This is a genomic window from Vibrio sp. STUT-A16 (assembly GCF_026000495.1).
Classification (GTDB): domain Bacteria; phylum Pseudomonadota; class Gammaproteobacteria; order Enterobacterales; family Vibrionaceae; genus Vibrio; species Vibrio diabolicus.
Genome location: NZ_AP026766.1, coordinates 57672 through 115342 on the forward strand (window position 1 = coordinate 57672; position 57671 = coordinate 115342).

Annotated in this window: 47 protein-coding genes (1 of these 47 only partly in view); 22 read left to right on the forward strand and 25 right to left on the reverse strand. The window is 43.9% G+C overall.

The features are described 5' to 3' along the window. The 3 genes from fabV to OO778_RS16955 form a co-directional block, all read left to right on the forward strand. Nucleotides 1-982, forward strand: partial view of an enoyl-ACP reductase FabV gene (gene fabV / locus OO778_RS16945; protein ID WP_074190664.1) — the 3' portion only. 218 nt of this gene lie to the left of the window's left edge; only the last 982 of its 1200 coding nucleotides appear in the window; its start codon lies off the left edge, out of view; its stop codon occupies nucleotides 980-982. 180 nt (nucleotides 983-1162) lie between these two features. Further along, a complete protein-coding gene (locus OO778_RS16950; protein ID WP_053808423.1) occupies nucleotides 1163-3073 on the forward strand; it encodes an EAL domain-containing protein in 1911 nt (636 codons plus the stop codon). 71 nt (nucleotides 3074-3144) lie between these two features. After that, complete coding sequence (locus OO778_RS16955) at nucleotides 3145-4800, forward strand: ABC-ATPase domain-containing protein (protein ID WP_074190662.1); 1656 nt, start codon at nucleotides 3145-3147, stop codon at nucleotides 4798-4800. An 82-nt stretch (nucleotides 4801-4882) separates the two neighbouring features. On the opposite strand, the gene OO778_RS16960 is transcribed toward OO778_RS16955, so the two are convergent. Next, complete coding sequence (locus OO778_RS16960; RefSeq protein ID WP_074190661.1) at nucleotides 4883-5503, reverse strand: DNA-J related domain-containing protein; 621 nt, start codon at nucleotides 5501-5503, stop codon at nucleotides 4883-4885. Nucleotides 5504-5704: 201 nt separating this feature from the next. Beyond that, nucleotides 5705-6544, reverse strand: a complete 840-nt coding sequence (locus OO778_RS16965; RefSeq protein ID WP_005376329.1) for a 2OG-Fe(II) oxygenase family protein — start codon at nucleotides 6542-6544, stop codon at nucleotides 5705-5707. 243 nt (nucleotides 6545-6787) lie between these two features. On the opposite strand from OO778_RS16965, the gene OO778_RS16970 reads away from it, so the two are divergent. Beyond that, a complete protein-coding gene (locus OO778_RS16970; RefSeq protein WP_074190660.1) occupies nucleotides 6788-7384 on the forward strand; it encodes a DUF2238 domain-containing protein in 597 nt (198 codons plus the stop codon). Here the strand turns inward: OO778_RS16970 and cutA are convergent. From cutA to OO778_RS16995, 5 genes are all read right to left on the reverse strand, one after another. Then, entirely contained in the window at nucleotides 7346-7678 is a 333-nt protein-coding gene (gene cutA / locus OO778_RS16975; protein ID WP_041853070.1) for a divalent-cation tolerance protein CutA, read from the reverse strand. The genes OO778_RS16970 and cutA overlap by 39 nt on opposite strands. 14 nt (nucleotides 7679-7692) lie before the next feature. Further along, complete coding sequence (locus OO778_RS16980; RefSeq protein ID WP_074190659.1) at nucleotides 7693-7944, reverse strand: hypothetical protein; 252 nt, start codon at nucleotides 7942-7944, stop codon at nucleotides 7693-7695. Further along, nucleotides 7928-9637 (reverse strand): SgrR family transcriptional regulator, encoded by a 1710-nt coding sequence (locus OO778_RS16985; RefSeq protein ID WP_012842305.1) that lies wholly within the window; start codon nucleotides 9635-9637, stop codon nucleotides 7928-7930. The genes OO778_RS16980 and OO778_RS16985 overlap by 17 nt, the downstream gene beginning before the upstream one ends. Before the next feature lie 79 nt (nucleotides 9638-9716). Further along, the gene (locus OO778_RS16990; protein WP_054867596.1) at nucleotides 9717-9950 is read right to left on the reverse strand and encodes a DUF3389 domain-containing protein; all 234 of its coding nucleotides are present in this window, start codon (nucleotides 9948-9950) and stop codon (nucleotides 9717-9719) included. Nucleotides 9951-9956: 6 nt separating this feature from the next. After that, complete coding sequence (locus tag OO778_RS16995) at nucleotides 9957-10391, reverse strand: hotdog fold thioesterase (RefSeq protein ID WP_012842307.1); 435 nt, start codon at nucleotides 10389-10391, stop codon at nucleotides 9957-9959. Between the two features lie 203 nt (nucleotides 10392-10594). On the opposite strand from OO778_RS16995, the gene OO778_RS17000 reads away from it, so the two are divergent. Then, nucleotides 10595-11383, forward strand: coding sequence for a M48 family metallopeptidase (locus OO778_RS17000; protein ID WP_104216526.1), 789 nt, complete (start codon nucleotides 10595-10597; stop codon nucleotides 11381-11383). 73 nt (nucleotides 11384-11456) lie between these two features. Here OO778_RS17000 and OO778_RS17005 read toward each other — a convergent pair whose 3' ends face one another. Continuing rightward, entirely contained in the window at nucleotides 11457-12485 is a 1029-nt protein-coding gene (locus OO778_RS17005; RefSeq protein ID WP_242657424.1) for a site-2 protease family protein, read from the reverse strand. 423 nt (nucleotides 12486-12908) lie between these two features. On the opposite strand from OO778_RS17005, the gene OO778_RS17010 reads away from it, so the two are divergent. From OO778_RS17010 to OO778_RS17025, 4 genes are all read left to right on the forward strand, one after another. Beyond that, nucleotides 12909-14153: an outer membrane protein transport protein gene (locus OO778_RS17010; RefSeq protein WP_005395507.1), complete on the forward strand. Its 1245-nt coding sequence runs from the start codon at nucleotides 12909-12911 to the stop codon at nucleotides 14151-14153. Nucleotides 14154-14173: 20 nt separating this feature from the next. After that, on the forward strand, nucleotides 14174-16582 hold the full coding sequence (locus OO778_RS17015; protein WP_264912257.1) for a VolA/Pla-1 family phospholipase: 2409 nt from the start codon (nucleotides 14174-14176) through the stop codon (nucleotides 16580-16582). Nucleotides 16583-16717: 135 nt separating this feature from the next. Then, the gene (locus OO778_RS17020) at nucleotides 16718-16927 is read left to right on the forward strand and encodes a YgdI/YgdR family lipoprotein (protein WP_104973667.1); all 210 of its coding nucleotides are present in this window, start codon (nucleotides 16718-16720) and stop codon (nucleotides 16925-16927) included. A 289-nt stretch (nucleotides 16928-17216) separates the two neighbouring features. Continuing rightward, nucleotides 17217-17774: an alkylphosphonate utilization protein gene (locus OO778_RS17025; protein WP_005395511.1), complete on the forward strand. Its 558-nt coding sequence runs from the start codon at nucleotides 17217-17219 to the stop codon at nucleotides 17772-17774. 191 nt (nucleotides 17775-17965) lie between these two features. Here OO778_RS17025 and OO778_RS17030 read toward each other — a convergent pair whose 3' ends face one another. The 3 genes from OO778_RS17030 to OO778_RS17040 all read right to left on the reverse strand — a co-directional run bounded on the left by OO778_RS17030 (nucleotide 17966) and on the right by OO778_RS17040 (nucleotide 21822). Further along, nucleotides 17966-18157, reverse strand: coding sequence for a hypothetical protein (locus OO778_RS17030; protein ID WP_005376351.1), 192 nt, complete (start codon nucleotides 18155-18157; stop codon nucleotides 17966-17968). 278 nt (nucleotides 18158-18435) lie between these two features. Continuing rightward, entirely contained in the window at nucleotides 18436-19455 is a 1020-nt protein-coding gene (locus OO778_RS17035) for a TerC family protein (protein ID WP_104970688.1), read from the reverse strand. A 624-nt stretch (nucleotides 19456-20079) separates the two neighbouring features. After that, nucleotides 20080-21822: a bifunctional UDP-sugar hydrolase/5'-nucleotidase gene (locus OO778_RS17040; RefSeq protein ID WP_264912258.1), complete on the reverse strand. Its 1743-nt coding sequence runs from the start codon at nucleotides 21820-21822 to the stop codon at nucleotides 20080-20082. Nucleotides 21823-22093: 271 nt separating this feature from the next. Here OO778_RS17040 and OO778_RS17045 point away from each other — a divergent pair, with 271 nt between their 5' ends. After that, nucleotides 22094-23728, forward strand: coding sequence for an ATP-dependent endonuclease (locus OO778_RS17045; protein WP_012842315.1), 1635 nt, complete (start codon nucleotides 22094-22096; stop codon nucleotides 23726-23728). A gap of 151 nt (nucleotides 23729-23879) precedes the next feature. Here the strand turns inward: OO778_RS17045 and OO778_RS17050 are convergent, their stop codons facing one another. Both OO778_RS17050 and OO778_RS17055 read right to left on the reverse strand, forming a co-directional pair. Continuing rightward, the gene (locus OO778_RS17050) at nucleotides 23880-24362 is read right to left on the reverse strand and encodes a DUF1097 domain-containing protein (RefSeq protein ID WP_005395520.1); all 483 of its coding nucleotides are present in this window, start codon (nucleotides 24360-24362) and stop codon (nucleotides 23880-23882) included. Nucleotides 24363-24796: 434 nt separating this feature from the next. After that, nucleotides 24797-25702 carry a LysR substrate-binding domain-containing protein gene (locus OO778_RS17055; RefSeq protein WP_005395522.1) on the reverse strand — a complete coding sequence of 302 codons (906 nt, stop codon included), beginning with the start codon at nucleotides 25700-25702 and terminating at the stop codon, nucleotides 24797-24799. A gap of 304 nt (nucleotides 25703-26006) precedes the next feature. On the opposite strand from OO778_RS17055, the gene focA reads away from it, so the two are divergent. Further along, nucleotides 26007-27458: a formate transporter FocA gene (focA, locus tag OO778_RS17060; protein ID WP_264912259.1), complete on the forward strand. Its 1452-nt coding sequence runs from the start codon at nucleotides 26007-26009 to the stop codon at nucleotides 27456-27458. A gap of 138 nt (nucleotides 27459-27596) precedes the next feature. Here focA and OO778_RS17065 read toward each other — a convergent pair whose 3' ends face one another. The 3 genes from OO778_RS17065 to OO778_RS17075 form a co-directional block, all read right to left on the reverse strand. Then, nucleotides 27597-28166: a YceI family protein gene (locus OO778_RS17065; protein WP_005395526.1), complete on the reverse strand. Its 570-nt coding sequence runs from the start codon at nucleotides 28164-28166 to the stop codon at nucleotides 27597-27599. Further along, on the reverse strand, nucleotides 28163-28702 hold the full coding sequence (locus tag OO778_RS17070) for a cytochrome b (protein WP_012842319.1): 540 nt from the start codon (nucleotides 28700-28702) through the stop codon (nucleotides 28163-28165). Before OO778_RS17070 ends, OO778_RS17065 begins: the two co-directional genes overlap by 4 nt. Nucleotides 28703-28876: 174 nt before the next feature. Continuing rightward, nucleotides 28877-29119, reverse strand: coding sequence for a DUF2164 domain-containing protein (locus OO778_RS17075; RefSeq protein ID WP_005395529.1), 243 nt, complete (start codon nucleotides 29117-29119; stop codon nucleotides 28877-28879). A 186-nt stretch (nucleotides 29120-29305) separates the two neighbouring features. On the opposite strand from OO778_RS17075, the gene OO778_RS17080 reads away from it, so the two are divergent. Together OO778_RS17080 and OO778_RS17085 are read left to right on the forward strand one after the other, a co-directional pair. Continuing rightward, complete coding sequence (locus OO778_RS17080; RefSeq protein WP_005395531.1) at nucleotides 29306-29938, forward strand: hypothetical protein; 633 nt, start codon at nucleotides 29306-29308, stop codon at nucleotides 29936-29938. A gap of 186 nt (nucleotides 29939-30124) precedes the next feature. Continuing rightward, nucleotides 30125-30913, forward strand: coding sequence for an EAL domain-containing protein (locus OO778_RS17085; RefSeq protein ID WP_005395532.1), 789 nt, complete (start codon nucleotides 30125-30127; stop codon nucleotides 30911-30913). A gap of 27 nt (nucleotides 30914-30940) precedes the next feature. Here the strand turns inward: OO778_RS17085 and OO778_RS17090 are convergent, their stop codons facing one another. Both OO778_RS17090 and OO778_RS17095 read right to left on the reverse strand, forming a co-directional pair. Further along, nucleotides 30941-32200, reverse strand: coding sequence for a DEAD/DEAH box helicase (locus tag OO778_RS17090; protein WP_264912260.1), 1260 nt, complete (start codon nucleotides 32198-32200; stop codon nucleotides 30941-30943). Between the two features lie 67 nt (nucleotides 32201-32267). Continuing rightward, nucleotides 32268-32870: an ACP phosphodiesterase gene (locus OO778_RS17095; protein WP_264912261.1), complete on the reverse strand. Its 603-nt coding sequence runs from the start codon at nucleotides 32868-32870 to the stop codon at nucleotides 32268-32270. A 569-nt stretch (nucleotides 32871-33439) separates the two neighbouring features. Here OO778_RS17095 and OO778_RS17100 point away from each other — a divergent pair. Then, a complete protein-coding gene (locus OO778_RS17100) occupies nucleotides 33440-34870 on the forward strand; it encodes a methyl-accepting chemotaxis protein (protein WP_264912262.1) in 1431 nt (476 codons plus the stop codon). 419 nt (nucleotides 34871-35289) lie between these two features. Here the strand turns inward: OO778_RS17100 and OO778_RS17105 are convergent, their stop codons facing one another. Together OO778_RS17105 and OO778_RS17110 are read right to left on the reverse strand one after the other, a co-directional pair. Further along, the gene (locus OO778_RS17105) at nucleotides 35290-35958 is read right to left on the reverse strand and encodes an HAD-IA family hydrolase (protein ID WP_005397612.1); all 669 of its coding nucleotides are present in this window, start codon (nucleotides 35956-35958) and stop codon (nucleotides 35290-35292) included. A gap of 194 nt (nucleotides 35959-36152) precedes the next feature. Next, nucleotides 36153-36662 (reverse strand): hypothetical protein, encoded by a 510-nt coding sequence (locus OO778_RS17110; RefSeq protein WP_006742250.1) that lies wholly within the window; start codon nucleotides 36660-36662, stop codon nucleotides 36153-36155. A 266-nt stretch (nucleotides 36663-36928) separates the two neighbouring features. Between OO778_RS17110 and OO778_RS17115 the strand changes: the two genes are divergently transcribed. From OO778_RS17115 to glgC, 4 genes are all read left to right on the forward strand, one after another. After that, on the forward strand, nucleotides 36929-37399 hold the full coding sequence (locus tag OO778_RS17115) for a CreA family protein (RefSeq protein ID WP_264912263.1): 471 nt from the start codon (nucleotides 36929-36931) through the stop codon (nucleotides 37397-37399). Between the two features lie 232 nt (nucleotides 37400-37631). Beyond that, on the forward strand, nucleotides 37632-38936 hold the full coding sequence (locus OO778_RS17120) for an inosine/guanosine kinase (RefSeq protein WP_124007867.1): 1305 nt from the start codon (nucleotides 37632-37634) through the stop codon (nucleotides 38934-38936). A gap of 236 nt (nucleotides 38937-39172) precedes the next feature. Next, nucleotides 39173-40921 (forward strand): formate--tetrahydrofolate ligase, encoded by a 1749-nt coding sequence (locus tag OO778_RS17125; RefSeq protein WP_074190644.1) that lies wholly within the window; start codon nucleotides 39173-39175, stop codon nucleotides 40919-40921. Between the two features lie 410 nt (nucleotides 40922-41331). Further along, nucleotides 41332-42549 (forward strand): glucose-1-phosphate adenylyltransferase, encoded by a 1218-nt coding sequence (glgC, locus tag OO778_RS17130; protein ID WP_006742254.1) that lies wholly within the window; start codon nucleotides 41332-41334, stop codon nucleotides 42547-42549. A gap of 97 nt (nucleotides 42550-42646) precedes the next feature. Here the strand turns inward: glgC and OO778_RS17135 are convergent, their stop codons facing one another. Together OO778_RS17135 and OO778_RS17140 are read right to left on the reverse strand one after the other, a co-directional pair. Then, on the reverse strand, nucleotides 42647-45811 hold the full coding sequence (locus OO778_RS17135; protein WP_258614544.1) for a glycosyl hydrolase family 18 protein: 3165 nt from the start codon (nucleotides 45809-45811) through the stop codon (nucleotides 42647-42649). 277 nt (nucleotides 45812-46088) lie between these two features. After that, nucleotides 46089-46970, reverse strand: a complete 882-nt coding sequence (locus OO778_RS17140; RefSeq protein ID WP_053808441.1) for an AraC family transcriptional regulator — start codon at nucleotides 46968-46970, stop codon at nucleotides 46089-46091. Nucleotides 46971-47176: 206 nt separating this feature from the next. Here OO778_RS17140 and OO778_RS17145 point away from each other — a divergent pair, with 206 nt between their 5' ends. Together OO778_RS17145 and OO778_RS17150 are read left to right on the forward strand one after the other, a co-directional pair. Continuing rightward, nucleotides 47177-48325 (forward strand): iron-containing alcohol dehydrogenase, encoded by a 1149-nt coding sequence (locus tag OO778_RS17145; protein ID WP_006742257.1) that lies wholly within the window; start codon nucleotides 47177-47179, stop codon nucleotides 48323-48325. A 296-nt stretch (nucleotides 48326-48621) separates the two neighbouring features. Then, complete coding sequence (locus OO778_RS17150) at nucleotides 48622-49278, forward strand: lysoplasmalogenase (protein WP_074190642.1); 657 nt, start codon at nucleotides 48622-48624, stop codon at nucleotides 49276-49278. Between the two features lie 88 nt (nucleotides 49279-49366). On the opposite strand, the gene OO778_RS17155 is transcribed toward OO778_RS17150, so the two are convergent. The 3 genes from OO778_RS17155 to OO778_RS17165 are packed head-to-tail and all read right to left on the reverse strand — an operon-like array spanning nucleotide 49367 to nucleotide 54265. After that, on the reverse strand, nucleotides 49367-50635 hold the full coding sequence (locus tag OO778_RS17155; protein ID WP_256898644.1) for a sigma-54 dependent transcriptional regulator: 1269 nt from the start codon (nucleotides 50633-50635) through the stop codon (nucleotides 49367-49369). Next, the gene (locus OO778_RS17160; protein WP_256936548.1) at nucleotides 50625-52979 is read right to left on the reverse strand and encodes an ATP-binding protein; all 2355 of its coding nucleotides are present in this window, start codon (nucleotides 52977-52979) and stop codon (nucleotides 50625-50627) included. The genes OO778_RS17155 and OO778_RS17160 overlap by 11 nt, the downstream gene beginning before the upstream one ends. Next, nucleotides 52979-54265 carry an ABC transporter substrate-binding protein gene (locus OO778_RS17165; protein WP_256898646.1) on the reverse strand — a complete coding sequence of 429 codons (1287 nt, stop codon included), beginning with the start codon at nucleotides 54263-54265 and terminating at the stop codon, nucleotides 52979-52981. The genes OO778_RS17160 and OO778_RS17165 overlap by 1 nt, the downstream gene beginning before the upstream one ends. A 287-nt stretch (nucleotides 54266-54552) precedes the next feature. Here OO778_RS17165 and OO778_RS17170 point away from each other — a divergent pair, with 287 nt between their 5' ends. After that, the gene (locus OO778_RS17170) at nucleotides 54553-55932 is read left to right on the forward strand and encodes an MFS transporter (RefSeq protein ID WP_005397635.1); all 1380 of its coding nucleotides are present in this window, start codon (nucleotides 54553-54555) and stop codon (nucleotides 55930-55932) included. Between the two features lie 135 nt (nucleotides 55933-56067). Beyond that, nucleotides 56068-57546: a pyruvate kinase gene (gene pyk, locus OO778_RS17175; protein ID WP_005397636.1), complete on the forward strand. Its 1479-nt coding sequence runs from the start codon at nucleotides 56068-56070 to the stop codon at nucleotides 57544-57546. The last annotated feature ends 125 nt before the right edge of the window (nucleotides 57547-57671 follow it).

Sequence of the window (57671 nt, forward strand, 5' to 3'; positions counted from 1 at the left end):
CTCCTTCGAGCGCGGGCCTTCAGACAAAGGCGTTGGAAGTGCGGGTTGGTATAACAACATCTTTTTTAAACAAGAAGCAAATCACGCGGGGCGTACCGCCATCAATATTGTTGGTGACGCATTCTCTGACTCTGTCCGCAATCAAGTGATTGAAGCCATTGAAACGTACTTTGAAGGTGAAGTTGATTTAGTCATCTATAGCTTAGCGACGGGTGTTCGACCTAAACCAGAGTCTGATGAGTTTTGGCGCAGCGTCATTAAGCCTATTGGTGAGCCTGTCACTGGCGCTTCAATTATGCTGGAGAACGATCAGTGGGTAGAAACCACTTTAACTCCCGCAACAGAGCAAGAGGCCGAAGCCACTATCAAAGTGATGGGCGGTGAAGACTGGGAAAGCTGGATTGATACACTGATTAATAACGACTCAATTGCACAAGGCTGCAAAACCATCGCGTTTTCTTACATGGGACCAGACGTTACGCACCCTATCTATCTCGATGGTACGTTAGGTCGAGCGAAAATAGATTTACACCAAACAAGTCACTCGCTGAATCTAAAACTGGCCAACTTTGAAGGCGGTGCTTACGCAACAGTGTGTAAGGCGTTGGTGACGAAAGCCAGTGTGTTCATTCCTGCGCTAAGTCCCTACCTATTAGCGCTTTATCGAGTGATGAAGGAAAAAGGTACTCACGAACGCTGTATTGAACAAATGCAGCGACTGTTTACCACTAAATTGTACGATCAAGATAAAGTGCCTGTTGACGGCGAACGCTTAATCCGAATAGACGACTTAGAGCTTGACCCGCAAGTACAACAAGAAGTCCATGCTCTTTTAGAGCAAATGAACGCCAATAACTTTAAAGAGATTGGTGATTACCAAGGCTTTAAAGATGAGTTTATGAAGCTAAATGGCTTTAACTTTGAAGACGTCGACTATTCGCAAGACATTTCTATTGAGTCGCTAAAATCGCTTAAACCTTAATGCTTGTTATCTGTTTCAAGTATGAGATATGTGATAACTATTCCTAGTCCTGAACACTTTTCAGGACTTTTTTTTGTTTCAAGCCCCAGCCACCCTATACTTAATTAAAAACCGAGAACAAGATAGAGCAGTCTACATTTTAAATTCACAGGAAGTGAAACCACGTAAAGGATGACCTATATGGGGAGATTGCAAACATTAGATTATGAAATCCCTGAGTCTATGCAAAAAAGTTGGCAGGAAATCGTCAACTTACTGGCTCAAATAACGCACGTACCCACCACATTAATCATGCGTATCCATCCAGATCGTATTGAAGTCAACACATCCAGTGAAACTCAAGGTAACCCCTATCGTACCGGCGATGCTGAACTACTCGGCAACGGTTTGTACTGTGAGCATGTCATTGAGCATAAGAGCGAACTCATGGTTCCTAATGCGCTCGAGGATGAAGAATGGTGCAATAACCCTGACATCAAACTAGGCATGATATCTTATTGTGGTTTACCGTTATTCTGGCCAAACGGAGAGACGTTTGGAACCATCTGCATGCTTGATTCCAAGAAGAATGAATACAGCGACACTTACCGCCAATTGCTCGGAACTTTCAAAGACTCAATCGAAGCGCAGCTCTCCGTCGTGTATCAGCAACACAAACTCCAGCGTCTTAATAATGAACTCAAAAATAGAGTTGAGAACCGTACTACGGACCTAGCGCAGTTGAGTTACTCCCTAACAAAAGAGATTGATCGCCGTAAGGCCGCAGAAAAACAAGTGAGCTACCAAAAAACACACGATCAGGGAACCGGATTCTTAAACCGCGCAGCACTGGAAAGTGTTGTCGGAGAAACGCTCGGAACGTTGGATCATAGCCAGCAATCACTGCTTGTGATAAACATTGGCTTTAGTAATGCTCGCAGTATCCAAACCCGTTATGGCTTTGAGGCCTTTGACGAGATATTAAAAGAATTTCGGTATCGCCTTGGTAAACGAGAATCGAGTTATTTCGTTACCGGAAGGCCAAGCTCGAATGACCTTGTATTACTCATTTGGGGCAACGATATTGATATGAAATTGCGTAAGCTATTGGATGATATCACCAATATTGGCTTGGGAAGCTTTTATATTAAAGACACAGAGGTTCACCTCAACTCTTATATTGGTGTTGTACAAGCCCACCAAACCAGCAATGCCAAACAACTTCTTCAAAATGCATGCTATGCCATGCTGCTGTGTAAAGAGTCTGGCGAAGCGTATAGTTATTTTTGTGAAAGTCATTCGAATGAGCTAAACAACCACAATCAATTGGAAAGCTACTTATTGCAAGCGGTAAGAAATGACGACCTGATGCTGTACTTTCAGCCCAAAGTTCATCCCCATACTCACAAATGGATTGGCGCAGAAGCATTGCTGCGCTGGAGACACCCAATACTGGGAGACGTCTCTAACGAAGCATTAATACATATGGCTGAACAAAACGGACTTATTTTTGAAGTTGGCTCTTTTGTTCTTCGTACCGCGATAGACAAAGCTAAACAGTGGTCGGAGTTAATTGATAATTTCAAAATTGCCGTTAACGTCTCTCCAATTCAATTACAAAACGTGAACTTTGCGGAGCAAGTGCAACACCTACTCGAATCCTTCCATTTACCAGCACATTTTCTCGAACTCGAGGTGACCGAGAGCGCTTTAATTGCCGATGAAATAGTAGCACGCACAACGCTAAACAAATTGCATGAACTGGGCGTGACATTGTCACTTGATGACTTTGGTACAGGGTACGCCTCTTTCAGCTATTTGAAGAAATACCCATTTGATGCCATCAAGATTGATAAGAGCTTTGTCCAGCAAATGGAAAAGTCGGACGATGATCGTGCGATCATTTGCTCTATCATACACATAGCTAAAAAACTGGACCTCCAAGTGGTTATTGAGGGCATTGAATCCCCCCAACAAGAGCAGTTTCTTATTGGTGAGGGTTGTGATATTGGGCAAGGCTTTCTCTATGGTAAACCGATGCCTTGTAATGAATTTGAGCAAAGTTTGTTTAATCAGCGTCTTTCAGGCGGACAATACGCCTACTCTTCCTAAGCATTCTCTTTACTAAGGTGGCGGTGGTTTCTATAATCGCCGCCCGCTTCTATTAAAAGGCCAATATCTTCATGGATCAGTTGACTGCCACGCTTAAGAAAATTGAAAAGCAGAACTACCGCGCTTATCAGCAAATCAAAGGTCAATACGACTTCACTGATTTCACTTTGTTCATCGATCACGTACAAGGAGATCCGTATGCTTCCGCGTCACGTTTTCGTGCAACTCGCGCCTGGTCCTTGACTGGTCTGGAATGGTTAAAAGACGAGTCCCCTGCTTTTCAACGAGCAGCACGTGATTTTATTGCGCGCAGTTTTGAGCAGTTTGCTAAACAAGAAAACTCCGTATCCATTTCATTGAATGGCCAAACTGTGTTGGATAGCACCGCAGTATTGTTTACCGAGGAAGGTATTGAACTGCGTTTTCGAGTTAACTTGCCTGCTGAAGGTCGTTCAGTGTTGGGGAAAAAAGCCAATAACATACTGACTTTCCATTTGCCTAAGTTTATCCGTCGAGCGACCTTAGAACGTGAACTCGACAAAGCAGCATTGATTGAGCATTGCCAAGTTGTTGAAGACCAAGATGCCCTGCGTGCACAGTTGGAAGCCAATAACCTAGTTGCGTTTGTCGCAAATGGCAGCATTCTCCCTCGAATTGCCGGTAACTGTGATCTCCCAATGAAAGAGGCGGTTGAATTCAAAGCCCCTGAATCGCTGCAAGTGACTTTACATGCGCCAAACAAAGGCCATGTCACGGGATTAGGGATTCCAAAGGGCATTACACTTATCGTAGGTGGCGGTTTCCACGGTAAATCTACCTTACTGAATGCGATTGAGCGTTCGATTTACGATCATATTCCAGGAGATGGTCGTGAATACATCGTAGCTGATGACAAAGCAATGAAGATCCGTGCCGAAGATGGTCGATGTGTGCATCATTTGAACCTGTCGAATTACATCAACCATTTGCCAATGGGTAAAGATACAGCGGACTTTTCGACTCAAGATGCATCAGGCTCAACATCACAAGCCGCTTGGCTTCAAGAGTCTATTGAAGCGGGTGCGAGCACGTTATTGATTGATGAAGACACCTCTGCGACGAACTTCATGATTCGAGATGAACGTATGCAGGCATTGGTGGCAAAAGGTGATGAACCAATTAGCCCTCTTGTCGATCGCATTGGTCAATTGCGAGATGATCTCGATATCTCTACCATTATCGTTATGGGTGGTTCAGGCGACTACTTAGACGTTGCCGACACAGTCATTCAGATGCACGACTACCAAGCGGTTGATGTGACAGAAAAAGCGAAAGAAGTGATCGCTCAGCACCCTACTCAACGTCATAACGAATCGGAAGAACGTTTACAAACCTTCCCGCCTCGCGCCCTGAATCGCGTTGCTTTGATGAATATTCTCACTGACGGTAAATTCCGTGTGAATGCGAAAGGCAAAGAGTCACTTCGGTTTGGCAAAGAGTTTACTGACCTTAGCGCTTTGGAACAGATTGAGTCCGCTGATGAAGTCAACACGATTGGCTGGTTATGGTTTCAAATTGCTCAGCTTCCAGGCTGGTGTAATCATCCAGCGAAGGAAATTGAAGAAATGCTGTCTGGTGAGTGGCATGCATCGCTTCCTAAGCAAGGAGACTTAGCCAAACCACGCACACTAGACGTAATGGCTGCGCTTAATCGCATGAGAAAATCTCAGTTTAAGCCTTCATGCTAGTTTTGATACGCTGATTGAGATAATCCAATGAAAAAAGGCAGCTAATAGTTAGCTGCCTTCCTTTATCTTTATTCATACCGAATCATTCGTTTCTCAGTACATTCCACGCTTCACAAAGAATTCTAAACCTTTCTGCATCACCATTCTCTCTATCTGGGTGCCAACGAAGCGCGAGTTTTCGCCACTGCTTTCTAATTTCTGCGGGTGTTGCATCAGGGTTAAGCTCAAACAGTGACAGTGCCTTTGTCTTATCTACACTTGCAACAGACGAACCACCAATGAATTTTTGATAAGTGGTCCAAAACTCATTCAACAATCGACGCACTTCATCTTCGTCCGCTTCGTAGTTGCGCCAATCCAGGTAATATTCACGCAAAGGATCGTTAATATCAACGATATGCCTCGAAGCTTCTAACGAAGACATCAGCTGGATATTCATCGCTTCAACTTGCAGCCAGGCATCTGGGTAAAGCGTTTCTTGCAGTTGGTATAGCGCGTTCATGATTAAGAAATTTCGTTTGAATAAATCCTTATCAGGAGAATCATCCAATTTCGAAATGTAGCCCTGTTCACTCAACTTGCTGGCTAAGGTGTGAACTTTCCAATCGGAAGGCTGCTTTCTAAGAATTTCTAGCATTGGCCAAAGCAACGGGTTTTCTATTGCATGAGTCTCAATACTACTGACCGTGCGTTGTCCTTCCATTCATCCTCTCTGTTTAATATTGAAGCATCACACTAATCTCAGAGAAAGCTGCTCATCTGTACTGGTAAAAATGCTTGCTGACGCGTATTTCAGGCCTAATTTCTGTGGCACCGAATGAAGCGTGGGTATCATTTTGTACCATAAACAACAAAAGGCCGATAGTCATCAACCATCGGCCTTTGTAAGGAGATCACGTAAAGGTTAAATAACCCCTAGTTCACGTAAACGTTCCATAAGGTAGCTATGTGCGGTGTAGCGCTCAGACAAAACCACTTCTGGCTTTGGATGCAAGAACAACGGCAATGAAATACGCGACTTTTCTTGACGGCCACCCGTTGGGTTGATTACACGGTGAGTCGTTGAAGGAAAGTAACCGCCCGACGCTTCTTGAAGCATATCACCAATGTTGATGATTAAGTTTCCGAAGTCACAGGGTACATCTATCCAATCACCTTCTTTGCTCTTTACTTGTAGTCCAGGCTCATTAGCAGCAGGCAAAACCGTTAACAGGTTAATGTCTTCATGCGCAGCAGCACGAATAGCGCCTGGCTCTTCTTCCCCTGTCATTGGTGGGTAGTGAAGAACGCGTAGTAATGTTTTGTCGCTGTTATTGATCATTTCTGACAACGCGATAGAAAACTTCTCTTGAACGTCCTTAGGTGCGTACGCTTCAACCCAGCCTAATAGCTCCTGAGCAAATGCATTCGCCCGCTCATAGTACTCTAAGATTTCAGCTTTAAGTTGCTCTGGGATCTGGCCCCAAGGGTAAACATGAAAGTACTCTTTGATGTCTTTCACTTTGTGCCCTTTCGCTACTTCAGACACAGAAGGTGGGAAGTAGCCATCTTGGGTGTCTACGTTAAAGTGAAAATCATTCTTTTGATCTGAACAGAAAAACTCATGCCAGTTTTTGTAAATTGACTCTACAAGCTCTTGTGGAATCGGGTGGTTTTTCAACACACCGAACCCTGTTTCGCGCAGAGAGGTAACGAACTGTTGAGCAGCATCGTCAGCAAGATAATCGACAGTTTCCAGTTTCATGGCTTTACTTCTTTTTTTATTAGACTGAATCACGGATTCTATGGATGGGCATGTTGTAAATCAAACTTTAATGAAAAGTGCACGCGCAAACGTTTTAATGTTGAGCAGTTTGGCAATAAATCAACATTTTCAGTGATCAAAAACACCATCAAAATAACAATTGCACACCGTTCAATTAAGTGTAATCATTACCCAAGTCTATGGAGTCCCACTGTAAGATAAATTGAAGGATCAAGTAACTCTATGAAAAGCACCTCGACACTCTTAGGATTGACGATTTTTTATGCCATCGTGTTTTTATTTTCTGCGTTAGAACCTAACTCACGTGCCGTTTGGTTTGCAGAGATTATCCCAGCAATTGGTATTCTTGTTGCTATTTGGGTAATCTCGATTCGCTATCAATTCAGTAATACGGCTTACCTTTTAATGTTCATCTGGCTCTGTTTGCACACTATCGGAGCGAAATATACGTTTTCCGAAGTACCATTTGACTGGTTTAACGACATGATTGGTTCAGATAGAAACAACTTTGATCGCGTTGCGCACTTTTCGATTGGCCTTTATGCGTATCCGATAGCTGAATACTTGATACACAAGAACAAGTTCAACAAAACGTTCTCTTGCTGGTTTGCTTTGTTTGCGATCATGTCGCTTGCAGCAGGCTATGAGATTATCGAATGGTGGTATGCAGAATTGGCTGGCGGCGATGAAGGAATCGCCTTTCTGGGCTCGCAAGGTGACATATGGGACGCCCAGAAAGATATGTTGTGCGACACCGTAGGTGCAGCGTTGTCGCTATTTTTAATGTCGGCTCAGCGTCGATTTTCTCAGCCACTCTAAATAAGGGTTAAACCCATCAACAATTGGAACCTGTACGATCTGTGCTACTTCATATTCGTGCAGGTTTTCTATTTTCTCTTCCACCAATTCATAGAGCTCTCGGCGAGTTTTGATCACCAGCAACCATTCGTTGTCAGTACAAATCTCCCCTTTCCACACATAGTGACTTTCAATAGGCATCGTTTGAATACACGCGGCTAATTGGGCATCTAGCAAACCTTTAATGATCTGATCTCGATTTTTTTCGTTGCTGGTTGTGCTTAACACCATGCAGTAGTCATGTTTTATACTCATTTTCTAGCCCTTCATTATTTCATTGTCACTTTGCCGCCAATCATTTTGTAAGCGGGCGTTCCTCTCACTAGGGTATCTCTTGCAAACTCTTGCCCGCAACTGGGACAGTTGCATGGGGTTTGTGTGAAATCGTCAACAATGCGCTCTTTGAAGCACTTGACCAGTGCGCCTTTTCCGCCTTTACGGTACTTGAATAGTTGAGTTTTACACTTTGAGCAATAGATATCGACGGTTTTCGTCGGCTGTTTCTTATTCGGTTTCGCCATGATTCATTTCTATATCAGGTTTTACCCATACGTTATTAAAGTCAAACCAACCTAAGGCATTACACTTTGCATTTTGTAAGGCGCCGCTGTGGTCTTTATTGACACCCAACCAGCAGTGAAACATCGGAATCACCTGACAACTTTTTACCAACTGACGTCCTAACTCACGTGCAGGGAAGTCTGGATAAACACCAGCACGCCACTGATCAACGAGCTTCGCCCATTCGCTAAAATCGTAACCAGAACTGAATTTTTCAATATCACTGTAATCCAGAAGCCAGCCAGCCAAAGCATCATTTCGATTCGTTGCAATGCCCATGGCTTTCACCCAAATATCCACTTCCTCCGGTGCGGGCGGTTGAGAATCATAACGAATAAACTCGACCTCTATACCGTGCGGTTTTAAGAGTGTCTTGATGGCCTTGGCAACTACTGGAAACATCGGATGCTTTTTCTGATACGCTACGGAAATCACCTTATCAGCCTGCGGCACGCTGCCCGCCTCTGCTGGCCTAAGATCAATCCAACCTGGCTTAAGGCCAAAGGCTTGCAATACACCCAATTCCATCACTTTATCTTGAGGAACATGCGCGTAAATCTGGTGACTGTTGAGAGTTTGTGATAGAAATTCTGCCCAGCGTGGGTCTTTTGCAATCCCGGTGTTTTTGTTTAGTAATAGAAATGTACAGCCAGGATCAAGCTCGACCTCATCAGATGAACCTTGTTTATCCATCTTTGGCTTAGACAAGCTTGGATAGACCATTGAAGAGTACGCTTCATCAATTACCCACACCTCAACTTGGTCCAGCAAGGGACGAAAGCCAAAGTAGCCATCAAAAGCAGTCAAAATGAGACGCTTATCATCATTCATTTTAACTTGGAACGGCCCAGTCCCTATTGGTTGTCTATCGAAGTTTTCTGAACGCAAAGCGCTTGGTAGCAAAATTTTTGCTTGCGACTCACTCAGCGCCAAAGGCAGGTAGCGGTCAGGACGGACGAGTTCAATATCGACGGTCCATTCCTGTGGTGAAGATACCTTTTTTATATGAGAAAACAGGTTCAGGCTACTTAGTGCAAGCACACTTTCAAGTACACAACTGGTTGATAACGGTTCACCATTATGAAAACGCACCCCACGACGAAGATAAAAACGCCAGTGTGTATCAGAAATGGCTTCCCATGTGTGGGCTAAATCTGGCTGAAGTTGTTCATTTTCATCAAGACGAGTGAGCCCGCTAAAAATTTGTCGGGCGATGTGCTGTTCAGAACGCCGCATCGGTTTCTGTGGGTTTAACATCGCCAATGGTCGATAATATGGCAAACGTACCACCTGTTCGCCCTGCCGATGCTGAAGCCCTAAATAACCCTGAATAACCTGCGTTAATCGAGCCGCGTCGTTATCAAGCGCATCTAGAGCCTGGCCAATTTTCCCTTCGTCGAGATAACGTCTGGCGAGGTTTTCACTGACATCGCTACGGTTACGTTTGAAAACGAGTTTTGAGAGCTTTCCTCGACCCGCCGCTGGATGCCATTCAATCCAGCCCTCCTCTTCTAATTTATTGAGAACAATACGGGCATTGCGACGTGTACAAAACAGCGCTTCGGTAATGTCTTCTAGCTGAACGTCCGTATCGTGACCGGCGAATTTTTCAAACAGTGTTTCGAACTGAACACGTAAACGAGGGCTACTCATAAAGAGGAAATTCTTATCTTATTGTTGATAAGCTAAGTTTCCTCATTTTTACCAAAAAGTGCAAACGTCACGCAGTAAATTATTGAATATCGATGCCAATTTCTCGTGCAAGACCGACAAGTTGTTCCTCATTATCCAGCTTGATAGACCATTTACACTCTGCACCATGAGATAAAACAACGTTCGCTCCTCTACCCAGTAACTGGATAGAATCGGTTTGCGCTTGTAAGGTTACCATTGCACTGCCGGAGAGCTTAATCACGATTTCACGCTGGGTAGCAATGATTTTTCCTAATGAAAACTCAATCACCATCTTGCTTTATACCGACTTCGTTTTATGTTGCTTCACTGCGATAGTTAAGCGACTGGTACACACTAATCGGCCTCGTTCATCAGTTATGTCGATTTGCCACACTTGTGTTGAAACGCCAAGGTGTACGGGTTTTGCCGTACCAATCACATGACCACTTCGCATTGCACGTACATGGTTCGCGTTGATATCCAAACCGACACAGTAACTCCCCTCATCAACAGAGAAATTTGCAGCTAAAGAGCCTAATGTTTCTGCGAGTACAACAGAAGCGCCACCATGAAGCATTCCTAAAGGTTGATGAGTAAAACTACATACAGGCATGGTCGCTGTAAGGGAGTCATCCGTGAAATCTGTGTATTCAATTTGTAGATGCTCGATCAGGGTATTTTTTGATGTAGCATTCAGAATCTCTATGCTAACGGGCTTTTTCCATATACTCATTGTTTTACTCTTAATTTCACAAATTGGTTTGTCGGATTGTAACGATTTATTAGAGAGCTAGCATAGACTTTACTTAAGTCTAACTTCAAGATGTAACATCTTGGCCTCTTTGCCAGTTGATGAATAATTTGATCCATGCATCATGTTACTATTTGGGTATATACTATTGCTTCAAAACAAAAATAATTTAGATGGAGCCTATTATGAAGGTATGGATGAAAGCCTCTGCTCTTTTAACTATCGCGGGCTTAACGGCATGTAGCGCATCACCGACGGGTCGCAACCAGATCCTGATGTTTTCAGATCAGGAAATGTCATCGCTTGGCGCTAAATCTTTCGAACAAATGAAGAAAGATATCCCAATCAGCAAAGATCGCAAAACGAATGCCTATGTTCAATGCGTTGCCAAACACATCACTGACACCATTCCCGCTCAATCTGGATTTAAAGACTGGGAAATCGTTGTTTTTGATAGTGAACAAGTCAATGCGTTTGCTCTACCAGGTGGGAAGATCGGCGTGTATACCGGGCTTTTAGATGTCGCGAAAAACCAAGATCAGTTGGCAACAGTCATTGGTCACGAAGTCGCTCACGTCCTCGCTGACCACAGTAATGAACGTCTCTCACAAAGTCAGTTAGCAAATGCAGGGTTGTCTCTAGCAAACGTTGCCATTGGAGCTTCCGAGTACAAACAGTATCAACAAATGACGATGGCGGCACTTGGTGTCGGTGTTCAATACGGTGTTATCTTGCCATACGGTCGTACTCAGGAATCCGAGGCTGATATTGTCGGGCTTGAGTTTATGGCAAAAGCAGGCTTCGACCCACGTCAAAGTGTCGATTTATGGAAAAATATGAGTGCTGCATCCGGTGGCTCTCAACCGCCTGAATTCTTCTCAACTCACCCATCGCACAGTACGCGTATTAAAGATTTACAAGCAACCATAAATAAGTTGCCTGCGTATAACGCGAAAGCGCCAAAATGTGGCTAAACTTCTGCTACCAGTGTCTATTTTTCGCAAAAAAGCTCCCTAGGGAGCTTTTTTAATGGGTATAAGGAATAGTTTAAGTACCCAGTATCTGTAGTGGCAAGCTCAACAGGCTATCTCCAGGGGTAGCAAAATACCAAATGATAGCGACAAAACCACCGACAGAAACCAAGTACCAAGCAAGTGAGAAGAGTTGTCCGTAACGGGTTAACGGCAATAAATGACTATGATGTCGACCTCTCCATTCCATGACCACTTCTAGCATCCCCATTAACAATAAAAACCCTAGCAACGTCAGCCCGAAAGAATAGCTGATAAGAATACCCAATAAGGCAGCAGCTATACTGCCGACTAATCCAACCCAAGTGTTCATCGAGAAGGTAATGCTTTTGAGTACATGACCACCATCTAGTGGCAGAATAGGCAACAGATTAAACAGGTTTAGTAACGCGTTAAACACTGCTAGGCCAGCGAAGAGCACCTCTCCAGTCATCCAATAAAGCAAAGTAAACGCGATGCTAAGAACTAAACCAAAAAATGGTCCCATAATCGAGATAACCACATCTTGCCAGCGTGTGTTGATCTTTTCATCACTCAGCGCTAAGCCGCCAAGAAATGGAATCAAATAGATGCCCTTGGTCTTCATTCCAAAGTACTTCATCGCTCTAATATGGCCATACTCATGGAAAACTAAACAGGCGATCAAAGCTAACGCGAACTCGATAGAAAATAGCCAAGAATATGCAGCAAGACTTGCAGATGCTAGCGCCACTTTGATTACTTTCGCACTCTTGAGTGCTTTCATTCCAAGTGATACTAACCCTATCACACTTAAACGCTTTTCCGTTGGCGGCTCAACTTCTGGTACTTGGCGTTCGATGTCTTTTTCATTTCGGCAACCTTCGCTAATAAGCTCATCGTTAATTGTGACCTTGTAACTCAATTCAAACGGTTGCCATGTTAATGAACACTCCAAATGGCATACCAGGACTTCCTCCCCTGCAGAGAGTCTAAACTGGTGAAGGCAAGTGTCTGCAACATTATCACTGGCATCTATTTGGGACACCAAGGTGTTATCCCAATATAACTGCTGCCAACCAGCCATCGATCCTTCGAGCCTTAACGAACGACCTAAAAATTCAACATTCAGTAATTCCAACACGATTCCTATTGCGTCTATTGAATAACAACAAAGCGAGGCGCGAATTATGCCTGCTAAGTACAGAAACGGCAAAGCCCGCTATCTCTTGGTTTGAATGCCATTTAATCATAAAGCCCGTAAAACAATTCTGGTCGTACCATTCTCTTAAAAAATATAACGATAATACATGCCCTTACGAATCACCGTTTGACCTATGCATCATATTTAAAACGCAAAATACGCTCAAACTTTGACAAGTTATTAAACATACAATTAACATTACATTTACATCACAGTTGTATTTCACGTATTAACAACTGGTGTAAGTATCACACAACAATTACAAGGACTTCGGTCCAACACTATGACACCCTAGGAGGGTCAAGGATGAACAAGAAGCACTGCTCTCTGCTTACAATTTCGATATTGTTTGCGTGTAATGCCCATTCAGCGGGCTTCCAGGTAGCTGAGCATTCAGCATCTGGTCTTGGTCGAGCATTTTCAGGTGAAGGAGCGGTCGCAGACAATGCCAGCGTTCTTGCACGAAACCCAGCAGCGATGACGCTTTTCAAAGAAGCTCAATTCTCGGGCGCGTTATCTATCATCGATCCTGAAGTCGATGTGTATGACACAGTTAACAAAGAACATGCGAAAGATGTTGCCCCTTTACAAGTCGTGCCAGCGGGTTATTACATCAGCCCTATCAACGATAACTGGGCTTGGGGTATCGGTATGTTCACAACATACGGTGTTGCTACTGATTATCCAGATGATATTTCTGCGGGTGACATGGCGGGTGACACTTCCCTACTTTCAGTAAACATCAACCCTAATGTCGCTTACCGTATCAACGAGTCTTTCAGTGTCGGTGGTGGTATCAACCTAGTGTACGCGGAAGCGGAGCTGACTCGTCATAAAGGCGCACTCGCCGGTATTTTAGGTGGTAATAAGTCCGATAACCTTGTCGGCATGGAAGGCGAAACTTTTGCTTGGGGTTGGAATATTGGCGCTTTGTACGAGCTAAATGAAAACAACCGTTTTGGCTTTGGTTACCGTTCTAAAGTTGATCTAGATTTTGACGACGGTGAGTTTAGTAGTTACGACTCAGGCCGAGCTCCATCACCAAAAGTGGATGGCCGTTTAAAAATCTCTCTCCCTTCAATTATCGAATTATCGGCTTTCCATCAACTGAATGAACAATGGGCAGTACATTACGGCTGGCAACAGACCGATTGGAGCACATTTAAAGAACTGAAAGCGACGAGTCCTCAATGTAATGATGGAACTGCTGGTCAATGTTTCTACAAACCAGAGAAATACGAAGACAACAATCGTTATTCTATTGGTGCCACTTACACCCTCAATGCGGATTGGACATTCCGTGCGGGCTTTGCATACGACGAACAAGCAGGTGAAGCCACATTGAGCATCCCTGACAGTGACCGTTTTTGGTACAGCGCGGGCCTAACTTACGCAATGAATGAGAATTTAACTTTCGATGCAGGCTTTGCACTTGTTAAGAGTAAATCAGGCTCTTTCACCGAGACAAATGCTCAGGATGAAGAGATCAAGTTCGACTCTGAAGGTACTGCTTACATCAGCGCGGTACAGATGAACTACACCTTCAAATAATGGGATTACGGAGTAAACCAATGAAACACACGTTTAAATTATCAATGCTTTGTTCTGCAATCCTTCTTGCTGGTTGTGGTGATAATACATCAAGCTCTGGTACTTCCGACAAAGTTCAATTTGAAGATGAAGTCCAAGCACTGCTCGACCGTGGAACATCTATCAGCTTTACGCTTCAAGGGGCGAATGCGGATGTACCTGCGCCCTCTTACATACTAATGGACACAACAGATGGCACGCTTGGTCTGCCAACTGACGGTGATGATGCCTTAACCAACCCTAGAGCCTCGATGAATACGATGGATGGATGGTCAACGTCTATGCCAATCGTTCTGAACTTTAAAGGCGATGGTTTTGCAACGGGTATGCTGCCGTCTGGTATTAAAGTCATCAAGATTAATCAACGTTTAACCGAGTGGGATGGTAAGTCTAATCCAATCGAAGACGTTCTCGTTCAGAACCAAGACTACGTTGTTCAAGCAAAAGGCAACTCTCTATATATCCAGTTCATGGATGCGCTTGATGAGTCAAGCGAGTACATTTTTGCAGTAACACAAGATGTCACTGACGTGAATGGTGAGCCAATCGGTACATCAGCCAGTTACGCGACAGGTAAATCGAAAGAAATCGTTTATGAAACTGGTGCTCTTGCTTCTATTCAAGCGGTGACACAAGCGGTAGAAGGCATTTTTGGTATCGCCAAAGTAAACCCTGACGACATCGTTTACTCCTCATGGTTCAGCACTCAGTCTGTAGGTGACACTTTGGCGGCGGTTAAAGGTGTAACGGCAACCGGTTTCTCAACGGGTGCAAATACACTAAACGCCGTTTACAAAAACGATGCGAACGAAGGTTCAGTAGATTTATCAACAGCCTATACAATGACACTTGGTGCAACACAAGACTTTAGCACTGCGCTAGACTCTGACGATGACTTTAGTAAGTACGTTAGTGACCTAGACGCAGCTAAAACGGCAATTAAAGGCCTTTATGCGAAGTCAGGTGCCGATGTAAATGTGACTCAAGGTGTGGTCAGACTGCCTCATTATCTAGAAAAAGGGGCAAACTGGAACATGCAGCCAATGGTATCTGCGATGCCAAGCCTAGCGAAGCTAAGCGCAGCACTGGCGGATCCGAACGAGCAAGCGAACATGGTTCAGCAGCTATCAACCGGCGTTTTCGCAAATAACCCTGTTGACGTGACAAAGCTTGCAACCGATCCTACAGAGCAGCTAAAACTGGTGGGTGCTAAACTCACATTAAGCGATGGTACCCAACTCGACAGTGAACGTATTGTGACTCGCTACTCCCCAGTTCCAGTCGTTAAATCGGTAGAAGATGTCGAAGTACTTGTCTTCACACCTAAATCTGGTGTCGCGACCGACGTTGTGATTTATCAACACGGCATCACTTCAGCGAAAGAGAATGCGTACGCGTTCGCGTTCAATATGGTAAAAGCAGGTGTGGCTGTTATTGCTATTGACTTACCTATTCACGGTACGCGCAGCTTAGATGAACAACGTTCCGCAAATGCGAATGTACTGGCTTATCTAAATCTTTCCAACTTAGCCGTTGCGCGTGACAATCTACGTCAAAGTGTTCTGGATGTGTTAGGTTTGCGCGCTAGCTTGGTAGTATCGGCGCAAGGCGGTCTTTTAGCTGGAGGTCCTCTGCAAGGCTTCAACCCAATGACGGGTTCAAAAGTCAAAATGCTAGGCCATTCACTTGGCGGTATTGTAGCTACATCTGCCGTCGCAGCAGCAAACAATACATTGGGCAGCCCTACTGCGGATGCGCTGTACACCTTTAGCTCTGCTTCTGTGCAGAACTCTGGTGGTCAAATTGGTAATTTGTTACTAGGTTCAGACAATTACGGCCCTCAGATCAAACATAACCTCGCTTATGCAGCATCAAAAGACTATGCGAATTACGCTGATGCATCATGTGCGGATCTAGAAGATAAAACATGTTACGAAGCATTTGAGGCTGCGGCAACGGAAGCTCGAGTAGCAGCCCTAGAAGCAGGTTTCTCACAATTTATCTATGCAGCACAGACTACACTAGACACTGTCGATCCGTTCACAAACGCTTCAGATTTAGTGGCATCTGGTTCGCTAACGACACCATTCTTTATGACAGAGGTGGATGGCGATAGCACAGTACCAAACAGCGTTCCAAATGCACCATTCGCGGGTACTGAACCGCTTGCTAATAAGCTAGGGTTGAAAACTGTGAACAGTACGGACACTACTGTGAATGCAACTGCGAGCTTTGTACAGTTTAATGCTGCTGCATCGCACAGTACTTTTGCTTCGCCAAATGACACTCTGTCTGATATTGACCATCACGTTGAGATGCAAATGGAAAACACCGACTTCTTAATGGATGACACTTTAACGGGTGTGACTAATACTTCCGTTCTGAAGTAATCGTATTACCTCTCTTACTAAAGCCCAGTTTCGACTGGGCTTTTTCGTTCTCTATCATAAAAAACCGTCCCGTATATCCTTTGCTATAGTTAAATCGGTGTCGTACCTAACTTACTTGTTTGAAAGGAAAACTCTATGCGCATATTCACTATAATGGCCACTGCTTTACTTCTTGCTGCATGCGGAAGTAGCCAATATCTTATGTCGACAAATGAAGGGAAAATTATTACTTCTTACGGTAAACCAGACCTTAACGAAGAAACGGGTATGTACGAGTATGAAGACATGGATGGGAAAGAAATGAGCATTTCAAAAGATCAAGTTGTGCAGATTATTGAACGCTAGCAATATGCCCTCTATATTTTTAGAGGGCTCTGCCCACACTTCTGAGCGCAGTTAATACTCCCAACGAACCTCTAACTTCCTCAAGAAATGAAGCAACCAATTCATCATTCAAAACAATCAATGCATTTTCTTATATACAGGTATTATTTGTTTAGCGAATATTTTACATCTTCACCCTAATCAGGTTGGAATATTGTAAAATCTCGGCTTTAATTCGCTAACACCCTTTTATTTCTCAGGATAAAGTGGATAATACCGCCACAAAATAACATTACTAAGGTGAGTCCTTATGTCTATTGAAGCTACTCTGCTTGCGCGCTGCGAGTCAAAATGTGAACTGTGTTCTTCTGAATCTCAACTAACAGCATACGCTGTCCCACCTCACGGTAACGTGACCGTTGATACTGCTATCATGGTTTGTGATAAGTGTCTGGGTGAGATCGATGAGCCAAAAGACATTAACCACTGGCGTTGTCTAAACGAAAGCATGTGGAGCCAGGTTCCTGCAGTACAAGTGACAGCATGGCGCCAACTCACTCGCCTAAACTCTGAAAGCTGGGCTCAAGATGCTCTTGACATGATGTACATGGAAGAAGAGCAAATGAACTGGGCGATGAAGGGTATGTCTGATGATGACAAAACGTTGGATTGCAACGGCACTGAACTTAAGAAAGGTGACGATGTAACGGTAATCAAAGACCTACCAGTTAAAGGCACTAACCAAGTAATCAAACAAGGCACAGTGATCCGTGGTATCAGCCTTGGTGATGATCCGAAACTAGTTTCGGGCAAGGCAAATGGCGGTCAGTCAATGTACGTGATCGCAGAATACTGTCGTAAGAAGTAATATCGTATTACTCTACAAGTCAAAACGGGGCACTATTAGTGCCCCGTTTTCATTTCTAATGAACACCAATTTGGAATAAGCTCCTCTACTCCGGTATTGACTCTGTATAGAGTTCTAGCTCCGTTATTCGCGTTTGAGCAGCTAAAAAAATACCGGCTTATAAGCCGGTATTTTCATTCATTATTTCAAGATTAACGGTACATACCGATATCTTTTTGAATGTGAGCTGACAAATCTTCCGCATAGTAACTGCGTGGTGCAGTATTATCTACGAATAGAATGTCTAGTAAGTGAGCAATCAGTCCTTTGAAGTTAACCGCGTAGGTTTTCTTATCCATAGAGGTTGGTAAAGCTACATTTGTCATTTGCATTGCTTGTGCCATGATTGCCTCTCTTTAAAGCAGTAGTCTGTTTTGTTGGTTGTATATTAGTCAGTTTCTTATTGTTTAAGAAATGACAAATTTTACCCATTCGGATTATATTATCTAATAAAACAAGTCCATTACAAACATCAAAAATACAAATGAATAATAACAGCATAAATAGTCATAAACTGTCTAATTATGTTGAATAACTTAACGTTACCTGCATAAAACCATCTCGACTAACAACATATTTTTAACATTAAGTTTCGTTATTTATTTTATTTTTAGCGCTTTACTTATATTTTTTGATTAGTAATTTTAACGCTAGAGCGACTGTTCGACTTATTTTTGAGGAGCGATGCCACAACCGCTGATGTCATCACAACGATTAAGAATGTGAGTGACCACGTTGTCGGAATCTCATACTCTGTTCCCACCAATAACATCTTTACACCGATAAACATCATGATCACCGATAATGCTGGTTTTAAGTACACAAACTTGTCTAACATCGCTTGCAGAACAAAGTACAAAGATCGCAAACCCAACAGTGCAAACACGTTCGCAGCTAAGACTAAAAATGGCTCTCGTGTTACCGCGAATATGGCAGGTATAGAATCCAGTGCAAACATTACGTCCATCACTGCAATTACACCGACTACGATCAGCATTGGTGTTGCCACCCACTTACCAGCTTGCTTTAAGATTAAGTGATTTCCTTGGTAATCATCCGTAACTGGCAATATTCTGCGAATAAACTGCTCAGGGTATGGGTTAACCTCTTCTGCTTCACCTTTGTCGCGAGCAAGCTTAATACCTGTCCAAATAAGGAATGCGGCAAAGAGGTACAACACCCAGTGGTACTGCGCAAGTAACTGAGCACCAACCGCAATCATGATAGCCCGTAGAACTAACGCACCAATCACGCCCCAAAGCAGCGCTCGCGGACGCAAATGCTCCGGCACACTGTATTGTGCAAAGATGATGGCAAACACAAACAAGTTATCCACGCTTAGCGACTTCTCTAGTAAGTAGCCTGTTAAGAATGAAACCGTTGCTTTATCGTTCGTATAAGAGCTGTGCGGTGCGTAAAAGTCCCAGAATAAATAGATAGAACCTGCAAAAACAAAGGCAAGTAAGAACCAAAAAACACTCCAAAGGATGGCTTTTTTCATTGTTATAACGCCACCACGCGTTTGATAGATATCAAGCGCAACAAGAGCAAGTGTAAAAAGACCAAAAGCGCCATACATCGCTAATGACTCTTGAAGTGGTGCCGATTGGCTCAATTGGGTGGTACTTTCGATAAGAGACATGCTTCCTCCCATGGCGGAAGGACATGAGTTTGGTGACCTTCCGCAGACAATAACAACAAGCAGTCACATAGTAATCATGTGCTGCCAGTCAATGAATGCGTTGGTCTCGTTGAAGTGTCGGCGTGGATGAATCACGCAACACCTTTACTTACCGGATAAGCTGATGCTTAACGAGATGACGATAAGTAAACTTGCGCTAACTACTCCCCAAACGCCGCAATGATAACGCCGAATGTAACGCTTTCCAACAAAAAAGCTTTGTCCAATCGAAATAAAATTCTTATTAAAAATCAGAAAGAAATATAAAAACAAAGGAATTGGTTCAACCTCGTAAACTTTTGTTAGATGTAAAGATCAGCAAGTGACTCAAGGTGATACATTTAAGAGTCGGAGCGATGTCTCTGAGAGCATAGACACAAAAAAAGGAGCATAACTGCTCCTTTCCTAACTTCCGTGTTATTAGCAATTCAAAAACCGCTCAAAGGTACAAAGTAAACTAACGTTGACCAAATTGCGACCCAAGCAACCACCACTGCCGTATCTGTCCAATCTTTATTCCACATACTGCCACCCTCATCATCGCATGTAGCAATTGAAAGACAGCAAAATCGATACCAATATCTACTACCTGTGTTGCTGTGTATAAAGTTTGTGACTTTGATTCAAGCAGTTTGGCTCATCGGTCAGAAGTTCAATAAAACAGTCTGCCATGGATAAGTTGGTTACACGCCCCTCGCCTTTCATCTCCAGTAGCGCATCGTAACCTTCTTTCCCTTTCATGGTATAAGCGGAGGAAGTGCCTCGATACCAGGTGTCGTCTTGAACGTCGACCCATTGTTGACCATCAAAAATTGCTAATGACTGAATTCTTTCACCTTTAGGGGCATCCGCTCGGTACTCAAAGTTTAAATTGTAAGTGTATGGATAACTGCCAGAGCCAGTACCTTCCACATCATTGTTGAGTGCATTGTTTATGGCGCCTTCAAGTGCTCGGCGAATAGCACTGCCTTTTACGTCGTAAAAGCCGATCGGAACGGCAAAAGGCAACAACCGTCCGGCAATATCTGCCACTGTGATGTTGCCAGGATTCAATGATGTTCGCACGCCACCCGCATTATGAATCGCAAATTGAACCTCATGCCCGCGTTTATTTAGGCTGTACAAAAATGAACGAGCAACAGAAGAAGCCAGCTCGCTCTCACCAAACTCATCTGGGATTCGCACATGACGCTTTTTGGTGTCAATACTAGCAATGACTTGTGACTGTAACTGTCTTACCCGAGGGATGTATTTATCACTTAGGATCGCTTGAGTCTCCGGGTGTTTCTTACAGACCACCACATTAGGTTGACCATGGATAAAGTCACACGCGGTTTCGAATACGCCTTGGTCAAGCTGTTGATTTAGTGTCGAGTCCCAAAAAATACGTCGGCCAAGTAACAGTTCATTTTGACCACTCAGCATGGCTGCTTTGCCGTTTGCATCAAATTCAATGACGCAGTGCCCCATAGTCAAAGCATGAAAGCCCGCTTGCACAACGTAGGTATCTTTTACTTTGACACCATAAGGGTCATCTTGCCCTAAACCTATTGATGAGAAATCGCCTTGCAGTCGGTGGCTATGTCCACCAACAATAATACCAATCCCCTCAACTTGTTCAGCCAACTCTAAGTCGCCTTCATAACCTAAGTGGCTCAGAAGAATGATATTTTTAATACCAGAGGAGTGAATTTGTTTTACGGTCGCCTTAGCGGTTTCAATTGCAGACTTAAATGGCGTATCTGCATCTGGGTTCGCGATATCGCTCATTTTATCAATGGATAATCCGAAAATCGCAACCTGCTCACCATGAAACTCTTTGACGATGTATTGTGCGCTTTGTGTCTCCGTTTGATAGCTATACACATTGTTGCTATCGCTGACTCGGTGAGGCTTTTGAAGCGATTCATTTGATAGATCCCAGTTACCAGCAAGTAATGGAAACTGAGTGCGTTGACAGAATAAGGCAACAGGTTCATTACCCATATCCAGTTCATGGTTGCCTAACGCCATCGCATCAATCTTTAACGCATTCAACAAATCGGCGTTGGCTTTACCTTTAAATAATGAGAAATAAAGTGTGCCTTGGAAACAGTCTCCAGCATGGAGAAATAACATCCCATGCCCTTGACGTTGCGCGTCGTCTCGTAGCTGCTCTACTCGGGTTGCGATGCGAGAAAACCCGCCAGCACTCACGTATGGCTCTAGCGTGAGTTCATTGTTGATCTTAAGCTTTAACTGTAATGACGTTGGCTCAAAGTAGGAATGTGTGTCATTGATGTGTGCCAGTTTGATTCTCACTGGCTTATGATTGTTATTCATCTTCATCTTCTCTCTTTTCATTCCTTATAATAATAAGAAGTGAATCATGACAGAATCATGAATTTTATGAAACTGTGATTTTTTGATTTCATGTTTAAGTGATCACGATGCTATCTACACTACTTTTGAAAGCAAGCGTCGCTTGTTGCGGTCTCTATTCAGTAAGGGGCTCTCGTAATTTTGTGAACTGAGCTTAACTCCAATATTTCGAATTAATATATGCTTAGGAGTAGCAAAATAACTCTCTATAATTCAAATAATTGCAAGGAGGATTGAGATGAGACTAGAACGCATCGAAATCTCCGGGTTTAGAGGCATCAAACGCCTTTCACTCTCTTTTGACGAACTCACTACACTCATCGGTGAGAACACGTGGGGCAAATCATCATTGCTCGATGCCCTTTCTATCGCGCTACCTGCTAATGGCTCATTGTATCAATTCGAATTAAAAGATTTTCACGTTGATTATTCAATTTCTCATCCACAAACCCAACACTTGCAGATCATTGTTTGCTTTAAAGCACAAGACAAGAACGAAGTAAAAGCAGGGCGTTATCGACGGATAAAACCTGCATGGTGCACAAACGAAGATGGTGAGCAGGTCATTTACTATCGAATTAGTGCGTCTCGCGACGAGTATGATATTAAAACTGAATACGCATTTTTGGATCATAACGGTAAGCCGAAGAAACTGCACCACTCTGAGAAACTCGCCGTAGAGTTGATGACTCTTCACCCTGTTATCCGCCTACGAGACTCCCGACGCTTCCCAGATCTAAACCACGTCAACGGCGACAGCAAAAATGCTCGGATTGAAAAACGAATCAATAACACCTGTCGACGGCTATTGGCGATGCCTGGGCACGTAAACAAGGGTGAGATTCGCAGTAGTCTCGATTCAATGCAAACACTTGTCGAACACTATTTTGCGTTCCGCAGCGTCAGCAAAGGTAACCCACGAAAACCTCGTGATGGTCTTTTTTATACAAGCCCTTCCTCTGATAAAGGATTAAGTCAATTCCTTAAGGAAACAAATGATAAACAAAGCCGCTTGCTTTTAATGGGGCTTCTCAATGCTTACCTTCAAGCAAAAGGCCCTACCGATTTAAGACGCTGCGCAAGACCGATACTGATCATCGAAGACCCGGAAGGCCGACTACACCCAACTCATCTCGCTAGAGCGTGGTCATTATTGCAGTTGTTGCCAATGCAAAAGATTTTAACTACCAACAGCGGTACGTTACTTGGCTCGGTTCCACTTTATTCAATCCGGCGTTTGATTCGCTTGTCAGACCGAACCATTGCCAAGAGCTTAAACTCTGCCAAGTTTGGTAGAGATGAGTTACGCCGAATTGGTTTCCACATTCGTTTTCATCGCTCAGGGGCGTTGTTTGCACGGTGTTGGTTACTCGTAGAGGGCGAAACTGAAGTTTGGTTATTTCATGAACTGGCTCGTCAATGCGGATATGACTTAGCTGCGGAAGGAGTTCAAATCGTTGAATTTGCACAATCAGGACTGAAGTCACTGATCAAAGTAGCAAAAGAGTTCGGTATCGACTGGCATGTTGTTACCGATGGTGACCCGGCAGGTAAAAAGTACGCGCATGCCGTGAGAGCGCAACTCGATCATGATCAGGAAAGGCATAGACTTACAGAGTTACCTGATCGAGATATCGAACATTTTCTATATAATCATGGGTTTGAACTTTTCTTTAAGGACATCATCAAAGTTCCTCATGATCACCCTATCCCAGCTAAAAAAGTCGTAAACCGTGTTTTGAAAAAGCATGCAAAACCGGACTTAGCTTTGGCCATTGTATCTCACTGTGAAGAGAGAGGTATGGAGTGCATTCCTGTACTTCTGCGTTGGACACTTAAGCGCGTTGTCACCATGGCAAACGGCAATACATGAGTTAGAGTATTTCACACTCACACCTTGCCTTGTAATACAAAAAAAGCACACCAAATTGGTGTGCTTGTATCAAACATCATTAATTTTGATTAAAGGTATTGAGAGGGATAAAACTCAATACACAGTGGATACAAATAAGATCGGGGGTTCACTACTGTGCTTGCTCAGCAAGCGTAGAAGAAGTAGTGCTTGATTTCGTATGCAACCAAAGTCCAGTCGCTTTCATTAGATAACCAAACACACCACCTAGCAGCAAAGATGGAATGACAAGTTGCCAGTTTCCATCAGCGGCAAATGTTGCGCAGGAACCAATAAAAGTGCCTGGAATGTACGCGAGCCAAGCCTGTTTCGCTTGAATACACATGAAAAATGCCACAATAGCGGTAATCACATAACCGATAATTTCCAAACCAACGTAAGTTGAACCGTGGATAATTACCATTGCCCAGAATACACCCGTCATATTAGTGATTAAGCTGATACCAAGTCCTTTCAATCCGCTAGTTGGCGCAGCAAAGTAGCTCGTGCAACCTAAAAAACCAGCCCAAGAAAGCAAACCTAAAGAAATGGCGATCCAACCCCATACGCCAGATAAAATTCCAGTAGTGATAGAGATAGCTAAAAGTGTCGTCATGGTAGTCGTACCTGCTTGGCTATTATCGTACCCATATGGCTCAATAACTGCCTTCATACATTGAAATCAAGGACACATGTTAGATACATCAGTCTTGTTTATCGGTGATAATGATCACAATAAGGTTATAACAATTTCATGACTTGCACTAAAAGTTTGACGCAACCGATAAATCAACAGATTTAGGGAATGAGTATTTCTAGTGCTAGGTAAAAAGGATGTGTGTTGGATAGTTCCAATAGGTCACTCCAGCAAGCTTTAACGAGACTAGGAAGCTAATATCGGCGTGCAGAATCATGGATCACCAAGTGAGTGCATAAAAGCTCCTGAATCACGCTTGTTCTTCGAAGTTCAGTATACTGTACATAGAAATATGCCACTCCCAATTAAGCGAGTGGCATTGCTGTACTTCTAGAGCTTATTTGAGTGGTAACTTACAATACCGAAGGCTTACCTTTCATCATTCGCAGACCTTCTCGTTTAATGCAGTCGACTAGTGGGTTTTCTGCCATATCAGCTCGCCATATAAATGACAGTGTCCTTTCCATTTTTAGCTCGGGCACATTTAACGCAACAAGATGACCCGCTTCTATATATCGCTCTACATCTAAATACGGTAAACAAGTAAGGTACTGGCCGTTAGCAACTAAGCTGCGTAACACCGGAACGTGCTCGTACTCTCGCCACACATCCAAATCTTCAATTAGATGATGAATAGAGCTATCAAATGTTTTTCGTGTGCCAGAGCCATGCTCTCTCAACACCCACTTCGCTTGTTCTAACTGCGCGAGGCTTACAGATTGATTGCGAGCAAAAGGATGATGAGATGCAGCGACAACAGTAAGATGGTCTCGGCACCAGACTTCTTGGTGCAAACGGTTATCGTCACAACGCCCCTCGATGATCCCTAAGTCATATTTATAATCTAATACGCCATCAATAACCCCTTTTGTACTCTGCACACCAAGGGAAATACGCATTTCTGGAAAGTCATTATCAATGATACTGATAAGGTCTGGAACCAGATGCTCTGCCGGAGTTTGACTCGCGCCCATGCGAATCTCACCGCTTAACAAATGTTGCTCATAAAAGCCCATTTCAATCTGCAGTGCGTCTTGTAATAAGCGTTTTGCTTTTGGTCGTAACCACATACCCCAATGGGTTAACGCCATTTGCTTGCCCTGCCTCTCAAATAAAGGCCTGCCAAGCATTTTTTCTAATTGCGCAAGTGACATACTTGTCGCTGATTGTGTCAAAGCCAGTTTCTCTGCGGCCTGGCTTACACTGCCGGTATCTGCAACTGCGTCAAAAACCGCTAATTGCTTAAGTGAGTAGCGCAAAGTGTCCTCCATTATTGGTGAGTATTTTTCATACCCTCACAATCGTTAAAAACATGCCCCAATAAGCAATAGAGTTCATTTTACCTAGCCGCATAAAGTTATCAATTAATTTGATGAGGTTTCTAAATATTATCAATTTTACCTACCAAACCCTTCTCCTTATTCTGACTGTGCGGTTCGGGAACACCGCAAGCCTCAATGACTTTGAGACTGAAGTCATTGAGGCTTCTAAATAAAAACAACAATTTCATTTTTGAGTTAATAACCAAGGAATTTTTATGCGATTACAAATTAAGGAGTCAATATGGCGGTGACCAGCTCTCAAAATCACCAGTACTTTTCTCCAAAAGAAATGATGGCTGAAGCGGAAAAATTTGCGTTAAGTAAAGCAAACAAAACCAGCAGCATGACACTGAGTCTTGCCATCATGGCGGGCGCGTTCATTGGATTGGCGTTCTTGTTTTACATCACGGTGACTACTGGCAGCGCTGGCGCTGGTTGGGGCTTAAGCCGTCTTGCTGGCGGATTAGCATTTAGTATGGGCTTGATCCTCATCGTGATCTGCGGTGGTGAACTATTTACCAGCTCAGTTCTTTCCAGTATCTCATGGGCCAATAAGCAAATCTCGTTTGGAAAAATGCTTTCTATTTGGGGCAAGGTTTACGTTGGCAACTTCATTGGTGCGATGTTCCTACTTGCGCTAGTTACTGCAGCTGGTCTTTATCAAATGGATAACGGTCAATGGGGGTTAAATGCGCTTAACATCGCGCAGCACAAGCTTCATCACACTCTCATTCAGGCGTTTGCGCTCGGCATCCTTTGTAACCTATTGGTCTGCCTCGCGATTTGGTTAACGTTTAGCTCTGCAAATGCAATGACAAAAGCAGCAATGACAATTATGCCTGTGGCCATGTTTGTCAGCAGTGGCTTTGAACACTGTGTCGCGAACATGTTTATGGTTCCACTTGGCATTGTTATCGCGAATTTTGCACCTGAGTCTTTTTGGGCCTCCGTCGGTGTGCCCGCTTCACAGTACGCAGACTTAAATATTGGGCACTTTATTACCGCTAACTTAATTCCTGTCACGCTTGGCAACATCGTCGGCGGAGCGGTTTTAGTTGGTCTTGCAAACTGGTGCATTTTTCGCCTACCAGAACTAAAAGCAGCGAATATATCTTCTATCACAACGACTACAACACTCTCGTCAGTTAAGGATTTCACCATGAAAAACGCATCTTTTGTTAAAGACATTATGAACCCAAAACCAGTTACCATCAGTGCAGAAACACCGATAGCAATCGCACTAGATGTGCTACTTGATAACAACGTAACTAGCGCACCTGTTGTAGACGTACAAAATCGATTGGTTGGCTTCTTCTCTGCTCACGATGTGATGGTAGAACTATGGTGTGAGGACTACATTCCGGTGAAAGACCAAAAAGTCGTCGACATCATGAGCCGCGATGTGGTCGCAATTGATGCTGGTGATCGTCTCGTTGATGTTGTCGAATTCCTATGTATCGATAAAGAGCAGTTGTACCCAACGAGCAACATGGGCATCGCCACTCGCATGACGTCTTTATCTTTAGAAGAACGCGCAAAAAGCATCAAAGTGAGCAAGCCACAAGTACTTCCTGTACTTGAAAATGGCCAGATGGTCGGTGTTGTTACTCGTACTGAAGTATTAAAAGCACTACGCCCGATTTTTGGTGAGCGTTTAAACCTAGTAGAAAAAAACGAGTTAGAAACAGCGTAATTCATTAAACGCTTGCAACGTCTGTTGGCTTTCAATCGCTGTCACTGACTGGCTTGCCAATGTTGTCGATTGTGATTGAGGTAATAAAAAAGCGCTCTTCCGTTGAAGAGCGCTTTTACTGTATCTAAAAGAAGTTCGTTACTTCTTAACGCCTTCGATATGAAGTTCCATATCAACATAGCTTGAAGCACCCATTACTGGGATATCAAAGTCAGCAAGCTCGAGGCGAGTGTTACCAACGAAGCCAGCGCGCTCACCACCCCATGGGTCACTACCTGCGCCAACAAATTCAGCTTCGATAGTAATAGGCTTAGTAACACCGTGTAGCGTTAGATCACCAGTTACATCTAGCTTGCCATTGCCTTTATCAACCACTTTTGTGCTTTTAAAGGTCGCTTCGCTGTATTTACCAGCATCAATGAAGTCACCACTACGAATGTGCTTGTCACGTTCAGCGTGGTTGGAGTCTAAGCTAGTTGTATCAACAACAACATTCACTTTTGAATCAGCAATGTTGTTCTCATCAAAAGAAAAGTCACCAGAAAATGTATTGAAACGACCTTTGATGAAGCTGTAACCCAAGTGACTAACTTTAAAGTTAATTGAAGCGTGAGCACCTTTGGTATCGATGACATAATCTGCAGCTTGCGCACCAAATGGTAGTGCCATAGCGATAGCTAATCCTGTAGCGAAGAGTGACTTTTTCATTTTGAAGCTCCTAACATTTTTCTTAATGTGTTGTCTTTATCGATAAAGTGGTGTTTTAGCGCAGCAATAGCGTGCAAACCTGCTATCAGGATGACGGCCCAAGCTGCGTAGAAGTGAATTTCACCCGCTATGTCTGATTGTCCTGGGAATAACTCTCCCGCTCCTGGCACGGTAAACCAATTAAACACTTCGATACCGCGTCCATCAGACGTTGAAATGAGGTAACCTGAAACAAAGATGGTGACCAATAGTAGGTACATAACACCATGAGCTGCTTTAGCAGCAAGCACTTCGTAAGGTTTGCCTTCTACCTTTGGTGACGCCGTAACATGTTTCCATACAATGCGTGCCAAAGTTAAAATAGCGAGTAAAATACCGACAGAGCGATGGTAATGTGGCGCAGTTCGATACCATTCGCTGTAATAGCTAAGGTCGACCATCCACAAACCCACTGCAAATAGACCAATAATGCACAGCGCAGATAACCAGTGCATCACGCGTGCAGTAAGGTTGTAATTCTTTACCAGTGTATCCATCTCAAGTTCCTAGATATATTCCTAAGTTAATGTTGAGCAAGAAACACTACATTAACCTATTTACGTCATATGAAACAGATTATTTACCATCATTTACATCCAGCCAATGGCACCGTATCTATCAAGTTGTTCGAATTTTTTGAAGGAACTTTAAATCGTTTATAAAACTGAAACTTACAGTTTAACTTCTTGTTCTATCTCATACAGCTCTTCGGACACTTCTAACATTCTACGTTCAACCAGTGATTTTGCATCTTCCACCCCCTTGTTGTAATAAATTGGCCCTAGTTTTTCTGTAATGAAATCAATAAGAAATTCACTATCGAACTGGCCAATCTCAACATCTAGTTCGTCCTGCATATAATCTTGAATGGCGGTTGCCAGCGTTTCTTTTTGTGCACGTTCTAACTTTATCATCTTTGCCCTTTTTCAGAATTTCGTTCTATGTGTGCTTCTATCGTCTTGCTCTCTTAAAGAGTAGGCGCGATCATTTGTGAGAAATTTGGTGTTTAGATCAAGAAGTTGCCGAAGTAAATTAGTCTATTCTCAAAAGACTATGCTAACCTTTTGCAGTTCGTTTTGTTAATTATTAAGGGATATTCTTTGCTACTCGACCTAGTGATTCAAAGTGTTAATGATTTTCAAGACGACTGTCTTAAGTTGTGTGAAAAGCATTACCCTGCGGTACATAACCAAGGCATGAGTGAGCATCATCTTGGTCTCGCGTTTTCAAGAAGAATGGAACACACTTTCCGTCACTTCGGATACAACAGCGTGGTAAAACCAATTGAAGTTTTAAATACTCCGGACCTGCCTCATCACTACCGTATTTCATCTGAAATAGGCACGGTTTGGGTCCTGAGTCACCATATGGTCAGTGCGGGAAAATCTTGTCGAGAGAACTTACTCTCATCAATTACGGAATGGCAAAGCGAATACGGTTATGCGCTGCAACCGAATGATCTACTCTTTTTAGTTTGTGATCATTGGATCAGTCGCAGTAAAACGAGCCGAGAGTTGCTTCATTGGTGGATGGGTGAACTGCCCGATCAGATCAACGAATACACGGAGCAAGGCATCACGCTGTACACCAGCGAATCACAGCTCACGCAATCGTTAGACACTCGATTTGGCATCAGTCCTTGTTACATTAAGTTTGGTCATCCTTTACGTCGCTCGAACAAACAACAGTTGGTCAGAAAATACTTACAACTGTATGCAGTACTACAATGGTAACATCAAATTGCAATAGGAAGATTGTCAGTCATTTCATCAATTTGTTTGATATCACTCGACAAATCTAATCATCTCTTACCATCATTCTTGCTTGAGTTCATGAGCCCACTTAGATTCAGTGCCAATGAAATAAAAAGTTAGCGCGATAGCGCTGATGTAGAAGCATTGATTTAGGTTGTTGTAACAATGATGAGCACCTCGCAACTCCTTAGTTGCATCCGCAAACAAGCCGACGGGCAATACATTGCGAAATACGCAAAGCTCACTCTTCGAAGTGTCTTTCAACCTATATATAAAAAAGATATTTCTATCGTTGGCCTTGAGGCGCTAGTAAGAATTACCAATGCTAATGGCACCATGATCAGGCCAGATCAGTTTTTCCAATCAAAAACCATTGCCGCTCAAGACCTACTCAATGTCGAACGCTTAAGTCGCCTAATTCATATCAAAAACTTTGCCCAATCTCACTTTCACAATAAACAACTGTTTCTTAATGTATTACCAGAAGCAGCAAAAATACTAGCCAGAGACATCACGTACAATAGGCTGCTAAAACAAACCATTTATCAATCTCATTTAGTAAATGAACAAATCGTCATGGAGTTGCTTGAGTTGAACGTAGAAGACGAGTCCTCGTTGTCGCAAGCAGCTCGTGAATTAAGCCAAGGCGGGTTTAAATTGGCGATCGACGATTATGGCGTCAATGCCTCAACAATTGAACGAGTGAAAGGCGTTCGTCCAGACATAATAAAGATGGATCGCTCGTTAATGCTGAGATACGAAAATGGTGACTGGAAAGCTCTAGTCGATGCATTATCACTAGCAAGAACGTTGCGCTCTAAAACCGTTATTGAAGGAATTGAAACCGAGCATCAACTTAACTTAATGAAAAAACTCGGTTTCGATATGTATCAAGGATACCTACTCGCTATCCCGCAAACGTTAGACGTTTATGAAGAGGCAAAAACAGCCTGACTATGTAAGAACAAAAGTTTGTGCGGTTTAGCGAGAGTTACGTGATTTACCACGGCTCTTATGAATCGCTAATTTTGCTTTTAGCTTACGCTTCTCTGATGAACGGCTTCGACGGCGTCCACTACCATTTTTCTCAGGCTCGACTTCTTCTATAAGGCTTGGCTCGAAGCCTGCCAACCATTCTTGCGGTAGGCGTTGATCAAGCAAATTCTCGATAGCATGCAATAAATATTCTTCATCCCGACTCATTAGAGACACAGCTAACCCCGACTTTCCTGCACGGCCAGTACGGCCTATACGGTGGACATAATCTTCGGCTTTAAATGGCATATCAAAGTTCACCACTTGCTCTAACTCTTGAATATCCAGTCCTCGTGCTGCTACATCTGTCGCAATCAACGCACGCACCTTACCTTGTTTGAACTCATCCAACGCTCTTTGACGCGCACCCTGTGACTTATCCCCGTTAATTGAAACCGCTTTTATGCCATCTAACTTAAGCTCTTTTGCTAGCTCATCGCTACCTTGCTTAGTTTTTGTAAATACAAGCACTTGCTGCCAATTGCGCGAGCCAATCAAGTACGCCAATAATTCACGTTTACGCTTTTTGTCTACCGGATAAACCATCTGTTTTACCGTTTCAGCCGTCGTGTTTGCTGGTGACACTTCAACTTCAACCGGCGATTCCATGAGTTTGTACGCAATAGTCTTGATTCGCTTTTCAAATGTCGCAGAGAACAACAGGATCTGTTTTTCGGCGGGTAAACGTCGGAAGATGCGTTGCAAGTCAAGCCAGAATCCCATATCTAACATACGGTCGGCTTCGTCTAGAACGAGCATACTGGTTTTGGAGATGTTTACGTTGCCATTAAACAGATGATCCAAAAGGCGGCCTGGTGTTGCAATCAAAATATCAACGCCCTCTTCTAACTTCCTCTTTTGTACGCCAATGCTTGTACCACCATAAACACACACAATGCGAAGTTCGGTTTGTGCAGAGTACTGATTCAAATTATCAAATACCTGCTGCGCAAGCTCGCGTGTTGGAACCAAAACCAATGCTTGAGGCGTACCGTTGAGTTTCTTTTGCTGAACGGTTTGTATAATAGGTAAACCAAACGCAGCTGTTTTCCCCGTACCAGTTTGTGCAGCAGCAAGTAAGTTCTTTCCTTCAAGGACATGTGGAATAGACTTTTCTTGCACTGGTGTTGGTGTCACGATATTTAGATTGCTTAGCGTCTCGATTAGCTTTTGTTCAATGCCTAAGTCAGCAAAATTAACAGACATGTGTAACCTCATTATTTTTGGAGCGCAGAGTTTACCAGAGCCCCAATAGCCATACTACTTTTCTATCTCATTGGGCTGAATCAATAAGATGTTGGTGAAAATCATACGACTGGCGCAAAACGTCTCGATAGAGTGTCGAGAACTTCTCTTCCAATACTGTGTAATCACTCTCAATCACTTTAAATGTTGTAGTAAGGTCAGCCATTCTCGGGCTTCTTTGCGACATTCGATGTAATGCAAATTCGATATTATCCAGGTCTTGGTATGACTGAAGCCATCGACCGTGCCACATCCGGCTGTGGAGCACCAAAAAACGCGATGGCAAATGTTCATCAACGTCACGGTTTACTCGCTCGTATGCCGAGTCGACAAAGTGTTCGAGAGATACGGCATAAAAGTCGTTCCAGTGTTTTGCGAGACAATGGTCCCAGAACATATCGAGAGCGATAGGGGCAAAGCGCCGCGCAGTACCTTTGAAGTGAGGTTTGCATTCGTTAACAATTGGATGGTGATCGGTAATGCGGTCAACAAATCTATGTAATTTGATGCCGTTCGAGATATCACGTTCATACAGCTTGCTTGGATCTCCTTTTACGAAGTCTCCAAGCAAGTTTCCCAATAAATGGCTGTTACAGTGGTCTGCGATATGCAGGTGGGCTAGAAAGTTCATCCGACGCCAGTTTTGGCCTTTAAGGCTTGGTGTGACATGAACCTAGTATAACGTCAATTACGACGAGATGAGAGTGTTCCACTATTCGGCTTCGTTGTCTGAGCCAACGTATTCCGACAAGATAATGCCAATTTCAAGCGCATCTAGCAGCTCTAGGCTCTCATCGTTTTGGTATTGGTCGCTCATTGTGACCTCCTTTATTTTAAGCTCTCTTGCTTGTACTTGCTGACGGCTTGGCCTTGCCATATCCACGTCAACAACTCCTTTTTATAGTCTTTATATGACACATTCATGGCAGCGAGAAGTAAAGATTTAAAAACCTATGAGCAGAATCAAAAGTAAACGTTTGCAACCAGATTTAATATCTACTTTAGCACTTCAGAGAAATAGCTCTTTTATCAATATTTATGTCAATTTAAAGATATAACATACCGTTATAGGCGTCCTTAGATCTCATTTCTTAAACTAAATTTAGTTTTCGTTACATATTTTGCTGATTAACTTCGCATATTTTGTTTCGATATAGCAATAGATTTGGTCAATATCTTTTATCTCTAATGGAGCTTTAAATGAGAGAAGTTGAGTTTAGAACGATAGACAGGCTGTTTATCAAGATGTCTATCAACGACAAAATGTGGGTTATATTCCTGCTGTTTTTAGTAGCCCTCACTTCTGTGGCTGGAAGCCGCTACTTCAATGAAATACAACAATTTAAACAACAAGCGATTTCTGCTAGCGAAGCGAAACTTTCTGGTATTGTTGACGCTCAACCAGGTCATGTTCCACAAATTGACGGCGTATCGAAATCAAGTCGCGTAAGCGAGAGCTCTTTTGTTGATGGCTCTGTCACCGCTTATGCAAAGTTGCATTCTGGCGAAGTGATTAAGTTGACTCAAAACGTATCCGCGCAATACGAATCTGCAAAGTCGTCAGCCTTAACCTCTCTGTTACTCAGCTTTTTATGGGTTGTTCCTTTTGCCCTTTTCTCTTACTGGGTTGCGACCTTTATAGGAGGCGCCCTGTGGGTTTTATATACGACAACCGAAAAAATTGGTGAAGGTGATTTAACCTCTCGCCTTGGTTTTCATCCTGGCCGAGACGAGTTTGGCACCATTGGTTGCGCGTTAGATAAATCTATGGACACCTTAAGTGAACTGGTTAACAGTGTGAAAAATAATGCGGCTACATTGAGTGAGACATCTTCTGCATTCGAAAAAGATATGCAGTTGAGCGAAACGCAGATATCTCATCAATATCAAACACTCGATTCCGTCGCGACAGCAATGGAAGAAATGACAGCCTCTGCAAAAGAAGTATCCAGTATTTCCCAACAAGCGACGATGCAATCCGATCAAGATGCTCAAAAGATCGAGCTAAGCAGAAATCGCGTGCAAAATGTGATTGGAGAAATTGAGACGTTATCCAGCTATATTGAACAGGCTTCCACATCAGTAACCAATTTAAATGAAAACACGACGCAGATTAATGACGTTATCACAACGATCAATGCCATTTCAGAACAAACCAACCTATTGGCTCTGAATGCGGCAATTGAAGCGGCACGCGCCGGGGAGCAAGGTCGTGGATTTGCTGTAGTTGCTGATGAAGTGCGTACATTGGCAAGCCGAACTCAACAGGCAACAGTAGAAATTCAAGCCATGATTGAGAAACTACAAACCGAGAGCCAGAACATTGCTTCAATCACTGATCGAACCGTTCAACAAGCGCAAACCAGTAGCCAGCTTATTGATGAAATTGGTCATGATGTGACGTCCATTGCTGAATCCGCACGCTCATTGATGGACATGAGTATCCAAATTTCCACCTCAGCAGAAGAACAAAGCGCAGTCGCCAACGATATTGCATCTGAGCTTTCAGAAATTCGCAGCCAGTCGAGCACAATCAGAGAAGTTGCAGAGCAATCTACCGTAGGGGTAGCTAGTCTCACTCAGGCGTCAGTGTCTCTTGGTGAGGTATTACAACGCTACCGCACAGCATAACTTTGCAGCATTTATGATCCACAAGGGCTCCTCAGGAGCCCTTTTCTTTAAACCGTTATCGTCGATATTTTCTACTACACACAAGTGGATATTTGAAGTGAATCTCAAGTTCTCGCTGTGCCTGATGAAATAATGTTCATAAACAAAGCGTTCCGCTATGCTTAATCCTGCCAATTCCAATTTGCTGCTGGAAAACAATATGAATAATTACAAAGATACAAAAGACATCGAAAACCTAAGTTGCCCTCTCTGCCAGGGGGATGAATATCTCATTTCATCGGATGGAGAGAAATTCACATGCGCTGCTTGCGGATTTCATACAAAAAGCTTCTCATCCATCCAATGCCTACATCAAACCCCTTACCTACAGTCCAAACTTAAACATATCCATAGCTTAAGTACGGTGTGCCATTAAGAGATTAAACAGAGCAGCTAAATAGCTGCTCTTTTAATTCATCTAAATGTTGAATGCGAATTACGCGTTCATCATCAACACGATTGATTGCCTCACCATTAAATAGCTGTACGGTTTTAATGCCAGCGTTTAATCCCGCTTCTACGCCTTTAGGTGTGTCATCAATATAAAGACAGTCGCTCGGTAAAAAGCCCATGCTCATTGCACTGTACATAATTAAGTCAGGTTCAGGTTTCCAACTATTCGCATCGAATGCAGAGAACACTTTCCCTTGGAAAGCATCGAGCAATCCTGTTAACTCCAATGCGTATTCTATTTTATCTTTCGGCCCATTGGACGCGACACAATATTCGATATTATGCGAATCCAAAAACTGAATTAAACGCTTTGCGCCATCCATCGGCTGTAAGTGGCGAACAAAAAGAGACTGGACTTCTTCACGGTATTGCGGCTCTAAGACATCAATAGGGACTTTGATATCTTTCAGCTCTTTAGTATCTAAAAGGATGTCAGCGAGCTTTCCTCCTTTAAAATGAGAAACGCACTCTTCCATCGTTAATTCTGCGCCATGCAGGTTAAATACATTGACGAGAGCTTGGCAACACAATCGTTCACTATCGACCAACGTACCATCACAATCAAATATCACGCACTTAATATTGGTAATTGCCATAGCCATCTCCAGACATCTTAAAGGCTAATGCCCTAGCTGATTTTAAAAATGTTGGCTTAATCTTATTTAAGTTTGGGATTGTTGAAACGACGAGCTTGGCATTTCATGGAAATAGAGGGGAGCAATTACAGTTTTTCTAAGCAAGATCACCTATCGTCATCTTGCTTTGCTTTTTATGCATTTGAGTGCGCAAATTAGCTTTCAATAATCACCGAATCTAAAAGCTTGTGTTCGGTACTTAGTCTTTTAGCAAGATCCGCCACAAACGAACTCTTGTATTTTGATTCAGAAACCGCGACATCAGAGATAAGCGTGTTTCCTTCAAGGTGGCTAATAATAGCGGCACCAATTGGAGCTCCAGATTTAAAACCAACATATAATTCAAAATCTGGCGTTAGAATTATCTGAGTAAGATATTCCACAATCATATCTTTATCGTACTGTTGATCCCAACGCTGAGACTGCAGGACAGAAAACATGATAGTAAGTCGGTGAAAATCGACCAGAAAAATATCGTCAGAGCTAAATTCAGAATTACTCTCAAGTAGCGTGTCTTTGTCGACCACTTGATAGGTTGCTTGTTCTAGTGCTTTGAAATAGACATCACGCCCTTTCAGACTCTCTGGTGTTGGAAATTCAACTTCAACCAGATCATACAGCCATGTATTTTTACGCTCGATACTGGCTAACTGTTGTTCATTCATTTTGATACCTTAGTTGCAAAACGAAATGTGCAAAGTGTTTCATTTTCACATAGAGTGAAGCTTAGACAGAGCGACAAGCGATATAAAGTCAAACATATTGGGAGAAAGTATGGTCACTCTAACTCATCATTTCGTTTAGAGCAGTACATTAGCATGAAGCCTACAACAAACCTAGCGTACGTAGACCTTTCCTTGGCTAAATTTTGTTTTAGTTGCAAACCTCTGATAGATTTCATCAATATCTTTCCTAGTTAAGGACAAAAATAATGAAAAAGATGCTGTTAAGTGCATTGCTTGCTACTGCGCTGGTTGGTTGTTCAGATAACGATGTTGCTGATGTAGGACTCGGTTGGTTTACTTTGAAAGACATCAAAGTAGGTGAATTAAAAGACGAGGTTGTCACGGGGGTAACGTGTCATATAGCTTCTATCGAAGCCGATTTTAGCTTAGCGGATCCAAGTGACAGCTCAATATCATGTCGTCAGACAGGCGAAATCACGCCGGAAATGATTGCAAAAATAGATAAAAGTAAGTCTGGCGAAATTGTATTTAAGAAGTCAAAAAGTATTTTCTTCAAAACAATGAAGGTTCGCCGAATTTATGATGCAGACAACCAAACCTTACTCTACCTGTCTTACACAACAAAAGAGACAGACGGTAGCTTTAAGCACAGCCTATCGACGGTTCCACTTTGGGGCACCAAGGCTTACGTTGAGCCAACTGAAGTGAAAAAGTAACGCAGCTAATTTTGGGTAGCTCCAAGCTCGTTGTTAAAGAGAATAACCGATCAACAATCTGAAAAGCGACCAATTGCAGTACTATAAGCATCAGTAATTTAGGCTATCTTGGTCGCAATTTCTCCAGCTCGCTGATTTTTTCAGCGGGCAAACTTCTTTGTAATAAAACGCCACGATTTTCATTTTTTTGTGATACAATCCCGCCTCTTTTTTTTCTCACTCAAGAACAAGCATGAAGTTTCCTGGTCAGCGTAAATCTAAACACTACTTCCCAACTCACGCTCGAGATCCATTAGTAAACCAAATCCGACAAGCGCCTAAGCTATATCGCCCAACTATTGTTGGTGTCGGTCAAACCATCGTAGATATCGAAGCGCGTGTAGATGATGCGTTTTTAGAAAAATACAACCTAAGTAAAGGACATTCACTCGTTCTTGAAGAAAGCAAAGCAGATGCACTTTACGAAGAACTGGTTGAGCAAGGCCTGATCACACACCAATACCCAGGTGACACGATTGGCAACACGCTCCACAATTACTCAGTATTGGCGGATAGCAAATCCGTTTTGCTCGGTGTGATGTCCAAGAACATTCAAGTTGGTTCTTTTGCTTACCGTTACCTTTGCCGCACGTCTTCACGCATGAACCTCAACCACCTACAAACGGTAGATGGTCCTATTGGTCGTTGTTATACCCTGATTTCTCAAGATGGCGAACGCACATTTGCTATCAATGAAGGTCACATGAACCAACTACTTCCGGAAAGCATTCCTGAAGAGATCTTTGAGAAAGCATCAGCTCTGGTTGTTTCTTCTTACCTAATGCGCGGTAAAGAAGAGGATCCAATGCCGAAAGCGGTACAAAAAGCGATCGACTTTGCCAAGAAGCACGATGTCCCTGTTGTACTGACTTTAGGCACAAAGTACGTTATCGAAGGTAACGCGCAATGGTGGCAAGAGTACATTCGCGAGAACATATCTGTTGTTGCAATGAATGAAGAAGAAGGCGCCGCATTAACAGGCGAGACAGAACCGCTTGCGGCTGCTGATAAAGCACTTGAGTGGGTCGATCTTGTTCTATGTACTGCTGGGCCAAATGGCCTATACATGGCAGGTTACACTGACGAAAAAGTAAAACGAGAAACCACACACGACATTCTTGAAGGCTCAATTGAAGCCTTTAACCAATACGAATTTAGTCGTGCGATGCGTAAAGGAGATTGTGAGAAGCCAATGAGGGTATACTCTTACATTGGTCCTTACCTAGGTGGTCCACTAGAGATTAAGAACACCAACGGCGCAGGCGATGCGGCGCTTTCTGCTTTACTGCATGATATGGCTGCAAACTCTTTCCATCAAAAAGAAGTGCCTAACTCAGAAAAGCACGAAGTACGCTGTTTGACTTACTCATCACTTTCTCAGATCTGTAAATATGCAAACCGAGTAAGCTATGAAGTGTTGACGCAACACTCTCCTCGCCTATCGCGAGCACTTCCTGAACGAGAAGATAGCTTAGAAGAAACTTACTGGGATCGTTAAGATCACAGCTTTAAAGTTAAAAATACATCAAGGTCACCATTTGGTGGCCTTTTTGTTTTGATCTGGCGCAGTAATTAGTAGATTTTGTTAGTATGTAGCACAGTATAGAGCAGTAAACTCTTTACATACCGAATCGAAACCGTACCATCACCGAGCAAACGTTTGCCCAACAATAATACTTGCTCCAACTCAGATTGTTTTTCAACACTACCTGCGAGTCACTTTAGGGATTATCCATGCAGTCAGATATTGAAATTTGCCGAAACACACCACTTTCTTCTATTGATGTTATTGCGGAAAAAGTAGGGTTACTACCCGAAGAATATGACACTCACGGGAAGCACAAAGCCAAAGTCCATCCAAAATGTTTGGAGCGGCTCAAAGAGAATGATAACGGTAAGCTTGTGCTTGTTACTGCGATCACTCCTACCCCACTTGGCGAAGGAAAAACCGTTACAACTGTCGGACTGGCACAAGGTTTAGCTAAGCTTAGACAATCCGTTATCGCATGTATTAGACAACCTTCTATGGGGCCTGTATTCGGTATTAAAGGCGGTGCTGCTGGCGGTGGTTATTCCCAAGTTGCTCCAATGGAAGAACTGAACTTACACCTTACTGGTGATATCCATGCGGTGACGGCAGCGCATAATCTAGCTTCAGCCGCTCTTGATGCTCGCTTGTATCATGAACAGCGTGAAGGCTATGATGCCTTTGAAGCACGTACTGGATTAAAGGCACTTAGAATCGATACGGCAAGCATTACTTGGAAACGAGTAATGGACCATAATGATCGTGCACTACGTAACGTCAAAATTGGGTTAAATGAGCCAGGAAAAATCATCAATGGATACGAACGCGACGAAGGGTTCGATATTTCTGCCGCGTCTGAGTTAATGGCTATCATTGCACTGGCTAAAGATTTGAAAGATTTACGTCAGCGTATCGGGAAAATTGTCGTAGCGTACGATTTGAACGGAAACCCCGTAACCACGGAGGATCTGCAAGTTGCAGGAGCAATGGCAGTGACATTAAAAGAGGCCATTGCACCGACACTGATGCAAACTCTGGAAGGTGTTCCTACGTTGATTCACGCAGGCCCGTTTGCGAACATCGCCCATGGAAATTCATCCATTATTGCCGACGACATCGCGCTAAAGCTATCAAGTTACACCGTAACAGAGGCGGGGTTTGGTTCGGACATGGGATTTGAGAAAGCGTGTAACATTAAAGCTGCCGCCGCCAGCAAGGTGCCAGATTGTGTAGTGATAGTAGCGACATTACGCGGCCTCAAAGCAAATTCTGGACACTACGATTTACGACCAGGTATGGCCATTCCAGATTCCATTTTTAATCCAGACCAAGCAGCATTGGAAGCGGGATTTGAAAACTTAAAATGGCACATTAATAACGTCCATAAATATGGCATTCCAGCTGTTGTCGCTATTAACCAGTTTCCGCAAGATTGTGAGAAAGAGCTTAAAATACTTGAAGAGCTGGTTCAGAAATTTAATCCGGAAGTTAAAGTCGCTATCAGCACCGCTTTTGCGCAAGGCGGGCAAGGCACTACTCAGTTAGCTCAACATGTTATTGACGCTTGTACCCAGCCTACAGAGTTTCGTCCTTTATACAGTAAAGAACAATCGTTACACGAAAAACTTATGGCTGTGTGTGAAGCTGGCTATGGTGCCGCCAATATAGAAATGAGTTCTCTTGCTACTGAACAGCTCAACCATTTTGAAAATCTAGGTTTTAACAACTTAGCGGTTTGCATAGCGAAAACTCCACTATCGATAACAACAGATTCCGCTGTCAAAGGTGCGCCGACAGGTTTTACCGTCCCTATCCGCGAGTTACGTCTGTGTGCTGGCGCTGGGTTTGTGTATGCGTTATCAGGCACGGTGATGACGATGCCAGGTTTGCCTGATAAACCTGCATTTATGAATTTAGACCTTGATGATGAAGGAAATATCGTCGGTCTCTCTTAGTGTAACGTCAACGTATAGTTGACTATAAAGGAAGCACGTTTAAAGAGTGAGTGGTTTACTTCTATATCCACTCACTTTGAACAGACGAAGAGGCGTGCTTGATTATCTTTATCTTACTGTTTTATCGTCACTTTACATTGTAAATCCATACTTATTTTCTCCCCTTCCCTATAATTTTGCGCCAATTTGATGCACGGCCTACTTAGCACTTCACCAATGTGGTGCAATTGCCTTGCGATGAACTTTTAACTCCTTTGATTTTTAAAGAGATATTCTATGGCTCGAATCTTGTACTAAAGTTTGCAGTAGTAAACACATCAGCACATGCACTTTCAAAACCTCTGCGCTGTACACCACTTCCTCCTGGTTAGCACCGTTTTGATGCATGCAAAAAAGGGAAAGGGAACAATATGGAAGACGCACTCGCCGTAATTTTAGCAGGAGGGATGGGGTCTAGACTCAGCCCACTCACCGATGATAGAACCAAGCCAGCAGTACCTTTTGGCGGAAAGTATAGAATTATAGATTTCACACTAACCAACTGTTTACACTCAGGTTTACGTAAAATCCTTGTTTTGACCCAATACAAATCTCATTCACTTCAAAAACACTTGCGAGATGGTTGGTCGATATTCAATCCAGAGCTTGGCGAGTACATTACTGCGGTTCCACCTCAAATGCGCAAAGGTGGTGCATGGTATGAAGGAACCGCTGATGCGATTTATCACAACATGTGGTTACTATCGCGCAATGACGCGAAGTATGTGGTTGTGTTATCCGGCGATCATATCTATCGAATGGACTACGCCGCAATGCTTGAAGAGCATAAAGAGAAAGGTGCTAAGCTCACCGTTGCCTGTATGGATGTTCCCGTAGAGGATGCTTCAGCATTCGGCGTAATGGGCACCGCAGAAAACGGTCTAGTTACTTCATTTATAGAAAAACCAGAATGCCCACCTACCCTTCCAGGAAGCAAAACCAGAAGCCTCGTTTCCATGGGGATCTATATCTTTGATATGGATGTTTTAAAAGAAGCACTCGAAGACGACTCAAAACTCGATTCATCAAGTCATGACTTCGGAAAAGACATTATACCTAAGCTGATTGATACGGAATCCGTTTATGCTTATCAATTTTGTGGCAGTAAAGGGCGCGTTGATAAGGATTGCTACTGGCGCGACGTGGGTACCATTGATTCCTTTTATGAAGCGAATATGGATCTGCTAGAGCCAGTACCACCAATGAACCTATATCAATCCAATTGGGCGATTCGTACTTACGAGCCGCAGTTTCCACCAGCTCGTACCGTATCGTCAGCCACGGGTAATGAAGGTATTTTTATTAACTCCATCATTGCTACCGGTGTCATCAATTCTGGAGGCTCAGTACAGCATTCCATTATTTCCTCTAACGTACGCATTCAAGACAGTGCAACGGTTGTCGATTCCATCATTTTTGATGACGTAGAGGTCGGTGAAGGAAGTCAGTTGGTCAACTGTATTGTGGATAAACATGTTCGTATTCCGCCACATACTCAAATTGGCATAAACAAACTAGAAGATGCGAAGCGATTTAAAATCTCAGACAAAGGTATTGTCGTCATACCCGAAAGTTATCAATTCGATTAAACGACAAACCATCGCAACAAAAAAGCGCACGATCATCATCATGCGCTTTTGTTTAAATGCCTATTAACGTTAGGCTATAACAGTTAATCAAAAACGATTAGATGTTACATACCGTTGACCAGCTACCATCTGTGCCCGGCTCAGCCGCTGTCCACCAGTTCGCTTGGTAAACCACACCGTTGTGGATGATCTTATCGCCTTGGTTAGCGTGGCTTGGGTTACCAGCCCAATCCGTTTGTGGTAGAGCTGGGTATGTCACTAAACCTGTCGTATCACACGTACCTGGTTCAGTAGTACCACCATCACCCGAGCCTGCATTTAGGTCACCAATTGGCAGTTCTGGCTGTTCAAACTTGAACGCAAACTCTTTACCACCAGAAATCACTGAGTAGTTAGCCGGACCAGAGATTGGTAGGTAGTAAACCATATCAAGCTCGTAAGTACCGCCCGCTGGTAAATCTTTCCAAGCAGGTAGAGAGAACGATACGCGGTGCATTACGCCATCTAAGCCACCGATGTTGTTTGCTCGAGTATGTCCAGAAGCAATGACTTTCAAACCGCCACCAGATTGATCTTTCGCGTTATCAGGAGCTGATACTGGGATATCAAACTGGAATTCAGTACCACCAGGGATCGCTTGACCAGTGTTGTTCGTAAACGTGATCTTCGGATTAATTGGGTAGTTTTGGTCGCCAACCTTAAAGCCGCCAACGCTGACTGTAATGTCTACCGCTTCTGTTGGTGTTGGACCCGTCGCAACTTTATTGCCGTAAGGTGTTGCAGACTTAAACTTGTCGTAGATAGCTTTGGTCATAGTGTTACCCATGTGGTACTCACCATTACCAGCTGCACAAGCTTGTTCAGTTGCATCTACTGCCGTACGATTACCATTTGCATCCAGTACGTAACAGTTGTAGTCACCTGCCAGTTCCCAGAACATAATACCGCCGATTTCTTTATCGATAACGTAATCAGCTTTCACTTCGATAGAAGCTTTATCTTCCGTAGATAGGAACACGCTCTTCTCTGCGTTCCACAACCAAGGCGCTACAGCAACGCTATCGTAATGACGAGTATATGTACCAACAAACTTATCCGAAGGATCGTTAACTGGATCAAGACCGTACGCGGCTGCGTAAGAGCCCCAAATACCATTTTCTAGGTTCTTCGCATGCCACATTGGGTTAGAACCAGCGCCCATTTCGTTGCCTTTAGGGTCGGTATCGTGCCACATGTTGTCGATACCAATAGCGCCGTGACCACAGTTGTTCTTCTCCCCTTCACCGGTACCTGGTTGACACTCAGCTTGGTTCGGCAGTGCTGCTCGGCCCCATAGGCCATTTTCACCACCAGTAACACCTTGCCAACCACGGGTGTAGTAAGGAACACCAATGTTGATACGACCTGCAGGCATAGAACCACGGAAGTAATGGTAAGCCCAGTCTGTGTTCAAGTAACCGATACCACCGTATGCAGCAGTGCCGTATACGTTCCACTGCGCTAGCTCCGAGTCTTTACCTGTATCGAATAATGCTGCGTTGTGACCAACGTGATCATTCCAAGCCCCATGCAAGTCGTAAGACATGATGTTTACGTAGTCTAGGTACTTAGTTACATCGAAGGTTTCCATACCACGCAGTAGGTAACCTGAAGATGGTGCTGCGATAGTCAGCATATAATGAATGCCATCTTGCGCGGATGCCGCATCAAGTTTCTCACGCAATACTTTCATCAGCTCTTGGTAAGACGCCCATAGATACTGACGACGTGGTTCCATGAAGTCTTTGTCGTAAGGGTTACCAGCACCAGCCATTGATGTTGGGTATTCATAGTCAATATCCAGACCGTCGAACTTGTACTGACGCATCATTTCAACGGCTGAAGTTGCGAACTTCTCGATGCCAGCATGGTTAATAGAACCGTCTGCATTCGTAGTCATGGTGTAGAAACCACCGTCAGCCACACGATCGCCATTCGTATCGAAGTGACCGCCCGTTTCAGCCCAACCACCGATAGAGATTAGCGTTTTAACATCATGTTTTTGCTTGTAAGTCGCTAGCGCACCAAAGTGACCTTTAAAGCCAAGAGCAGGATCTACCTCAACGCCAGGCCAAGTTTTACCCGTAGCAGGGTTGTTAGGGTCATTAACGTCACCAACGTTTACTTTACCATCAGAACCAATGCTCACAAACGCGTAGTTAATGTGAGTAAGTTGCTCCCAAGGAATATCTTTAACAAGGTAAGTCGATTGAGGGTCCTCACCTGCGCGCCAACTAGTAAAGTAACCAATCACACGACGTGGGTGATCGGCGCCCATTTTCTCGCGACCTTCTTCGTCATAAATAGAACAGTAAGGAACGTCTACACCCGTTGTTTGATACAAGCCATCAGGGCGACAGTTAGATGTCACCGCACCACCGTTTACCGTTAACGTCGCAAGTGCAGAATCTGCAGTTGCTCCGGCATCATCGGTTGCTCTCGCATAAACACTTAGCGAACCAGCTTGTGAAGGCGTTACATCAAGCGTGTATGGTGCAGTTGTTGCGGTGCCAGCAAGGACACCCGCCACATAGAAATCAACTTTAGCAACGGTGCCATCCGCATCTGCGGCATTCGCAGTCAGTGTGACGGAGCCACCCAAGTCAATAGAAGTCGCAGAAAGTGCAACATCCACTGTCGGCGCTTCGTTACCAGATTGTGCTGGTGCCACAGTTAACGTCACAGCGCTTGCTGTGCTTACTGCACCTGTATCGTCATACGCCTTAGTAGAGAATTCGTGCTGGCCTTCAGTCGCTGTCCATGACGCAGCATAAGGCGCAGACGTTGCCTGACCAACTAATACGCCATCAACAAAGAATTCTACTTTGCTAACAGTACCATCGGTATCAGCTGCATCTGCAGCTAGGTTAACAACATCCCCTGCAGTCACAGAAGCCGACGCAGAAGGCGATGTTAGAGTAACAGTCGGAACTTCATTCTGAGGTGGATCAATCGGTCCAGTGCCATCACATGCGCCAAGTGTTTCCCACTCGCCCCACTCACCAGATTGCGCTGGGTTACTGTTTTGCGTCCAGTAGCGTGCTTTGTAAGCATTACCTTCATGTTGAACTTGGTCACCACCGTTATAAACTTTTGATGATTGCCAAGTTTCTAGAGGGGCACAGTCAACCGCTGCGTAGCTATTGAAGGCCATAAGACAAGAAGCGGTGAGAGTGCTTAGTGTGAACACGCTTTTCACTGCGTTGCCGTTTTTAAGGTGCATAATCGCTCTTCCTTAAGTTATTGTTAAAACAATACTAAATGCGCTAAACAAAGCGCACTTATACTTTTATTTCGACGTAAAATAACTTAAGTACAAGTTGGTGATTTCACACTATCTATTTACGAGTTTTCCACACCGCCTCGCAACAATCCACTAAATGCTTGCAACAACGTACCTATTATTTGGCACCAGTAACTAATTTTATAAATCAAATAAATATGTCACTCGCAAATTAATAAAAAAGGCAAAAAAAGTCGTTATTTTGAAATAAAGATCACTAAGCCTTTGTTGACCTTGGCGTTTCATTAAAATGGCGCTTGTACTCACGACTAAACTGTGATGGGCTTGTGTACCCAACCAGTCTCGCGGCATCGTTGACTCGTCTCCCCTCCAGTTGGATCAACTCGCGCGCTTTATTAAGTCGAACTTTCTTAATGTATTGCAACGGAGATTCAAGCGTGACATTGCGAAAAGCTTGATGGAAAGCAGACACACTCATATTGGCTTCTTCTGCCAATGTTTGTACGCTCAACTGTTCATGGTACGCTTGATGAACACGATTCAGTGCTTTGGCCACTCTAGCGTAAGAGCCTTCTTGGTGTGCTAAGTCAAATAAAACATACCCTTCTTTGCTTACCAAAGTGCGATAAACAATTTCCTCAAGAAGTAGATCACCGAGCATGACAACATCTAGCTCATTACACAACGCGCTCATTAGTCGCTTGCATGCATCCAGCATACCTTCGCTCATGCGTACCGATTTAAGGCCGCAACGGGTAGCGTCCAGACACTTATTACTGAATTTCTCAGCCTCAAGTTTTTTAACGAGCTTATGAAGAAGCGTTGGCGAAATATCTATCGAGATGCCAAGTAAAGGCTCATTGTTTGTCGCAAACGCTTCGCACTCCAGGGGCATGGGAACTCCTACGACAAGGTAATCATCGGGCCCATATTGGACAGGTGTATCACCGATATGAATGTTCTTATGTCCTTGCCCTAAAACAATAATTCCAGACTGATAGACAAACGGCTGGCGATGATTTCCTTTGCTACTGCGATAAAACCATACGCCATCTATTGCGGTTTTCTTCATACCTTCTAAGTCATGCAGTCCCTGCTTTTCAACATATTGCTGCATGATATCTGCGAGAGTGTGCATTCGAGCGCTCCATCAATGACCAACGAGTTTGGTCTCTATTATCATTTCGTGCACTATACTTCCTCTCGACTTTAACTTTCTAGCTCAAGAGCATCAATTTTGTAGAAATAGGCAGATTATTTGCAGAAATCGACCTATTAACGAACGTTAATCAGGACTAATATGCACGTATTCAATCTCCTTTACTGGAAGCAAGAGGGCTAATAATGAACTTTTCTTATGTAAACCCAACCAAGATTTTCTTTGGTCAAAAACAAATCGCTGCAATCAAAGAAGCTATCCCATCCGACCAAAAAGTTTTAGTGGTATACGGCGGTGGCTCAATTAAAAAAAATGGCGTGTACGACCAAGTCTCAGAAGCACTAGAGGGACATGAATGGCTAGAGTTTTCTGGTGTTGAACCCAACCCAACCAAAGAAACGCTCGATAAAGCGGTCGCAATGGTAAAAGAACATGGTGTTGACTTTATTCTTGCTGTAGGTGGTGGTTCAGTCATTGATGGCTCTAAATACGTAGCAGCAGCATCTAAGTATGATGGTGATGGTTGGGATATCATGATTGGTAAACACCAAGTCACTGAAGCGACGCCTCTAGCTGCAATTTTGACACTGCCAGCAACAGGCTCAGAGTCAAACATGGGCGCAGTTATCACTAAAAAAGAAACTCAAGACAAACTTCCGTTCATGTCTCCAGCAGTACAGCCTAAATTTGCGGTGTTAGACCCGGATGTAATGAAAACATTGCCAGAACGCCAGTTGATCAACGGCATTGTTGACGCATGGGTGCACGTATGTGAGCAATACTTGACGCTTCCTACCGGCGCAATGGTTCAAGATGGCTATGCAGAAACACTGCTGAAAACCTTAAAAACACTCGGAGAACAGTTTGCCGAGCGAGACGACGATATGTGGCGCGCAAACTTAATGTGGTCTGCTAACCAAGCATTGAACGGGTTAATTGGTAGTGGCGTTCCACAAGACTGGGCGACACATATGATCGGCCATGAATTAACGGCTCTATGGGGCGTCGATCATGCACGTTCTCTTGCAATCGTCCAACCATCGCTACTTCGCAACCAAATGCAATTTAAACGTCCTAAGCTAGAGCAAATGGGTCGCAACGTATTTGGACTTGAAGCTGGAGACGATCTTGCTGAACGTACCATCGAAGCGATCGAAGCGTTTTATCATCAACTTGATGTCGCAACTAAGCTAGAAAACTATGGTGAAAGTCGTGAACAAGCGATCGATGCCATCATCGAACAACTCAACAAACACGGAATGACCGTTCTCGGTGAAAACCAAGCGATTACTCTTGAACGTAGTCGTGAAATTTTAGAACTCGCTGTTGCCTAACAGCAAAAACAGTTCACTGCCCTTTCTAGGGTTTAACGGTATTGTGACTTAACGGTCACAATACCGTTTTTTTATGCTATTTTGTAAGCTTCATCACGTTCAAGTTCGGGAACTCCTCAAAATAACCATTAATCCCTACAAACTCATTGATCGTGTAGGTCAGTAAAGAGACAACTGTCCAGCTTTACACAAACAAAAATAAAATTGAATTCAAAGGTCTAACTTACTCATTTAATGGACCTTTTATTTGTTGTAGTTATCCACTACATTAGCTTGTCTGTTCGAGAATCCATTTTATGTGGCTAGTTGTTGTCGTATTAGCATTCATACATATCATCAGTATCCGTAAAGGTCCTAAGTGGCTTTTCTACGTATCCAAACCATTACCAGTGCTCTGTATGTTAGGAATTTTAATCCAGTCTCCTGCCTATCATATGCCATATACGCATTGGATTTTGATTGGCTTATCGCTCTCGTTGCTTGGTGAACTACTATTAATGCTCCCTAGAGATAAGTTTATTACCGGATTAGTGCTCTTCTGCTCTGCCCATCTTTCCTATAGCTACGGTTTTACCATCATGTCCGCTTGGCATTTTACGCCTTGGCTCCCTATTGCTTTATTTGGACTCGGTGTATGTTTCTATTGGTTGTTTCGACCGGACCTTGGTCAAGAAAAGCTCCCGGTTGCCAGCTACATATTGGTATTGATGACCATGTGTTGGGCTGCTATCGAGTATTATTTGAGTGGAAAAACACAATCGTCCTCATTTGCAGTGCTCGGAAGCTTTATCTTCATCGTTTCTGGTACCGTCTTAGCTTTTGAACGCTTCGGGGGACGATCCGTATTTTCGCGACAAGTCGTCATGGTGACCTACTATTCCGCACAAACATTGATGGTGATGTCTGTTGTTGCCATCGTTGTTCGTTATCCGTATCTCACAGTGATCAATTAATTTTCTATGCCTTAGATTGTTGCTCATCACTCTGAATTATGATGAAAAAGCGTTTAAGCCTACTGATGTAAACCTCAAACGCTTTTTGTTATCGCGACTTGTAATTGCCTTTTTCAATTCCGTGCTTTTTCATTCTCAAATACAGCTTTTTACGCGGTATTTGCAGATGGTTTGCCGCATCGGTAATTCGCCCGGAGTGCAAAAATAGCGCATCTTCTATGAGCTGCTTTTCAAAATCGTCAACCAAATCATCCAATGGAAGCTGAATCTCATTTTGTGAGTAGATGCGCTCTTTACCCGTTAACTTAACAATTCCGATTGCGTATAACTCAGCGATGTTTCTTAGCTCACGGATGTTGCCCGGCCACGGGTATCCTCTCAGTAGCGCAAGATAGCTAGAGTCGACATTTGGCAATGTTTTGCCTAATTTCTTACAACTCAGTTTTAAGAAGTAATGAAATATCGTCACGATGTCGTCAGGGCGCTGACGCAATGGCGGTACGTGAACCACGCCTTGATTGAGCAGATAGTACAGCTCCGGCAGCAATTGATTTTTGGCGATGTACTCTTCCGGCTCTGAGTCAAAAATCGTTACAACACGCAGATTCTTTTTGCCACAACGTTCTCGCGCCAGTAATAATTGAGCCAGATGCCGCTGCCCCTCTTCAGGCAGTTCAGGTAAGTTCTCTAACACAAGTATACACAACTGCTGTTTGTCGAGGGCGTCATCAATACTATCCATTGCTGTGCTTGCACTGAGAACAAAAGAACCATACTCCGTTTCTTCACTCTTAGACATCATGTCTTTAATTAGCCCCGCAACGCTGTGACGCCCAGTGCCCGACTCACCATAAACCACCACGTGCGTGTCCAGTAACGCGTATTGGGCAACAAGCTTGCGGATCTGCTCCATATGCGCAGACTTACCAATTAATGAGCGCGAAATAGATTTCTCCGCCTGTAGCTGCAATTCCACCTGGCAGCTTCGGGTTTCAAGCTGCTGTTTTACTAGTGTTAAAAGCTCCGCAGGATTGATCGGTTTTTCTAAAAACTCACACGCGCCCTGCTTTACTGCATCAACCGCCATTGGAATATCGCCGTGCCCAGTGATCACAATGACAGGGATTCGCTCATCGACGTGTTTGATCATCCGAAGCAGTTCTAATCCATGCATTTGCGGCATGTACATATCGAGAATTACAACGCCCGCCCACTCTGGAGAGACGTATTGCAGTGCTTGTGTTGGGTCGTTAATGGCCTTTGACTTGATTGATGATATGTTCATCAAGTACGAATAAGAGTCCAAAACATCCTGATCATCATCGACCAATAATACTGAATATGGGTTATTGCTCATTAGGTAACTCCAACACAACCATCGCACCTTTTTCTAATGAGGAAGCGAGGTAGATACTTCCTTGATGCTTTTCTATTAATGACTTACAAATGTTCATTCCCAACCCCAGACCGACCTCTTTTGTCGAGACAAAAGGCTGGAAAATTCGTTGCACGATCTCTTCACCAAAGCCAATACCGTTATCACTGATCGCAATCATTGTGGTTTGACTGGTACGATCCACTAGCTCAATTTGAATCCTTTTTTGCTCGTCCCTTGCGCTCTCCATTAACGCATCACAACTGTTTACTAAGACGTTAATGAAAACCTGCTCCAGCGCCAGCATGTCACTTTGCACTTTCACATCATCGGGTAACAGATTTTCTATCGTGATCTGTTGACGTTTCGCGCGCGTGTTCACAATGGTGGATGCTTGCTCCGCCACCTCATGAACGCTTACAGACTTCACTTCTCTTTCACCTTCTGGCTTGCGAGCGAACTGGCGCAAACTGTTGATGATCTTACTCATCCGAGTCGCCAAACCTTCGATGTGGGTAATGGATTCACCAACCTTTTCTGGAGATTCCTGTTCAAGGAACATTCTCGCGCTGTATAAATACGTCGACATCGCATTTAATGGCTGATTAAGCTCATGCGCCAAACTGGTCATGGTTTGCCCTACAACCGCCATTTTTGCAGCTTGAATCAACTCATCTTGCGTCTTTTTAAGATTGTCTTCGGTTCGAATACGCTCTTCGATTTCGTTTTCTAACTGCTGGTTTTTCAGCAGCAAATCTTGCGTTTTTTCTAACACTCGACTTTCCAAGGTACGCGTAGTCATTTCTTGATGAGTGACATCCGTAATGGTCATGATCAGTTTGTATTCAGCACCATGAGCGAAAGGACGAATATCGAAACGCACATACTTTGGCTTCTCGTCTCCAAGTGACAATGTCACATGAATTTTACCAAGTTCAATCCACAAATGAGAACCATTGAATACCTTTTTCAGTTGTTCTCGACAGCTCTCTGGGAAGTACTCCCAAATCGGATAACTTTCGTTAACCTCACCAAGTTTCAATAATTTACGCGCACTTAAGTTTGCTGATTCCACAACACCATTGAGATCACTGGTAATCAAACTCGCCGTGGTGTTGTTGATTAGGCTCAAGGCGTTAGTCCGCTGAATTTCCTGAACCTTGTCACCATACTCGATGAGCTTTTCACTCAAGCGCCCGATCTCATCGTTGCCGTCTACCACAACCGGATGGCTCAGGTCGTTTTTGATGATGGCATCAATACTGTCACCTAACCCTATCAAACGTGCCACAATGCGGCGGTTGATGAAGTAATACGTCAAGAACATGCTCGTCATGATCGACAAACTAAAGCAGACGATCAAAACGTGGTTGCCATAAGACACACGCTCGGCGGTTTCACTCTTCACCTGTTTGAACGTTTGGTCCGCAGTGGAAACCAGTTCACCGATTTGTTGATGAATTGCATCCATGCTGAGCGCGATTTGCTCTTGTATTTTCTGAATATCGCCGTTCAGCGTCACTAATGACATCAATTGTTTATCGAACGCGCCTTCTGGACTCAACACAACCACAAGTTCTTGCAATAACTGTTTGTAAGCGATTGAGGTTGGCTGATTCATTAAGGTTGTGCTGCTTTCTTGCAGATCCATCAAGCGAAAGTGAATCACCTTCATCCCATTGTCGACCTGCTCAGGCATTGATGCGCCAGCAACATCAATTGCCATGTCGTACACCGCTGATTCAATATCGATGACCCGTTGCAAAGTACTCAGTTGCACCAGCAAGTTTTGAATTTCTTTCGAATCGTTTACCCGCTCAATCTGCCAATGCACTTCTTGTCGAACCGGTTTGAGCTCAGAGCGAATATCTTGGTGAAGCCAGTTAATCTGCTCCATCAGTTGGTCGACGCGGCGAGTTTGATCGATGCGAGTTGAAATCATATCCACGTACTTTTCCAGTAGAGAGGCAAGGCCAGCTTCCGATTCGAGCAATTGATAAAACTCCGAGCTCATCTTATTGCTTTTCAGAACTGTCGAGATCGAAGCCAATTGCTCGTTGACCTGCATGGCTTGTTCAGTCAGCTGTACTTTGTTGTCTACCGCTTGCAGCGCTTCTACGCGGCGGTTAATTTCACTGGTTTTACTTTCGAGAAAATAGCTGGCGTTATATTTAGGCACGCTATCTTCCAACAAAAGGCGCACCTGATTATCCAAGCTGTTCCATGTCGCCCAAGCGACCAAACACACCACGGTGAGCAAGAGCGTGCTGCAAGCAAAAGCGGCAATTAGGCGGGCACCAATGGTTTTGTATTTCGGGTATAACACTACTTCTCTTTCCCTCGCCATTGAGCCAATTGCTGATTTACGTTGTCCAATTTTTCCGACATCGCCCGCCCCAATTCATGGGAAAACTCTGCCAATAACGCTTGGTAGTGCGTCATGCCAACTTCGGAATCTTTATCCATGGTCGACAGCTTTTGCGCAATTTCGGTTACTTGCGCTTTGCTCAGTGGCAATTCAAACAGTTGTTTTTCAATAACTTGTAGCGAACGTTGTTTCTCTGGTTTTCCGTCGGCAAGTCGATTCAATTTAATGAGCGAGAGCCAAGCATCTTGAAGCTCCGGTAAGCGCTTGGTGATCGCGGTATCAAAAATCAAGTTGATTAACGCTTCGCGTGGCATTACCTGTTCTAGGTCGAGAACGGGATTTTCTCCACCGTATCGAGCCGTATCGTCAAGCGCTGTTTTGGAGAAGGTGCTGCTTTCCATCTGCTCTTGTACTTCTTTCGAAAGCAAATGAGCAATAAAGGACTCTGCCAACTTATCACTCTTGCCCCGATTGATTTGTGCAATATAGGTAGGCATCAGCGTAAAGTCTTGGTCATAAGCAAAGCCAACATAGTCGAACTTGCGTTGCGCAATCAGTGCGTAGCTGTCGATCGTTGGTCCAATACCAAACTTACCTTTGGCGATGTAATCCGCCACTCCAAAGCTGCGAGAAGAGATCGTCGCGAGGTTCGCACCCACATTGAGTAAAATCCGCCAGCCCTCTTGCCAACCATATTGACTAAGCACACTCTCGACCATCAATTGCGTGGTTCCGGAGCGGCTTGGTGTACTCATGGTGACGTGACCAAAGTACAGTGGGTTGGTCAGATCTTGAAAACGCGTCGGTTCTGGTAAATGGTTCGCGGCCAAATAATCTTTGTTCCAAACAATCCCGGCGCCGGAGTATCCAAACGCTACAACTTGATCGTTATTGGGTAATAGATAAGGGGACAACCATTTCGGCACTTGCACACGCGACGACATATCAGCCAAACGATGTTCATTAGACAGCTCTTGCATCAGAAACGGTGACGAGCTCAACACCAAGTCGATATCCTTCATGTAGCTTTTGCTGAGCAATTGCAGGCTTGATTGAGTGCGTCGGTGAACCACTCGGACTTCAGCATCAGGATAGTGCTGCGTAAAGTCATCCACCAAAGCAGTGATTGGTGCTTGAGAGAAGGTCGTGAGTATCACCAACTCTTTTTCTGCTGCCATTGTGAGTGGTGCATAAAGCGCCGCACCAAGAAGTAAACGACGCCCAAATTGCTTGAAATAAGCCATCAAATTAACCAAAAACCTTAAATAGTGTGCGGTAACTCAAATCTATGAAAGATTGTCAAAAAATCTTACAGAGTATGTTTGAGTCACTATTGACGCACTTCAACCAGAACTAAGCATATTCTATCAGTAACAAGTGTCAGCCTAACGTTCTAAATTCCCGTTTTTGACTCAACCTAAATATCAATATGGGTCAATTCTGTCTCAAATTCATGCCTTTGTACTGTGCAATCTGTCACTTCAAGATAGCCCTGCAACAAAACATTTGTGATTAAAACTTGGAGTGCAAGATGTTTAATTTCTTTAAAACACGCCCAGACCTCCCTCTTTCAGATGGCTCGAAAGAGGAAATGCAAGCGCGTTTCAAACGCTACCAATGGCATGTATTTTTAGGCTTGGTTTTCGGTTACGCCGTCTTCTACGTAGTTCGTATGAGTTTAGGTGTTGTTAAAAAACCAATGCTGGATGCAGGCATCGTAACCATCGAAGAACTCGGTATCATGGGTTCAGCTTTCTTCTTCACTTACGCTTTTGGTAAGTTCTCGAACGGCTTCCTTTCTGACTATGCCAACATTGGCCGATTTATGTCGTTCTCTCTACTACTGTCTGGTATCACCGCAGTATTCATGGGTTTGAACACCACGGCATTCTTCTTTGTTCTGCTTTGGGGTCTAAACGGTTGGTTCCAATCTGTTGGTTCAGCACCGTCTTGTGTGTCTCTGTTCCAATGGTTCTCACCAAAACAACGTGGTAGCCGTTACTCTATCTGGGGTGGCTCACGTAACATCGGTGAAGGTATCACTTGGATCCTAACGGCGTCTCTAGTGAGCTACTTCGGTTGGCGTGCAGGTTTCATCGGTGCGGGTATTGCAGCGATTGCAGCAGCGATTTGCATGTTCTTCATCCTAAAAGACCGTCCACAAACTTACGGTTTGCCAGATTCAGCAACAGCATTCGACGAAGAACCTGAGATCAAGAAAAAGAACGATCCGCAAGCAACTCGTCGTGCTCAAATGTTCATCCTGAAGCAACCAACCGTTTGGCTAATTGCAGCAGCGTGTGCAGCGATGTACATCTCTCGCTACGCGATGTCTTCTTGGGCAGTGCTTTACCTACAAGAAGCAAAAGGTTACTCACTGATTGACGCTGGCTTCGCAATGTCTACATACCCTATCGCGGGTCTAGCAGGTGCAATCCTATCAGGCATCATCTCTGACAAGGTGTTTAACTCCAACCGCCATATTCCGACTTTACTTTACGGATTGGCGAACATCGGTGGTATGTGCTTGATGTTCTTCGGCCCAGATAACCGCATCGTTGACGCAGTAGCACTAGGTATGATCGGTTTCGCTATCGGTGGTCTGGTTGTGTTCCTTGCAGGTCTAACTGCTTGTGACTTGATGCCTAAGAACGCAGTTGGCGCAGTGAAAGGCTTCATCGGTCTGTTCTCTTACATCGCTGCTTCTGGTCAAGAGTTAGCGTCAGCTTCTCTAATCAAAATCACAGAGGTTGATGGCGTAACTAAATACGACTTCTCTCAAGCGCAATATTTCTGGCTGGCTGCTGGTGTGATTTCTCTACTTCTTGCTCTAACAGTTTGGAATGCGAAGAAAGTGGTTGATATCGACCCAGTTGAAGAAAAAGAGCTAGAAGCTCGCCCTAGTCACTAATCCTGACTAAAGCGGGAGGCAACTCCCGCTTACTTCCCCCAATGTCTTAAGTTCTTTTGCAAAGAGTGCTTACGAGATTGATAGAAAATCCCCCCTATTTCTATTTTCCTTTTTAAGTGTCGATTGAGGTGACAAATGTGTAAAACCAAAATTGTGGCTACGTTAGGCCCAGCAAGTGAAAGCCGCGAAACACTAACTAAATTGATTCGAGCAGGCGCGAACGTAGTCAGACTCAATTTTTCTCACGGAACGGCGCAAGAACACATTGCCCGCGCGAATTTAGTTCGTGAAATTGCGGCCGAACTCGACACTTATGTTGGTGTGTTAGTCGATTTACAAGGCCCTAAGATTCGTATTTCTTGCTTCGAAAATGGCGCAGTTCTACTCAATCAAGGCGACGTATTCACGCTGAGCGGCACACTTGACGCACAATCTGGAACCCAAGAAATGGTTGGGCTTGATTACCCAGAGCTGATTCAAGACGTGAACGAAGGCGATATTTTGTTGCTAGATGATGGCCGCATTCAGCTAAAAGTAAGCCAAGTACACCGTGACGAGCAGTGGATTAAAACCACAGTATTGAACAGCGGTAAATTGTCTAACCGTAAAGGCATTAACTTGTTAGGTGGCGGTCTTTCCGCTCCGGCTCTTACCGCGAAAGACATTCAAGACATCGACACCGCAGCTAAACTTCGAGCCGACTTCCTTGCCATTTCTTTCCCGCGCAATGCACAAGATATCGAATACGCTCGCAGCTTGGCGCAAAAAGCAGGTTGTCACGCCAAGATTGTCGCGAAGGTAGAACGCGCAGAAGTGGTTGAAACCAAAGAAGCGATGGATGATGTCATTAAAGCATCAGACATCATTATGGTTGCTCGCGGCGATTTAGGCGTAGAGATTGGCGACGCACGACTGCCAATGGTGCAAAAATCATTGATCAATCGTTCTAAACATTGGGGTAAGCCAGTCATTACCGCGACCCAAATGTTGGAATCGATGACCGAGAATCCTCTCCCAACTCGCGCTGAAGTGTTAGACGTGGCAAACGCGATTATCGACGGAACAGACGCCGTGATGCTGTCGGCAGAATCGGCGGCGGGCAAATACCCAATCGAAGCGGTCGAAGCCATGGTTCGCATCGCACAAGGTGCAGAGCACGAGCTGGAATGTAACCATGACTGCTGGGATACTCTGCAACACTTATGTTCTAACCCAGGCAAAAGTTTCGCGCTTTCATCAATGATTTCGGCTTCTCGCGTTCATCAAGACCTTGGCGTTGCGATTTTAACCCAACATGGTGAAACACCCCTGTTGATGTCTCGCTGCCAAAGTAAAACTAAGATTTGGGCTCTGAGCGACAACCCAGCTTTACTTGCACAAATGACCATTCTACGCGGTGTTGAACCTTTGTATTTCAAAGCAGCAGAAAGCCACGTCGATCTCGCGCCGCAGTTAGTGGAATGCTTACGTCAAAAGGCCAACGAAGCACATATTTCCTCCATTTTGATGACCCAGCTCGATTCCATCGAAGGCATGGGTGAAATCAACGCGTGTCGCTTGCTTAGCTTGAATGTGTCTTCTCACATGAAGCAAGCGGAAGAAATCGCAGCTTAGGTTTACCTCCCCCTTATTCAAGTTCGACCTTGAATTTCTCCCCCATAACTTGCTCCACAGGGACTTGACCTGCCAAATGGCAGGTCTTTTTTATTGCGCACGATATAACCAACCATTCGCTGACT

What these genes read in the sequence shown, in the direction of transcription:
- OO778_RS17125 (WP_074190644.1), top strand. Translation starts at nt 39,173, where the DNA reads ATGCAGTCAGATATTGAAATTTGCCGAAACACACCACTTTCTTCTATT.
- OO778_RS17010 (WP_005395507.1), top strand. Translation starts at nt 12,909, where the DNA reads ATGAACAAGAAGCACTGCTCTCTGCTTACAATTTCGATATTGTTTGCG.
- OO778_RS17035 (WP_104970688.1), bottom strand. Translation starts at nt 19,455, where the DNA reads ATGTCTCTTATCGAAAGTACCACCCAATTGAGCCAATCGGCACCACTT.
- OO778_RS17000 (WP_104216526.1), top strand. Translation starts at nt 10,595, where the DNA reads ATGAAGGTATGGATGAAAGCCTCTGCTCTTTTAACTATCGCGGGCTTA.
- glgC (WP_006742254.1), top strand. Translation starts at nt 41,332, where the DNA reads ATGGAAGACGCACTCGCCGTAATTTTAGCAGGAGGGATGGGGTCTAGA.
- OO778_RS17155 (WP_256898644.1), bottom strand. Translation starts at nt 50,635, where the DNA reads ATGAGCAATAACCCATATTCAGTATTATTGGTCGATGATGATCAGGAT.
- OO778_RS17150 (WP_074190642.1), top strand. Translation starts at nt 48,622, where the DNA reads ATGTGGCTAGTTGTTGTCGTATTAGCATTCATACATATCATCAGTATC.
- OO778_RS17090 (WP_264912260.1), bottom strand. Translation starts at nt 32,200, where the DNA reads ATGTCTGTTAATTTTGCTGACTTAGGCATTGAACAAAAGCTAATCGAG.
- OO778_RS17025 (WP_005395511.1), top strand. Translation starts at nt 17,217, where the DNA reads ATGTCTATTGAAGCTACTCTGCTTGCGCGCTGCGAGTCAAAATGTGAA.
- OO778_RS17020 (WP_104973667.1), top strand. Translation starts at nt 16,718, where the DNA reads ATGCGCATATTCACTATAATGGCCACTGCTTTACTTCTTGCTGCATGC.
- OO778_RS17075 (WP_005395529.1), bottom strand. Translation starts at nt 29,119, where the DNA reads ATGATAAAGTTAGAACGTGCACAAAAAGAAACGCTGGCAACCGCCATT.
- OO778_RS16990 (WP_054867596.1), bottom strand. Translation starts at nt 9,950, where the DNA reads ATGGTGATTGAGTTTTCATTAGGAAAAATCATTGCTACCCAGCGTGAA.
- OO778_RS17140 (WP_053808441.1), bottom strand. Translation starts at nt 46,970, where the DNA reads ATGCACACTCTCGCAGATATCATGCAGCAATATGTTGAAAAGCAGGGA.
- OO778_RS17050 (WP_005395520.1), bottom strand. Translation starts at nt 24,362, where the DNA reads ATGACGACACTTTTAGCTATCTCTATCACTACTGGAATTTTATCTGGC.
- focA (WP_264912259.1), top strand. Translation starts at nt 26,007, where the DNA reads ATGGCGGTGACCAGCTCTCAAAATCACCAGTACTTTTCTCCAAAAGAA.
- OO778_RS16985 (WP_012842305.1), bottom strand. Translation starts at nt 9,637, where the DNA reads ATGAGTAGCCCTCGTTTACGTGTTCAGTTCGAAACACTGTTTGAAAAA.
- OO778_RS17065 (WP_005395526.1), bottom strand. Translation starts at nt 28,166, where the DNA reads ATGAAAAAGTCACTCTTCGCTACAGGATTAGCTATCGCTATGGCACTA.
- cutA (WP_041853070.1), bottom strand. Translation starts at nt 7,678, where the DNA reads ATGAGTATAAAACATGACTACTGCATGGTGTTAAGCACAACCAGCAAC.
- OO778_RS17085 (WP_005395532.1), top strand. Translation starts at nt 30,125, where the DNA reads ATGATGAGCACCTCGCAACTCCTTAGTTGCATCCGCAAACAAGCCGAC.
- OO778_RS17135 (WP_258614544.1), bottom strand. Translation starts at nt 45,811, where the DNA reads ATGCACCTTAAAAACGGCAACGCAGTGAAAAGCGTGTTCACACTAAGC.
- OO778_RS17100 (WP_264912262.1), top strand. Translation starts at nt 33,440, where the DNA reads ATGAGAGAAGTTGAGTTTAGAACGATAGACAGGCTGTTTATCAAGATG.
- OO778_RS17015 (WP_264912257.1), top strand. Translation starts at nt 14,174, where the DNA reads ATGAAACACACGTTTAAATTATCAATGCTTTGTTCTGCAATCCTTCTT.
- OO778_RS17030 (WP_005376351.1), bottom strand. Translation starts at nt 18,157, where the DNA reads ATGGCACAAGCAATGCAAATGACAAATGTAGCTTTACCAACCTCTATG.
- pyk (WP_005397636.1), top strand. Translation starts at nt 56,068, where the DNA reads ATGTGTAAAACCAAAATTGTGGCTACGTTAGGCCCAGCAAGTGAAAGC.
- OO778_RS17115 (WP_264912263.1), top strand. Translation starts at nt 36,929, where the DNA reads ATGAAAAAGATGCTGTTAAGTGCATTGCTTGCTACTGCGCTGGTTGGT.
- OO778_RS17110 (WP_006742250.1), bottom strand. Translation starts at nt 36,662, where the DNA reads ATGAATGAACAACAGTTAGCCAGTATCGAGCGTAAAAATACATGGCTG.
- OO778_RS17120 (WP_124007867.1), top strand. Translation starts at nt 37,632, where the DNA reads ATGAAGTTTCCTGGTCAGCGTAAATCTAAACACTACTTCCCAACTCAC.
- OO778_RS17045 (WP_012842315.1), top strand. Translation starts at nt 22,094, where the DNA reads ATGAGACTAGAACGCATCGAAATCTCCGGGTTTAGAGGCATCAAACGC.
- OO778_RS17105 (WP_005397612.1), bottom strand. Translation starts at nt 35,958, where the DNA reads ATGGCAATTACCAATATTAAGTGCGTGATATTTGATTGTGATGGTACG.
- OO778_RS17145 (WP_006742257.1), top strand. Translation starts at nt 47,177, where the DNA reads ATGAACTTTTCTTATGTAAACCCAACCAAGATTTTCTTTGGTCAAAAA.
- OO778_RS17170 (WP_005397635.1), top strand. Translation starts at nt 54,553, where the DNA reads ATGTTTAATTTCTTTAAAACACGCCCAGACCTCCCTCTTTCAGATGGC.
- OO778_RS16970 (WP_074190660.1), top strand. Translation starts at nt 6,788, where the DNA reads ATGAAAAGCACCTCGACACTCTTAGGATTGACGATTTTTTATGCCATC.
- OO778_RS17005 (WP_242657424.1), bottom strand. Translation starts at nt 12,485, where the DNA reads ATGGCTGGTTGGCAGCAGTTATATTGGGATAACACCTTGGTGTCCCAA.
- OO778_RS16965 (WP_005376329.1), bottom strand. Translation starts at nt 6,544, where the DNA reads ATGAAACTGGAAACTGTCGATTATCTTGCTGACGATGCTGCTCAACAG.
- OO778_RS17040 (WP_264912258.1), bottom strand. Translation starts at nt 21,822, where the DNA reads ATGAAGATGAATAACAATCATAAGCCAGTGAGAATCAAACTGGCACAC.
- OO778_RS16950 (WP_053808423.1), top strand. Translation starts at nt 1,163, where the DNA reads ATGGGGAGATTGCAAACATTAGATTATGAAATCCCTGAGTCTATGCAA.
- OO778_RS17165 (WP_256898646.1), bottom strand. Translation starts at nt 54,265, where the DNA reads ATGGCTTATTTCAAGCAATTTGGGCGTCGTTTACTTCTTGGTGCGGCG.
- OO778_RS17095 (WP_264912261.1), bottom strand. Translation starts at nt 32,870, where the DNA reads ATGAACTTTCTAGCCCACCTGCATATCGCAGACCACTGTAACAGCCAT.
- OO778_RS17070 (WP_012842319.1), bottom strand. Translation starts at nt 28,702, where the DNA reads ATGGATACACTGGTAAAGAATTACAACCTTACTGCACGCGTGATGCAC.
- OO778_RS16980 (WP_074190659.1), bottom strand. Translation starts at nt 7,944, where the DNA reads ATGGCGAAACCGAATAAGAAACAGCCGACGAAAACCGTCGATATCTAT.
- OO778_RS16955 (WP_074190662.1), top strand. Translation starts at nt 3,145, where the DNA reads ATGGATCAGTTGACTGCCACGCTTAAGAAAATTGAAAAGCAGAACTAC.
- OO778_RS16995 (WP_012842307.1), bottom strand. Translation starts at nt 10,391, where the DNA reads ATGAGTATATGGAAAAAGCCCGTTAGCATAGAGATTCTGAATGCTACA.
- OO778_RS16960 (WP_074190661.1), bottom strand. Translation starts at nt 5,503, where the DNA reads ATGGAAGGACAACGCACGGTCAGTAGTATTGAGACTCATGCAATAGAA.